The organism is Methanobrevibacter thaueri (assembly GCF_015062905.1).
Lineage (GTDB): Archaea > Methanobacteriota > Methanobacteria > Methanobacteriales > Methanobacteriaceae > Methanocatella > Methanocatella thaueri_A.
Genome location: NZ_SUTK01000012.1, coordinates 1 through 43,061 on the forward strand (window position 1 = coordinate 1; position 43,061 = coordinate 43,061).

The 43,061-nt window shown below is 36.3% G+C and carries 42 protein-coding genes; 12 read left to right on the forward strand and 30 right to left on the reverse strand.

Annotation, left to right across the window (positions count from 1 at the left end; genetic code table 11):
• The 5 genes from E7Z79_RS03795 to tes form a co-directional block, all read right to left on the reverse strand.
• A partial coding sequence (locus tag E7Z79_RS03795; RefSeq protein WP_303738685.1) for a histone-like protein occupies positions 1 to 85 on the reverse strand: 85 nt, incomplete at its 3' end.
• 206 nt (positions 86 to 291) lie between these two features.
• Complete coding sequence (locus tag E7Z79_RS03800) at positions 292 to 1,566, reverse strand: tRNA (N(6)-L-threonylcarbamoyladenosine(37)-C(2))-methylthiotransferase (RefSeq protein ID WP_303738647.1); 1,275 nt, start codon at positions 1,564 to 1,566, stop codon at positions 292 to 294.
• The gene (locus E7Z79_RS03805; RefSeq protein ID WP_303738648.1) at positions 1,567 to 2,196 is read right to left on the reverse strand and encodes an HVO_0476 family zinc finger protein; all 630 of its coding nucleotides are present in this window, start codon (positions 2,194 to 2,196) and stop codon (positions 1,567 to 1,569) included.
• A 14-nt stretch (positions 2,197 to 2,210) separates the two neighbouring features.
• Positions 2,211 to 2,696 carry a homoaconitase small subunit gene (gene hacB, locus E7Z79_RS03810; protein WP_303738649.1) on the reverse strand — a complete coding sequence of 162 codons (486 nt, stop codon included), beginning with the start codon at positions 2,694 to 2,696 and terminating at the stop codon, positions 2,211 to 2,213.
• A gap of 88 nt (positions 2,697 to 2,784) precedes the next feature.
• Positions 2,785 to 4,293 carry a tetraether lipid synthase Tes gene (gene tes, locus E7Z79_RS03815; RefSeq protein ID WP_303738650.1) on the reverse strand — a complete coding sequence of 503 codons (1,509 nt, stop codon included), beginning with the start codon at positions 4,291 to 4,293 and terminating at the stop codon, positions 2,785 to 2,787.
• A gap of 137 nt (positions 4,294 to 4,430) precedes the next feature.
• Between tes and E7Z79_RS03820 the strand changes: the two genes are divergently transcribed.
• Positions 4,431 to 4,994, forward strand: coding sequence for a CDP-2,3-bis-(O-geranylgeranyl)-sn-glycerol synthase (locus E7Z79_RS03820; protein WP_303738686.1), 564 nt, complete (start codon positions 4,431 to 4,433; stop codon positions 4,992 to 4,994).
• On the opposite strand, the gene E7Z79_RS03825 is transcribed toward E7Z79_RS03820, so the two are convergent.
• From E7Z79_RS03825 to E7Z79_RS03865, 9 genes are all read right to left on the reverse strand, one after another.
• Positions 4,991 to 6,013, reverse strand: a complete 1,023-nt coding sequence (locus tag E7Z79_RS03825; RefSeq protein ID WP_303738651.1) for a hydantoinase/oxoprolinase family protein — start codon at positions 6,011 to 6,013, stop codon at positions 4,991 to 4,993. The two genes, E7Z79_RS03820 and E7Z79_RS03825, sit on opposite strands and share 4 nt — an antisense overlap.
• A gap of 3 nt (positions 6,014 to 6,016) precedes the next feature.
• The gene (locus E7Z79_RS03830) at positions 6,017 to 7,105 is read right to left on the reverse strand and encodes an ATP-grasp domain-containing protein (RefSeq protein WP_303738652.1); all 1,089 of its coding nucleotides are present in this window, start codon (positions 7,103 to 7,105) and stop codon (positions 6,017 to 6,019) included.
• Positions 7,089 to 8,411 carry a non-hydrolyzing UDP-N-acetylglucosamine 2-epimerase gene (gene wecB / locus E7Z79_RS03835; protein ID WP_303738653.1) on the reverse strand — a complete coding sequence of 441 codons (1,323 nt, stop codon included), beginning with the start codon at positions 8,409 to 8,411 and terminating at the stop codon, positions 7,089 to 7,091. Before wecB ends, E7Z79_RS03830 begins: the two co-directional genes overlap by 17 nt.
• 22 nt (positions 8,412 to 8,433) lie before the next feature.
• Entirely contained in the window at positions 8,434 to 8,760 is a 327-nt protein-coding gene (locus E7Z79_RS03840; protein WP_303738654.1) for a hypothetical protein, read from the reverse strand.
• Between the two features lie 13 nt (positions 8,761 to 8,773).
• Positions 8,774 to 9,640 carry a tRNA pseudouridine(38-40) synthase TruA gene (truA, locus tag E7Z79_RS03845; RefSeq protein ID WP_303738655.1) on the reverse strand — a complete coding sequence of 289 codons (867 nt, stop codon included), beginning with the start codon at positions 9,638 to 9,640 and terminating at the stop codon, positions 8,774 to 8,776.
• A gap of 551 nt (positions 9,641 to 10,191) precedes the next feature.
• Positions 10,192 to 10,698, reverse strand: coding sequence for a GNAT family N-acetyltransferase (locus E7Z79_RS03850; RefSeq protein WP_303738656.1), 507 nt, complete (start codon positions 10,696 to 10,698; stop codon positions 10,192 to 10,194).
• Between the two features lie 41 nt (positions 10,699 to 10,739).
• Positions 10,740 to 11,597, reverse strand: coding sequence for an ABC transporter permease (locus E7Z79_RS03855; protein ID WP_303738657.1), 858 nt, complete (start codon positions 11,595 to 11,597; stop codon positions 10,740 to 10,742).
• Positions 11,590 to 12,519: an ABC transporter permease gene (locus E7Z79_RS03860; RefSeq protein ID WP_303738687.1), complete on the reverse strand. Its 930-nt coding sequence runs from the start codon at positions 12,517 to 12,519 to the stop codon at positions 11,590 to 11,592. The genes E7Z79_RS03855 and E7Z79_RS03860 overlap by 8 nt, the downstream gene beginning before the upstream one ends.
• Positions 12,520 to 12,632: 113 nt before the next feature.
• Positions 12,633 to 14,255, reverse strand: coding sequence for an ABC transporter substrate-binding protein (locus E7Z79_RS03865; protein WP_303738658.1), 1,623 nt, complete (start codon positions 14,253 to 14,255; stop codon positions 12,633 to 12,635).
• A 317-nt stretch (positions 14,256 to 14,572) separates the two neighbouring features.
• On the opposite strand from E7Z79_RS03865, the gene E7Z79_RS03870 reads away from it, so the two are divergent.
• Entirely contained in the window at positions 14,573 to 15,283 is a 711-nt protein-coding gene (locus E7Z79_RS03870; protein ID WP_303738659.1) for a 4Fe-4S double cluster binding domain-containing protein, read from the forward strand.
• On the opposite strand, the gene E7Z79_RS03875 is transcribed toward E7Z79_RS03870, so the two are convergent.
• Complete coding sequence (locus E7Z79_RS03875; protein WP_303738660.1) at positions 15,278 to 15,841, reverse strand: GNAT family N-acetyltransferase; 564 nt, start codon at positions 15,839 to 15,841, stop codon at positions 15,278 to 15,280. The genes E7Z79_RS03870 and E7Z79_RS03875 overlap by 6 nt on opposite strands.
• Before the next feature lie 147 nt (positions 15,842 to 15,988).
• Between E7Z79_RS03875 and E7Z79_RS03880 the strand changes: the two genes are divergently transcribed.
• Together E7Z79_RS03880 and E7Z79_RS03885 are read left to right on the forward strand one after the other, a co-directional pair.
• On the forward strand, positions 15,989 to 16,948 hold the full coding sequence (locus tag E7Z79_RS03880; protein WP_303738661.1) for an ABC transporter ATP-binding protein: 960 nt from the start codon (positions 15,989 to 15,991) through the stop codon (positions 16,946 to 16,948).
• Positions 16,938 to 17,552, forward strand: coding sequence for an ABC transporter ATP-binding protein (locus E7Z79_RS03885; RefSeq protein ID WP_303738662.1), 615 nt, complete (start codon positions 16,938 to 16,940; stop codon positions 17,550 to 17,552). Before E7Z79_RS03880 ends, E7Z79_RS03885 begins: the two co-directional genes overlap by 11 nt.
• Here E7Z79_RS03885 and E7Z79_RS03890 read toward each other — a convergent pair.
• The 12 genes from E7Z79_RS03890 to E7Z79_RS03945 form a co-directional block, all read right to left on the reverse strand.
• Positions 17,549 to 18,919, reverse strand: coding sequence for an MATE family efflux transporter (locus E7Z79_RS03890; RefSeq protein WP_303738663.1), 1,371 nt, complete (start codon positions 18,917 to 18,919; stop codon positions 17,549 to 17,551). The two genes, E7Z79_RS03885 and E7Z79_RS03890, sit on opposite strands and share 4 nt — an antisense overlap.
• Before the next feature lie 191 nt (positions 18,920 to 19,110).
• The gene (locus tag E7Z79_RS03895) at positions 19,111 to 19,722 is read right to left on the reverse strand and encodes an ABC transporter ATP-binding protein (RefSeq protein WP_303738664.1); all 612 of its coding nucleotides are present in this window, start codon (positions 19,720 to 19,722) and stop codon (positions 19,111 to 19,113) included.
• Positions 19,712 to 20,659 (reverse strand): ABC transporter ATP-binding protein, encoded by a 948-nt coding sequence (locus E7Z79_RS03900; protein ID WP_303738665.1) that lies wholly within the window; start codon positions 20,657 to 20,659, stop codon positions 19,712 to 19,714. The genes E7Z79_RS03895 and E7Z79_RS03900 overlap by 11 nt, the downstream gene beginning before the upstream one ends.
• Before the next feature lie 13 nt (positions 20,660 to 20,672).
• The gene (locus E7Z79_RS03905) at positions 20,673 to 21,524 is read right to left on the reverse strand and encodes an ABC transporter permease (protein ID WP_303738666.1); all 852 of its coding nucleotides are present in this window, start codon (positions 21,522 to 21,524) and stop codon (positions 20,673 to 20,675) included.
• Complete coding sequence (locus E7Z79_RS03910; RefSeq protein WP_303738667.1) at positions 21,517 to 22,512, reverse strand: ABC transporter permease; 996 nt, start codon at positions 22,510 to 22,512, stop codon at positions 21,517 to 21,519. Before E7Z79_RS03910 ends, E7Z79_RS03905 begins: the two co-directional genes overlap by 8 nt.
• A 72-nt stretch (positions 22,513 to 22,584) precedes the next feature.
• Positions 22,585 to 24,189: an ABC transporter substrate-binding protein gene (locus E7Z79_RS03915; RefSeq protein ID WP_303738668.1), complete on the reverse strand. Its 1,605-nt coding sequence runs from the start codon at positions 24,187 to 24,189 to the stop codon at positions 22,585 to 22,587.
• 258 nt (positions 24,190 to 24,447) lie between these two features.
• On the reverse strand, positions 24,448 to 26,943 hold the full coding sequence (locus E7Z79_RS03920) for a cation-translocating P-type ATPase (RefSeq protein WP_303738669.1): 2,496 nt from the start codon (positions 26,941 to 26,943) through the stop codon (positions 24,448 to 24,450).
• A gap of 18 nt (positions 26,944 to 26,961) precedes the next feature.
• Entirely contained in the window at positions 26,962 to 27,336 is a 375-nt protein-coding gene (locus E7Z79_RS03925) for a helix-turn-helix transcriptional regulator (protein WP_303738670.1), read from the reverse strand.
• A gap of 170 nt (positions 27,337 to 27,506) precedes the next feature.
• Complete coding sequence (locus E7Z79_RS03930) at positions 27,507 to 27,959, reverse strand: hypothetical protein (RefSeq protein ID WP_303738671.1); 453 nt, start codon at positions 27,957 to 27,959, stop codon at positions 27,507 to 27,509.
• 37 nt (positions 27,960 to 27,996) lie between these two features.
• Entirely contained in the window at positions 27,997 to 28,719 is a 723-nt protein-coding gene (locus E7Z79_RS03935; protein ID WP_303738672.1) for a nitroreductase family protein, read from the reverse strand.
• 62 nt (positions 28,720 to 28,781) lie between these two features.
• Positions 28,782 to 32,147 (reverse strand): carboxypeptidase-like regulatory domain-containing protein, encoded by a 3,366-nt coding sequence (locus tag E7Z79_RS03940; protein ID WP_303738673.1) that lies wholly within the window; start codon positions 32,145 to 32,147, stop codon positions 28,782 to 28,784.
• A gap of 131 nt (positions 32,148 to 32,278) precedes the next feature.
• Positions 32,279 to 32,827 (reverse strand): DUF2115 domain-containing protein, encoded by a 549-nt coding sequence (locus E7Z79_RS03945; protein WP_303738674.1) that lies wholly within the window; start codon positions 32,825 to 32,827, stop codon positions 32,279 to 32,281.
• A 180-nt stretch (positions 32,828 to 33,007) separates the two neighbouring features.
• On the opposite strand from E7Z79_RS03945, the gene E7Z79_RS03950 reads away from it, so the two are divergent.
• Entirely contained in the window at positions 33,008 to 33,592 is a 585-nt protein-coding gene (locus E7Z79_RS03950) for a TMEM175 family protein (protein WP_303738675.1), read from the forward strand.
• A 9-nt stretch (positions 33,593 to 33,601) separates the two neighbouring features.
• On the opposite strand, the gene E7Z79_RS03955 is transcribed toward E7Z79_RS03950, so the two are convergent.
• Positions 33,602 to 35,857, reverse strand: coding sequence for an ABC transporter permease (locus E7Z79_RS03955; RefSeq protein ID WP_303738676.1), 2,256 nt, complete (start codon positions 35,855 to 35,857; stop codon positions 33,602 to 33,604).
• Between the two features lie 52 nt (positions 35,858 to 35,909).
• Complete coding sequence (locus E7Z79_RS03960; protein ID WP_303738677.1) at positions 35,910 to 36,614, reverse strand: ABC transporter ATP-binding protein; 705 nt, start codon at positions 36,612 to 36,614, stop codon at positions 35,910 to 35,912.
• Between the two features lie 129 nt (positions 36,615 to 36,743).
• Here E7Z79_RS03960 and hisA point away from each other — a divergent pair, with 129 nt between their 5' ends.
• The 5 genes from hisA to pyrI are packed head-to-tail and all read left to right on the forward strand — an operon-like array spanning position 36,744 to position 39,972.
• The gene (gene hisA, locus E7Z79_RS03965; protein WP_303738678.1) at positions 36,744 to 37,481 is read left to right on the forward strand and encodes a 1-(5-phosphoribosyl)-5-[(5-phosphoribosylamino)methylideneamino]imidazole-4-carboxamide isomerase; all 738 of its coding nucleotides are present in this window, start codon (positions 36,744 to 36,746) and stop codon (positions 37,479 to 37,481) included.
• Between the two features lie 4 nt (positions 37,482 to 37,485).
• Positions 37,486 to 37,947 (forward strand): FAD synthase, encoded by a 462-nt coding sequence (locus tag E7Z79_RS03970; RefSeq protein WP_296783837.1) that lies wholly within the window; start codon positions 37,486 to 37,488, stop codon positions 37,945 to 37,947.
• A 12-nt stretch (positions 37,948 to 37,959) separates the two neighbouring features.
• Positions 37,960 to 38,982, forward strand: a complete 1,023-nt coding sequence (argC, locus tag E7Z79_RS03975) for an N-acetyl-gamma-glutamyl-phosphate reductase (RefSeq protein ID WP_303738679.1) — start codon at positions 37,960 to 37,962, stop codon at positions 38,980 to 38,982.
• A 22-nt stretch (positions 38,983 to 39,004) separates the two neighbouring features.
• The gene (locus E7Z79_RS03980; protein ID WP_303738680.1) at positions 39,005 to 39,493 is read left to right on the forward strand and encodes a flavodoxin domain-containing protein; all 489 of its coding nucleotides are present in this window, start codon (positions 39,005 to 39,007) and stop codon (positions 39,491 to 39,493) included.
• Positions 39,494 to 39,501: 8 nt separating this feature from the next.
• Positions 39,502 to 39,972: an aspartate carbamoyltransferase regulatory subunit gene (gene pyrI / locus E7Z79_RS03985; protein WP_303738681.1), complete on the forward strand. Its 471-nt coding sequence runs from the start codon at positions 39,502 to 39,504 to the stop codon at positions 39,970 to 39,972.
• Between the two features lie 4 nt (positions 39,973 to 39,976).
• Here pyrI and E7Z79_RS03990 read toward each other — a convergent pair whose 3' ends face one another.
• Positions 39,977 to 41,182 carry an FAD-dependent oxidoreductase gene (locus E7Z79_RS03990; protein WP_303738682.1) on the reverse strand — a complete coding sequence of 402 codons (1,206 nt, stop codon included), beginning with the start codon at positions 41,180 to 41,182 and terminating at the stop codon, positions 39,977 to 39,979.
• A 109-nt stretch (positions 41,183 to 41,291) separates the two neighbouring features.
• Here E7Z79_RS03990 and E7Z79_RS03995 point away from each other — a divergent pair, with 109 nt between their 5' ends.
• Entirely contained in the window at positions 41,292 to 42,662 is a 1,371-nt protein-coding gene (locus E7Z79_RS03995; protein WP_303738683.1) for a TldD/PmbA family protein, read from the forward strand.
• A partial coding sequence (locus E7Z79_RS04000; protein WP_303738684.1) for a TIGR00296 family protein occupies positions 42,663 to 43,061 on the forward strand: 399 nt, incomplete at its 3' end.

Genomic DNA, 43,061 nt, shown 5'->3' on the forward strand with positions numbered 1-43,061 from the left:
ATGCAATTTTTGCATCATCACTAATTCTTTGTGCGCCAGCATTTTTTAAGATACGACCGACTGGTGCGATTGGTAATTCACTCATAATTACACCTCCAATTAAATGATAGTAAACAATAGTATATAAAGGTATCGGTAAAAACTGAATAATAATCGCCCATATTATACCATAATAAGTTATACAATATGCTTTTGAAAATTAAAAAAAAATATAGATAAAATAAAAAATTAAAGGATACATATTAACAGTAATGTCAAAATAAGAATTGTTATAAAATTAAAAAATTTATCTTACAATAATTCGCTTTTTAGATAAGTCGAGGTCGCTTCAGTTATTTTCACGTCAACAAAAGTTCCCAATTCAACATTATCAATAATCACAGGAATATAAGAATCTGTTTTTGCTATATATCCCCCTTTGGAACCTTTTTCAATAACCAAAACTTTTTGAATAGAATTGACTAATTCTTCGTTTTCTCGTTCGGTTATTTTTTCTTTGATTTGAGACAGGTATTTTGATCTTTCCTTCATGATTTTGCGAGGAATTTCTGTTAGTGATGATGAGATTGCACCTTTTCTGTGCTGGTATTTTGACAGATGTATCAGGCTTGGCCTGATTTCCTCAAGCAATTTTACAGTTTCGCCAAAATCTTCATCACTTTCGGTTGGGTATCCCACAATTATATCAGTGGCCAATGTTACATCCGGAATTTCTTTTTTGAATTTTGATACAATGCTCTTGTATTGATCTATTGTATGGCCCCTTCTCATGTCAGACAATACCTTATCACTTCCACTTTGCACAGGCAAATGAATAAAATCATATACCTTCGGATGTTTCATTGCATCAATTATTTCATCAACATCGTTTAAAATGTTTTTAGGATGCATCATTCCAACACGAACTCGGAAATCTCCATTTAAATTAGCCACTTCTTTAATTAAATCATATAGTTTTTCACCACTGTCCCTTCCAAAAGCGGCAGTATCCTGTGCAGTCAACTGTATCTCGCAGGCCCCATTATCAATGGCTTTTTGTGCTTCAGAGACTATATCAGCAATCGGATAACTGTTTAGCGGTCCTCGTGCAAAACGAGTACAGCAGAAGGTGCATGCTCCCAAACAACCTTCACAAATCTGCAAAATATGAATCAGACTATCATCACCCACTTTAGGAACGCAAACTTTGGACTCCTTTGAAAATCCGGTTTCACGAATAATGTCCCCACAATATGTTGCATTAACAACGCTGGCGGACTTATTCAACTGATGAGGACCGATCCATGAAATATCAGGCCCAATCTTTTCCAGTTTTTCAGGATCAATTTCAACCATGCATCCCCCAACAATGATTTTCTTGTCAGGAAATTCCTTCTGAAGCTTTTGAATCCTAAATGTCATCTTGTCTTCGGTGGGCAGCTTAACATAGCAGGTGTTTACAATAATCACATCCGCCTCGTCAATATCATCAACAAGTTCAATGTCATTGGCTTGCAGATTGCCTGCGATAATCTGTCCATCAGCCTGGTTGAATGTACAACCATAAGATTCAATAAAAACTTTCATCTAGTCACTCTTTTTTGTTTTTTTAAATATGTTCTTGGTCAAGTCATAATCATAACTGTTAAATCTAACAGGTTTTGAATAAACCCTCTTTATGACTCCAGCCTTTGCAAATCCTGAAGTCAATTTTCTCTCTTGAGTCTTGATTACATGCACCTTAACAATATGGTTTTCGATTTTGACGACATCTCCCGGAGCAATTTCAAAATCCCTCTCAAGATCAAGCTTATATGAATCGACTTCACCATGCAAGTCAACTGAAAATCCGATACGTGCCGGAATTTCAACAGAAGATGCCCAAATGGTGGTCACATCTTCAAGATTGGATTTATCCACCCTTTTGTCTCCAACTTCGATGCTTGTAACTTCAACCTGACCCAATTCGGTCAATAAAGTATCTCCAGTTTTAAGCTCATCGCTTGGAGACAAATCTATAGTTGTCTTGTGAGATTTGTCCTGCTCAGAAATAATCAGCCTGTAAGGCCTAGGCTTTTTAAGGGAAATAACATTTTTATAAACGTGACCGCAATCCTCGCATTTAAGCAAGTATTCTTCAGTAAACTTTTTCTTTGTTGTTTTTTGTTTTGAATTCAAAATTTCAATATCATCAGAACCACAAATAGGACAATCCATTTTTTTATGCCTCCTTAATCAGAATTATTTAGATAATGGTTAACCAATCCACCATCTTCAAGAATAGATAACATGAACTCTTTAAACGGTTCAAAAGTCTTTGACTCACCAGTTGTTTCATTGACCAAGGTTCCTTTTGATAAATCGATGTTAATAATATCTCCATCCTTGGCTTCAATATCTGAAACGATTACCGGCAAACCGATGTTGATTGCATTTCTGTAGAAAATCCTTGCAAAAGATTTGGCAACGATTGCACTAACTCCAGCTGTTTTAATGGCAACAGGTGCCTGTTCTCTTGAAGAACCGCAACCGAAGTTTTCATCTGCAACTATTATATCGCCAGACTGGACATTCTTTGTAAAATCCGGCCTTTCCCCTTCAAGAACATGGTCTGCCAAATCCTGCGGATTGAATGTTCTTAAATACCTTCCAGGTATAATTACATCTGTGTCGATGTTTTCCCCAAAAGTCCATGTTTTTCCTTTGATAATATCCATAAATATCACTAATAAATCTCAATTAATAAAAAAATGAAGTATTCAGGAAAACTCCCGAATACAAGAAGTAGGTGATTTTTTTGTAAGTTTAATTTTTATCTGCTTTGAATGGTCTTGAAAACTCTTGTTCCACACCTTCACGATACATTGAATTGAATGTACAGAATGGAATGATTCTTCCATCAGGTGTTGCATAGTGAATAACGCATTTTTTAACTCTGTCTTCATCAAAGTTAAACGGATCCATGAAGTGCATGCATGAAATAAGCATGGAATCTTTGGAAAAGTCTCCTAAAGCATCATAATCTCCTTTAACAAAAACATTCAATAATATCCTTTTGATATCCAAACCTTTAGGGGATCTGCTAGTGTGGATCATTTTAGTAAGGTTTCCAGTTAAACCTGCCATAACCCTCTTACGAGAACCGAATTTACCATTTTTGAGTTTTTCATTGTATTCTTTTAATTTGTTACCCAAATCATCAACATCAATGAAATCTGTGATTGGAATCAATTTGTCTTTTCCATCCCCTTCAGTCTTTTGTCTGAATACATAAGTAGCTATTCCACAATGCTCATGACAGTTCAAAGTCACTTTTGCAGATTCTTCACCATCTAACAAGGAAATGAACTCTGCAATCGGTTCAACAAAAGATGGCGGATAAAATGCAGAAGTTGGAACCTGACCATCGGTTTCTTTTTCAATGATTTCAACAAAGTCAGGAATGGTAATCCTCTGTTCCTCAACATGTTCAGAAGGAGTCCTTCCGGAAAATGAAACTGGCTGGAAGTTTACGCCGTAAATAATGTCGTTATTGTCAAAAGCGAATTTGATGATTTCGCCAACTTGATTATCGTTGACTCCTTTGACTAATGTAGGCACTAAAACCACTCCCAAACCTGCTTTTCTACAGTTTTCAATAGCCTGAAGTTTATCTGGAAGCAGATTCCTTCCTTTATTTTTAATGTAAGGTTCTGGAGTTACACCTTCAAAAGAAAGATAAACAGTGTTTAATCCTGCATCCTTCAATTGTTTTGCCAAATTCTCCCTTTTGGCTATTCTAATACCATTGGTAGCAATCTGAACGTGAGTAAAACCTTCTTCCTTAGCCATTTCAATAAGTTCAACTATGTCCTTTCTGACAGTAGGCTCACCACCAGCATATTGGATAGCCGGACATGGGTGAGGTTTTAGACTCCTTAAGTTCTTAAGCATCTGTCTGATTTCCTCTTTTGTAGGCTCATACAGATATCCTGCAGCTGCTGCATTAGCAAAACAAACAGGGCATCTTAAATTACACCTGTTTGTTACATCAATCAATCCTAAAACGGTAGATGTTTCGTGTTTTGAACATAAGCCACAATTATCAGGACAAGGAGCACTGTCCTCCACACAAGGATTATCTACGCCAGAAATGGTAGGGACATATTTACTTGCGCGATCATATAAATCTTTATCACTCCAATAAGTGTTTACAAACTCTCCATGCTCATCACAAGTTTTTTTGATATAGACTTTGCCGTCTTCCTCAAAAACTTCAGCCTCAAGAGTTTTTCCACACTCTGGACATAAACTTTTTGTACCTTTTAATTTCAAAAAATCACCTTTTATAATACTAAGCAATATTAGTATAAACTTACATAATATTATATATTTAAAACAATTTAATATTTAAATATTATTAGTGATATAGTTTATATAAATCCAACATGATGTGGAGTAAAATTTAAATGATAATCGATTTTCAACAAATACTAGTGATATTGCTAACAACATTATATTTCATTCTTCCAGCATACTTCTCAAACGGAGGTGCACTCCTGTTTGGCGGAGGAACACCAATTGACTTTGGAAAAAGCGACTCAAATGGCGTTCGCTGGATTGGAGATGGAGTTACCTGGAGAGGTTTGGTTGCCGGAACAATAATCGGCGTGATTACAGGAGCCATTCAGGGATACCTCGCTCCAATGATTACCCCATATGTTGGAAATTCTCTAATCGTCCCTATGATAACCAGCATTCCTAACGGAATATTAATTGGATTTTTACTCGGTTTTGGGGCTCTTATAGGTGATGCATTAGGTAGCTTTTTAAAAAGAAGACTTGGAATTGGCAGAGGAAAGCCTGCACCAATTCTTGATCAGTTAGATTTTATAATAGTTGCATTGATTTTTGTTTTGCCAGTCATCAAACTTAATTTAATTTTCGTTGTTTTGGCTTTGCTTTTGACACTGGTTATCCATTTACTGGCCAACAGCATTGCATATCTGCTCGGTTTGAAAGACGTATGGTACTAATTCAAGTATTTCTCCATCATCACGGCAGTTCCAACAGCCGGTGCAACGGTACACTCATCATCAGTTAAGATATCACCCATAGATTTGACTTTTAAACCTAAAAGCTCTGCTGCCTTTTTATCAAGAATATCTTTTCCAAGGCCTGTTGTTACAATCAAATCCAAATCTTGGGTTTCATGAACCTGTTTTAGACCATCCGCAATTTGCTCAATCTGTTTTTGGTGAATGAACTTGCACATCTCAACGACATCATCCATTGACAGCATTTCCAAATCGGCACAGACCACACGCGCAATCCTTTTTGCACAGTCAAATTTGGATTTGCCTTCACCGTCAAAGGTATCGCAGATATAGTCATCTTCAGTGATCAAATCCAAAACGGTATAGACATCTGCAGTTTGTGCAAAGAGCTCACTGGCTACGCGATACTCCTTTCCATTCAGTTCAACCTTATCAAGAAAGCTTGCAAGATTGGTCCTCAAAGTACCTGTGTAAACCAATTCGCCAGTTGCTGACCTGTCAAAATCAGATTTGCCAATAGCGCATTCCCTACCATCTTTGATAGGAATGATATCAGTTGTTGTGCTTCCAGTGTCAATGAATATGCAGTTGTCGGAAATCAGTGTTGCAATTTGAGCGGTCGCAATCCAATTGGCCGCCGCCGCCTTAAGTGGAGCCATTTCAATTTCATCCTTAGACAACATCCCATCAATGCCAACATAGGCGATAGGGCATGAGAATGTCTCTTCACATTTTTTAACAACATCCAAAACTCCATCCTTTTTGGTATCATACGCATCCACCAGTTCCGCAGTCATAGAAATGCCGACCGCATCAATTTCAGATACAGGACAGATATTTTCAATCAATTCCACCAAAACACGTGACAAGTCGTCATTGTTGCTCCACATCGGCAGATATGCAAAATCAACCTCAATGTTTTTAATCTCACCGTCTTCAAAGTCGATTACGGCCAAATCAGTGTTTGCACCGCCAATGTCGAATCCTGCAATTCTCATAAATCACAATCTCCTAATATCTAATGAATCGGCAGATTTTATAAATTCAACTTTGCCATTTAAGGAAGTGTCCAAATCATCAATGCTGGCTTTTCCGTCAATAAGCTCAACAATGCTCTTACCGATGTTAAAATTACAAATTTTTCTCAAACCGACATAAGGTGTTGTGAATCTTGAGTTGATTTCCAAAAGATAAACTGAGTAAACATCCTTTTCATCAGCATTTATCAACAAATCAACGCCAACAAAACCCTTAATGCCGTCGATAGCTTCAACAGCTTTGGTTGCTATTTCAAATGCCTCATCCTGATATTTGCTTTCATAAGGTATCTTTCCACCGAAATATGTGCCTTCAGCATTTCCAATAGAGACAAATTGCTCATTTAGACTAATAGGAACTGCTTTTTGACCATCTGAAATCAAGCTAACGCTTATATCAGTTCCCACAATATATTCCTGAACGATTATCCTTGAACCAGGTGGAAAAATCTCTTCGAGATCATATGACAAATCGCCGATATCATTGATTATTACAATGTTTTCACAGTCCACACCAATCAACGGCTTGATAATCAATTTGAGTGGAGTCAACGGATCTTCAGATTGCCATTTTTCATGAAGATTTTCAATAGCCCTTTTCCAATATCCTTTTGGATCTATCTTAAACTTAAAGGACCTAGGTTGCGGAATATCCATTGGAAGGGCATTGTAGGTTTCAAATTTATTGGAAGTCTTAAAACAAGCCTCAGCAGAGGAAGTGTATGTTTTGACATTATTTTCCTCTAAAATCCTAGTGATATTGTATAGGGCATTATCCATCTCAGCAGCAATGAAAATAGCATTTTTAAAGTCTGCAGCATTGCCTTCAAGCCAGTCAACAATATTCTCATCAATCAAAATCGGATTGACATTATTGAAATCCTTCACCTTATCCTCATATGATTTGTTAATGACCAAATCAACATTAAAGTCTGATAAATCATCCAATAATGCAAAAATCAATTCTTCCGCTTCGGAAATTATGCTCTTTTCCTTTTCGCCGGAAGCCGTAAAATACTCAAATACCAATATTGAATCAGTTTCGTTTATCATAAGTAATCATCATACCATTTAATTTTAAATCATCTGCTGGAAAACGCATCTTCTCTCCATCGAATATCATATGGATTAATGAGTCATTTTTATCTTCAAACTCCGCTACAGTAATGTCCTCATCTATTGTGGCCATTTTCCTTGTAAATGAACCCATAATGTCTTCAGGAGCCCTGATGTCAAGAAGTCCCCTTTCATAATAATCTTCAATAGCATCAACAGTCAATTTGGCTGAATCGCCAATACCATATGGGTTTGGAGCGTTTTTCATTTTGTCAGCAAATTCCTTGTCATTCAAAATCCTGTTTGCATTTTCCAAAATTACATCCTTATCAGAACCTACAAGAATATTTCCTCCGGCAGTTACTGTTTCGGGACGTTCAGTATTATACCTTAAAGTTAATGCGGGCACATCAAGTGTTATTGCCTCTTCCTGAAGGCCTCCTGAATCGGTTAAAATCAGTGTTGACTTTGAAGTCAAAAGTAAAAAATCAAGATATCCCAATGGCTTGATTATATGAACATGATCCAAATCGTTCAACTCGTCGAACAATCCGAAGTTTTCCAGAGTGTTTTTTGTTCTTGGATGAATCGGGAAAATGATGTTCATGTCGCTCAATTCCTTTAAGGCGCCGATTATATTTGTCACTCTTTCCCTAACATCAACATTTTCGGCCCTGTGCATTGTCAATGTCAGGATGTTATCCATATTCTCAATATCCAAATCAGCCAGGGACTGCTCTTCAAATCCTCTTTTTTTAGCTATTTCCAAATGTCTGAAGCAGGCATCAACGACAGTATTTCCTGTGATTATCAGGTTTTCATGTGAAAATCCTTCTGCAAGCAGATTGATGGCGGACTCTTCAGTCGGAATGAAATACATTGCTGAGACGATATCAGCGACACGACGATTAATCTCTTCAGGCATTGTCATGTCAAATGACCTGAGTCCCGCCTCAACGTGACCTACGGCAATGTGCAGCTTACCTGCCACAAGTGCCCCTGCAAGTACGGCATTGGTATCTCCCTGAACAAGCACAATATCCGGTTTTTCCTCAATAAGCACTTCTTCAATGCCTTTCATCATCAATCCGGTCTGCTTTCCATGAGTTCCTGAACCAACTTGAATATTATAATCGGGAGTTGGAATTTCCAAGTCTCTGAAGAAATTGTCAGACATCTCTTTATCATAATGCTGGCCGGTATGCAAGACTATTTGGTCGATGCCCCTCTTTGATATTTCGTCAATGATTGGAGCCATCTTAATAATTTCCGGCCTTGTTCCTAAAATTGTCGCTATTTTCATGATATCCCTTTTATTAAACAAATTAATAAGCAGTACTGAAATTGCCAATTGCTATTGAGCAGAAAACAAATCCAAAGGATGCGGAAACTGCAACTACAGCCAAATTTAAAACAAACACTCTTATTACAGAAATTATATTGAATTCAACACTTTTATCACGCATATTAGCATAATATCCGCCCACTGCTGATATCAATGTAAGTATTAATGAGGTGAAAAAAACCCATTGAACTAATATAAGCCAAAAATTCAAATCATCATGGTCAATGCCCAGATAGATTCCCAAGGCAAAACCCACAATAATTCCAATAATCATTATTTTCTCATTAACTTTTTGTACTTTATCCATAAGCATCCTCATATTAATATTTGTGTAAATCATTTAAACTTTTTATCATTGATTCTCGAATTGCATATTTTTTCTGTAAATTGCTAAGAGAATCAACCAAATCACGTCTAAATCTCTCACAGGCATAATCATCATATGTGAATTTGATTCCGTCATACTGAATATCCATCAGAATCAAATAGTCGGGTTCTGTGACCTTGATATATGCTCTTGGCTCATCGGCTTCAGGATTAAGCAATCTTTCAACCTCATCCAGGGTCATCTTGCCAACTGCAACATCAATGAAAACCCTCATCATCTTCCTAACCATGTTCCATAAAAATGATTCACCGTAAATATCAACGAATATTGGAGATAATGTATCATGGAGATTAGGAAATTCCCTTTTGTGATAATCATCCAATTCAACTTTTGAGATTTTAATGTCATCGATCGTACGGGTGGTTGTTTTCTGAAACCTTTTTGTAAAATTAGTGAAGTTATGGGTGCCCTTAAAGACTTCAGCACACTCATTGAGCTTGTCGATATCCAAATCCTGGAAAAGCATATACCGATATTGTCTCATTTGGGCATACCTCGGCTTAAAAGCATAGCGAACAGGCGCACTTGCCAATATTTGAATATCATCCGGAAGAGAATTATTGATTTCGTTTACCCGAACTTCCTTTTCAGACTGAAAGCTGATCACATTGCCCAAGCTATGAACGCCAGCATCGGTTCTTCCTGCAATTCTGAACCTGGACTTCTTCAAATCGTCAATGTAGTCCAGTTTACGCAAATGGTAAATCAATTCCTCTTCGACCGTTCTGAGGTTAGGCTGCCTTTGAAAGCCATGAAAATTAGTTCCAATATATCCGATTTTAAGTGCAGTTCGCTTCATCAATATAATATTTGGTTTAATATAAAATAAGTTTTTAGAAAAAATGAGGAGGAAAGCAAATAGCTTGATGAAAGCTATTTGCCTAAAATTATATGGCATACTATTGCGAAGTAATCATAATAAGGAATAAAATTAAAATTATTTGAAGTAGTTATATTGTATAATTTTAATTATCCAATTACTCAATAGTAATATATTTAATAATTATAGTAATACTTATTTAAAATTTGTTAAAAATTATTACTAATTAAATTCAATAAACCAAGGAAATAATAGCACTAAAACCAATATATCCAATAATTAGCAATTTTTAGAAATTTAATCCAAAAATAAAATAAATACATATCCTAAAATTATTCGAGTAATAATTATCGGATTATTGAATTTTCCATAAAATCATTAAAAATCGACTGTTAGACTCTTTATTAAAAAAATGAAAGCATAAAATCAGTTTTTATAAAAAAATTTCCAGTAAATCAGATAAAATAAAAAAAGATAAGAATTCTGTAGAAAAAACAAGTATTACTTTTCTTAAAAAATAATACTACCATTCAACACAAATATTTCACCATATGAGTTGTCTCATCATAATCATCTTCCTCAATTGTGATTTCATAACCTACAGATGTCCAGAAGGGAATTCCGGAATCCAAGTATCTGTGAGTGTGAAGATAAATCCTATCATATCCGACATTCTTGGCAAATTCCTCCATAATATCCACTAACTTTCGGGCAATTCCATGTCTTCTGTAATTTTTATCCACCATTAATCTCCAAATGCTTGCAGTGTCCTCTTTTGTATAAATGCCTCTAAATAATTCATTATCAAAATCATAAGCTCTGATGGCTGCAGTTGCAATAATTTTATCCCCATCCAATGCAATGTAAAAATTATTGGTGGACGGCAAAAGATAATACTCTTCCATCCCATCAATATCATAATGGAATTTTGGAGTGGGACCTATTCCATAGACTTCCATAATCTGACCATATAAAAAGTCTTTAACATTAGCAATTTCCACAGAATTATTTTTAACTGCCCTAATTTCAATATCCATAATATTCCCCTAAAAAATAAAAATAAGAATAAGAATTTATCTTATTCCTGTGCAGTTTCAGGATTTAGCAATTTTTCAACATTCTCCCCAATGAAGTCAAACAACAATACAACAATCAATAATGACATACCCGGGTAGAATGCCAACCACCAATAACCTGAAGATAGATAATTCATTGATTCGGCTAATATTACACCGATTGCAGGCTCGTGTGGAGGTAAACCAAATCCTAAAAAGGTAATTGCCGCTTCGTGCATGATTGCATGCGGAAACATTAAAATAACTCCAACAATGATTTGAGATATAATCAAAGGTAAGATATGTTTTGTAGCAACCCATATCTTTGATTTACCTAGGTTTTCAGCTAAATGAATGTATTCCTTGGTTTTAATTTCCTTAACTTCAGATCTTAAAACCCTTGCAAGAGGAGTCCAATGAGTCAGACCAACACCCATAATTACCCCGAATACTCCTCCACCAAACATGATGGAAACGAGGATAATTAAAAGAATATGAGGTATTGAACCGAACAGATCAATAATTCCTGCAACACATTCGTCTGCAATCTTATTGAAACTTGAAAACAATCCTAAAATTATAGAAATAATTGTACTTACAGCAGATGCAATGAAACCCACCATAATACTTAATCCAAGCCCGGCAATTGTACGCTGAAACATGTCCCTCCCCATCCAATCTGTTCCGAAAAGATGTTCTAAAGAAGGCATTTGATTAGCATTGACAAAACTTGTTGGAATGTCTCTTATAAAATAACCTGAAATGAATATTGATACAATAACTATAACTGAAAGTATGATAATGACAAGAGTCTTTGTCCTGAGATTAGCAGGGTATAAAAACCATTGCTTCTTATCGTCAGTTTCCTTTTTTCTAATCATTAAATTCACTCTCCTTAATTCTTGGATCAATTAGGTAATAAGAGATATCGGCAAGTAGATTTCCAACAAATACAAATACTGCACTGAATACTACAATTCCTAAAAACAGAGGAACATCATTTTGAAGACCTGCGACTACAGCCGTTTGACCTATTCCAGGATATGAAAATACCTGTTCCACTAAAACAGCTCCTCCAAATAATTCACTGAATGATAAAAACTGCAATGTTATGGCCGGCAACAGTATATTTCTTATTCCATGATTCTTTACTAAATCCCAACCTTTTTCACCTCTTGATTTAGCGAATAATACATAATCAGAGGATAAAACTTGAATCAGTTCATTACGGGTGTACATGGCAATCGGTGCCAAACCGACCAAACTCAATGTTAAAGTAGGAAGAACAAGTCTTGATGCCCATTCCATAAATGTTGCATCAGTACTTTTAACTCCAATAGGAACACCGAATCCAATCGGGAACCATCCTAAATAAACCGCAAAAACCATTAAAATAAGTATACCTACCCAGAAGGAAGGTGCAGATTGAATTGCATAACAGTAAACCTTAACTGCTTTGTCAATCCATGACCCTTTGTTTTTACCAGCTACAACTCCTAAAGCAAAACCCAATATTCCACTTAACAGCCATGAAATCGCCATTAACACAATTGAAGCTAAAAATTTATCAATAATAACATCTATCACCGGCGCACGATAAATTAAAGATGTTCCAAGATTTCCTTGAGCCAAATCAAGCAGCCAATGATAAATTTTTGTAGTTAATGGAACATTAGTGCCAAAATATTGTTGTAAAATTTGTCTTTGTGCTTCTGATACTGCAGCTCCTTTCAAATAAGCATTAACCGGGTCAATAGGGGATAAATCTAATAATACAAAACTGAATATTGCAACAGCAATCATCAAAATTATGAAACGTATTAACTTGTAACTAAAAAATTTAATTAATTTTTGTTTATTCAATGAAACTAACCCCCCTTAAATTTTAAAAAAAAAATAAAAAAAGGAAAAAATGTTTAAGCTGTGGAATTGGTTCTAGTCCAATCACAGATATTAATTAAAACATCGTTTCCTAAACCATCAGGTTGTTCACCAATGTCGATTCCATCTTTAATGAAATAGTTGTAGTCGTAGTTTACGAGCCATGCGAATGGAGCGTCACCAGCAGGACCCCAACCTCCACCATTTACAAGAGCGGATTCAGCCCATAATGTGTCAGCAGTATTGAAGTCAGTTGCATGCATTGCGTCTTCCATCAATTTGTCGGATTCAGTGTTGTTATATAAACCAGGGTTCATATAGAATTCATCGGCATCTTTACTGTGGTATTGTTGATAGATTGATTTATATGGATCTGGAGAAGTTTGTTGCATTAATGCAGCTGAACTGTACATGTTTGCATAGATGGTATCCCAATCAGCACCTTTAAGATTTACTTCAATTCCAATTTCTTTTGCTTGTTCAGCAAATACTGTGGATAGAGATTGTCTGTCAAGATAATCCGGTGGATAGTATAAATCGAATGATGCTTTTACACCATCTTTTTCAACGATTCCATCTCCATTAGTATCTTCCCATCCGCCTTCTTTCAAGATACGTTTTGCCTCATCGATGTTTCCATCCTGAACTTTTGCAGCTTGATTTGCATAATCTCTTGTATCGACGCTTGTGTATTCAGGAGTTGCGTGTCCTGCGAATACTTCATCACACATTTTTTGACGGTCAACACCAACGTTTAAGGCTTGTCTAATCGCTTTATCAGCAGTTACATTGTTACCAATTTTCCAACCGCTTTCATTAGTTACGTTACCAGTATCTTCAAGATAAGGGAAGGATACACCTTGTGCCCTACCTGCAGATTTTTCAACAAATTGATATCCGTCAACTGTTTGATTTAATGCAGAAGTTGCCACTGGCACTACATCTACTTGACCTGATTTAGCGAGTTCCAACCAGGTTGATTCTTCAGGGAATAACAAGGTAATTTGAGTAAAGTATGGTTTGTCACCGTAGTAGTTATCATTAACTTTGAAAATAGCTTGTTGACCTTTATCCCAATGGTCTAATACGTAAGGTCCAGTACCAATAGGGTTTTCACCATAAGTGTTGTTGTCATACTCTTCAGGAACAATACCAACATATCTTAAATCATAGATAAATGTTGATCTAGGTTCAACCAAAGTAAATTCAACACAAGTATCATTTTTAGCAGTTACTTTCTCAAGATTTGTTAAATCCAAATCAGTTTCAGTTTCTTTTGCAGTGTTGAATGTAGTTTCTACATCTTTTGCATCGAAAGTTGAATTGTCTGAGAATTTAACATCATTTCTTAAATTTACAGTCCATGTTTTTCCATCTCCACTGATAGAATAATCAGTAGCTAAATCTGGAACGATTTCTCCCTTCTTATCTGTCTTAAATAAACAACTTTGTACTAAAGGATTATAGTTTTGGTGCCCACATCCCCAACCGGTAAGCGGATCAAAACCGGATTCCGGTTCTTTAATGTTACTGTGTGCTGCAACTGTCAAATGTGTCGGATCATTATCAGTTGATCCACCCATCAATGCAAATGCAGCGACAGCAATAACAATGATTGCTACAACAGCACCAATAATCATCATTGTCTTTTTTTCCATAATTTCACCATATAACAATTCTATATTAAAACAATAGTAATACTTTTTAATCAATAAATGCTCAATAAGTAATACTTATATAAATTATTTTAATATTAAGTAATATTTAGGACATATTTATATAAAAAGATATTTATTACTTTTAAGTTTTATTTGAAAAATTATAAGAAAAATAAAAAACGCAATATAAAATGAACGAGTAGAGCAAAATAACATTACTAAATTGCCTAAATAAAAAAATTAAGAATGCTGAAAATAAATAAATGAATGTAAAAAATCATCATAAAAGTAATACTTAAATACATTTAAATATTATTATGACAAGATATTTGTCCATGGATTTGTCCACAAAACTTAAAGGGTATTTAAAGAAAAAAGGTGCAAGCGAAGTGGGCTTTGCAGACATCACCAACTTTACGCCAAAGCCAGGATTAACTTCAGGCGTTATTTTTTATATCGCTTATCCTAAAGAAATTATCAGAAATATGCAGAATGCACCAACACAGGAATATCTTGAGGAATTGATTAGTTTAAATACACGATTGGACGCACTTGGGATGACATGCGAAGAATTCCTAATAGATGATGGATATGATGCATATGCCCAAACAAAAAAGAGATTGGGAACCGATTTTGGTGAGTTCAATTCCTTTGAATTGCCCCACAAAACAATAGCCACCCGTGCGGGGCTTGGATGGATTGGCAAGTCCGCATTGTTTACAACATTGAAGTTTGGATCAGCATTAAGAATGTCATCGGTTTTAACAAATGCCCCCTTAGATTATGGAACCCCTATCCTCAAATCAAAATGCGGAAAATGCGAATCATGCAAGGATGCATGTCTTGGAGGAGCAATAAGCGGCAAGGAATGGAATTATAAACTCAAAAGAAATGATTTCTATGATGACCGAAAATGTGAAAAATATGCGCTGAAAGTTTCAGAAGAAAACCTGGGAAAAGCAGATACAGTATGTGGAAAATGTATTTTCGCATGCCCACATACACAACGATACATTAAACGATTATAGTTTTACTGCATATCTAAAATCAATGGATTGAGGATTAATGTCCAAACATTGAATTTGTTTGTCCATATGAACTGTCAAGAGTTCATCATTACTATCCAAAACAACAACAAACCCCATCTTTGTCCAAAAATGAAGGGCACCCTCCAAATTTTTATGAGTATGCAAATAAATGTCACGATACCCCACTTCATTTGCAAAATTTTCGGCAATGCTGAACATCTTTGAAGCCAAACCGCAACGCCTGCATCGCCTATCTACGAATAATCTCCATATACTTGAAGTGGTGTCATTAGAATACAAATGCCTAAACTCAGGGAAATCTTTATCATAAGCCCTTAAACCAATTGTAGCAATTATTTCTCCAGTTTCTTCAGCATAAGCTACAAAAAAGTTATTCATTTCAGGATCAATATAATACTCTTTCATATTCACGATATCTTGATGCCATTCAGGAACATAATCATAACCGAACTCAAGCTTAATCATTTTAAATAAAAATTCCTGAACCTCTTCAATTTGTTTTGAATCATCACTTAATTCCTTAATTACAACATTCATATTAACCACTTTTCAAAAAAAGTATTACATTTTACCCTAATTTTATGCAATATGTAATACTTTTTATTAAATTTTGAATAACTTTAATATTGATAAAGTACAAATTAGTATATAAAATTTATCATTTTAATTTAATAAGGTGATTAAATGGAAAAATTATTAGATGTTGAAAATGTCTCAATCTCCTTTATACAATATACAAAAGGATTGAATCAAAGAAATCTGAAAGTAATTACTGATTTAACCCTTGATATATCTGAAGGAGAAATATTGGCCGTATTGGGTTCAAGTGGTTCCGGAAAAAGTTTACTAGCACATGCGATATTTGGAATCCTGCCTGAAAATGCAGATTTGAATGGAACAATAAAATTTAAAGGAAAAGAATTATCCCAAGAAGATAAAGAAGAAATCAGAGGAAAAGACATAGTTCTAGTCCCTCAATCCGTGAATTTCTTAGATCCCCTAATGAAGATTTCAGACCAAGCAATCGGTAATGTAAAAAGTGAAGATGAAAAGAAAAGCAAAAAAATAAAACAAAGGGAAATATTTAAACATTATAATCTCGGCCCTGAAGTGGATGACATGTATCCATTCCAGTTATCCGGAGGAATGGCTAGAAGAGTACTCGTATCAACAGCATTACTATCAGATCCGAAACTCGTTGTAGCAGACGAACCGACACCCGGACTTGATGAAAAAACAGTAGAAGAAACATTAAATCACTTCAGACACATGAAAGACGATGGAATTGGAGTGCTCTTAATCACACATGACATTCATGCTGCACTAGAAGTGGCAGACAGAATTGGAATATTTTATTCAGGTTATGTAATTGAAATTGCCTTAAAAGAAGACTTTTCAGGCGATGGGGAAAACCTACTCCATCCATATACAAAATCATTATACAAGGCGTTGCCTGCAAACGGATTTGAAATAATAAAAGGCCATCAACCGTTGCATGGTGAAATACAAGAAGGATGCCCGTACTATGACAGATGTGAAATGAGATTTGACAGATGTAAGGAAGAAAGGCCTGAATTGATTGATTTAGGAAAGAAAAAAGTTAGATGCTTTAAATATGAAAAAGGTGTAGAAAATGAAACTTAAAGCAACAAATATTTCATTTAAATATCCCTCCGCTAAGGATTATCTATTAAAGGACATTAATCTTGAATTGGATAACAAGAAAATCATTGGATTGATCGGAGACAGCGGTAGTGGAAAATCAACATTATGCAAAATTTTATCCGGATATGTGACCAAATTCGAAGGCAGTGTAACACTCGATGGTCAACCCCTCCCTAATAAAGGATTCAAACCAGTGCAGTTAATTTATCAACATCCCGAAAAAGTAATGAATCCAAAATGGAAAATGAAACAAGTATTAGAAGAATCTTGGAATGTTACGGATGAAGCATTATCAGAATTTGGAATTCAAAAGTCCTGGCTTACCAGATTTCCACAGGAATTGTCCGGAGGAGAACTTCAAAGGTTTTCAGTATTGAGGTCCCTAAATCCAAATACAAAATTCCTTATTGCGGATGAAATGACAACAATGCTCGATGCAATTACACAAGCCCAGATTATCGATTCTGTATTGAAAATCGTTAAAAAAAGAAACATGGGCTTTTTGCTTGTAAGTCACGATATGCCATTAGTGGAAACCATATGTGACGAAAAGATATACCTTAAAGATATTAATGGCGCTTAACCATTAATATTCATTAATTTTTTTATCTGCCAATCTGCCCAGACCATAGTAATATTATTGGATACGACTTCACCTAGAACAATGCCCATCCAGGCTCCCCAAACACCATAACCTAGAATGACACCCAATAAAACCGCAAAAAATATTGTAAAGCCGGTTTCCCTCATAATTGTTTGAAACATTGCAGTCAAACCTTTTCCAATTCCCTGGAAAACATAGGTTGATGCAACACCAACTGCCATTGTAGGATAATAAATAACAATCCAAGAAAGAAATGCAGTCAGTTCAGGGGCAATTCTGACACTGCTTCCTGATGAAGCGAACACCGAAGCGATATCTCCTGCAAAAACATTGGTTAAAATCATTACAATTACTGCAATGATTATTGATACCTTCATGGCATACCTATGGGCAATTTGAATGTTCTTATATTTTTTTGCACCATAATTGGCAGCGATGACACTGATTAAAGCTGTCCCAATAGCTAAAAGTGGAGTTGTTCCGATTGTGACTATTCTCCAGCCTGTCGAGTAAACCGCAACTGAATCTGTTGAGCCCACATAAGCCAAAAGCGCTGAAAAGACTGCGGCAAAGAATGCATTGTTTAAAAGCTGAATGCTTGCCGGAATCCCGACTTTGACAATGTCAATTGAAATGCCCCTTTTAAAATCAAAATTGTCAAAATTTGGCCTTAAGAATGTATCCCTTTTAACATAAAACCAATACAGTAAAATTAAAATCACGAATATTGATGAGATTATAGTTGCAATAGCCGCACCTTTTACGCCCAAATTCAAATTATAAATGAAAATGGGGTCCAAAATCATGTTTAAAATTGCTGATGCAATCATGGCATACATTGGACGGGTGGTATCGCCTTCCCCCCTGAAAATTCCATATAATGCATTTGAAAAGATTATGAAAACTGATCCCAAAAGGATTATCACTCCATAATCAGATGCATAAGCGATAGTTTGACCTGCACCCATTGCATTCAATATTGGATTTAACAGAAGCAATAAGATTAGCGTTAGAATCAATGAAACCACAATATCCAAAATTATAGAATGAACTGAAGCGTTGTCTGCTTTTGACTTATTGTCCTCACCCAGATATTTTGATATTGCAAAGGCAGCACCTGAGCCCAAACCATTACCAAAGCCTACCAAAATCATGAAAACAGGTGTGAAAAATCCTACGCCAGCAAGCGCATCGGCGCCAAGGCCTGAAACCCAAGCAGCATCAATCAGATTATAAAAACTAGTAATAAGCAATGAAATAATCAATGGAATTGACATTTTGATTAATGCCTTTTTAGGATTATAAAGCATTAAATCAACACTATTTGATGAATCATTACTTAACATAAGTTAATATTAAAATTTATTCAATATATATTTTTAATTTTTTAACAAATTTTCAACCCTTCAAATTATTAAAACAGTCAAAAACTAAAAATAAAAAAAAAGTTGCTGCAAAATTGCAACAACCTAAAAAAAGGGAGTAAGAAGATGAAATTAAAAAAATGAAATAAATAATAGCTCAAATAAGAGCTATTCTAAAGATTATTTATCTCATCAAAAAACAAAATGTCATCACATATCACTTCAAGCAATTCATGGTCATGGCTGACAGCCAATATTCCTATGTTATTCGCTTTGGCATGATTGATGAGCTTTTCCCATATCTGCACTTGTGTAACCGCATCAAGCATTGTGGAAATCTCATCTGCAATGATGAATTTTGTTTCGGGATTGATTGCCCTCAATATGCTGAAACGCTGCAGTTCTCCACCGGAAAGTTCGTTAGGCCAACGAGTCAACCATTGATCCTTAAGGCCAAAAGTGTCCTTCAACTCCTTAGGAGGAGTCCATGACTCATTCAATATCTTTTTCATTTTCCATTTAGGATTCATGGTTTTTTCCGGATGCTGGAAAATCAACTGCACAGGATAAAAACCCTTATCTGGAATTTCATTGCCATCCAAAGTCACTTTTCCAGAATAATGAGTGATATAACCTGCCAATATTTTACATAATGTTGATTTGCCGCTACCACTATCCCCCATCAGACCGATAATCTGATTACTATTGATTGATAGCGAAAAATCCTTCAGTATCTGTCTTTTCTTATTATATGAAAAAGAAATGTTACTTGCCTTAAGCTCCATCGTTAACCTCCTCAAAATTGAAACATCTAATCATTATTCCATCATGGTCAACAAGTTCCGGCTTATTATCCTTACATTTATCCAAACGGACCGGACAGTTTTCCCAATAAGGACATCCAGGAAGATCCTCCAACGGTTGAACACCCTCCGTCAAGTTAAATCCGTTTTTAGGTAAAGAATTGATTAAAGCTTTGGTGTAAGGATGCAAAACATTATCCACATTTTTGAAGTTCTCTACAGTGTTTATTTCAATAACATAACCTGAATAGAATATTGCAATCCTATCAGCAGTTTTTAATGCAACATCAATTTCGTGAGTAATCAGCAAAACACCTTTACCCTGCTCTTTCAGATTTCTTATATCCTCAATAGTCTCTTTCACGCTTTTTGCATCAAGCCCGGGTGTTGGCTCATCGGCAATTAACAAATTCGGGTCTCCAACTAAAGCGGTAGACAACAATACTTTTCTGGCCATTCCTCCTGACAATTCAAAAGGATATAAGTCATCAACACTTTCATCCAAACCGTATTTGCTGAAGATTTCCCTTTGCCTTATTTTTTTCTCTGCATGTTCCTTTTCATCCTTGCATTCACCGATTGCCTGTTCTGACACCTTCATAAGAGGGTCCAGGAAATTCACGGATTGAGGAATAAGGCAAATTTCCTTACCTCTTAATTTTTCCTTCAATTCCTGATCCAGAACATTTCCTTTATATTTGATTTCTCCTGTAACATGAGAGTTATACGGCAAAATACCTAGAATTGAATGAGCCAGGAGACTTTTACCTGAACCACTGGAACCTAAAACCGCAACGATTTCACCTTCTCCGACATCAATTGTCAAATCAGATATCACCTTTGTATCGTGCCTATTCAATCCCTGAACGTATTGCGTAAAAGATATTGATAAATTATTTACTTCCAATAATTTTTCCATAATATCACCCATTCTAGTTATTTGCCTGTGAAGGGTCTAACAATCGTTTCAGATTATCCCCTATAATATCAAACAACAGTACAACTATCAGTAATGCCAGACCTGGGAAGAATGCTAACCACCAAGCCCCCATTGCAAGGTAAGTCATTGATTCAGACAATATGATACCAATTGCCGGCTCGTGTGGTGATAAACCAAATCCTAAGAAAGTTACACTTGATTCATGCATGATTGCATGCGGGAAAACAAGCAAAGTTCCAACAAATATTTGAGATAACACTAAAGGCAAAATATGTTCTTTTGCTATCCATAATTTGCTTTTACCAAATCTTGCAGACAATGCAACGTATTCGGATGTGTTGATCTGCAATACTTCAGCCCTCAATACTCTTGTCAGGTTAACCCAATGCGAGAATGCGACTGCCATTATAACACCGAAAGCCCCCTTACCCAATGCGATGGATATCATCATTATCAATAGGATATGAGGTATTGATGCAAACAAATCAATCAACCAGGACACAAAAGAATCACAGAACTTGTTAACACTTGCAACGAATGCCAAGATTGTTGCAATGATACTGGAAATTATGGATGCGCCTATACCAATCATGATACTTAAACTTAGACCCTTAATTGTCCTAATGAACATGTCTCTGCCCATCCAATCAGTGCCGAAAAGATGTTCAAAAGATGGAGGCTGCATTTTAATACTAAAATCAGTTGGCAAATTAGCGTTAATCATCATTCCACTAATGAAAATTGCCAATAAAAGCAATCCTGTAAGTGCAATTGTCAAAAGTGTTTTTTGCCTCAAATTCAGTGAACTGAATAAACCTCTATTATACCATGGTAAATCACTCATCGTCCTCACCTTTTAACCTTGGGTCCACGTATTCATAAATCATGTCTGCAATAAGATTTCCCACAAATACAAAAATGGTACTGACTATAACAATACCCAACAATAACGGAACATCAGACCTCAATCCCGCAGCTACTGTTGCCTGACCGATGCCCGGATATGCAAATACCTGTTCAACAAGAATTGTTCCACCAAACAGTTCATTAAATGACATGAACTGAATTGTAATTGCCGGAAGTAGAATATTCCTTATTCCGTGATTTTTGATTATTCCCCAGAAGCTTTCACCTCGGGCTTGTGCAAACAGGAAATAATCGCTTCTTTTAACATTAATGAGCTTATCCCTAGTATACATGGTCAGAGATGCAATTCCAACAATACTTAATGTAAAAGCAGGTAAAATTAATCTGTATAACCACTGCCAAAATGTTACAGTATCAGATAATTGTCCGATAGGAACTGAAAGCCCGATAGGGAACCAGCCTAAATAAACTGAAAAAACCATTAAAAGAACTAATCCTATCCAAAAGGTAGGAGTGGATTGTAATATGTAACAATAAGTTTTAATTGCCTTGTCTACCCAGGTACCTTCTTTTGCACCTGCAAGAACTCCTAAGCCAAAACCGACAACAGCAGATATGACCCAGGAAACTGCCATAAGAGTAAATGATGCAGTAAACTTCTGTACAATCACTTCAGTTACAGGCACCCTATAAATCAATGAAAAGCCCATGCTTCCGGATGCTAAAGTTGAAAGCCAACCGAATACTCTTTCTCCTAAAGACAGGTTTGTTCCCCAATATTCCCCCATGATAGCTAATTGTTCTTGACTGACAATTCTTTGTCCAAGATAAGCTTTAACAGGGTCAATTGGTGATAACTGTACCATTATAAAACTGATTGCTGCAATAACAATTAATAAAATTAGTAATCTAATAGCCTTATATCCTAAAAATTTAGCTAATTTTTTATTGTTAATTTTAACCATCTCATATAAATTTGTTTTAAAAAAAAAGAATTAAAAAAATGATTTATAAGAATAAACCACTTTAATAATTAATTATGCTTCAGTTTCGTTGACACGTTTCCAATCGTAGATGTTACCCCAGATATCTCCACCATGCGGATAGATGAGGTGAGTGCTGTTGGAAATGTCCAAGTCATCACTTACGAAGTAAGTGTAGTCTACTGTTCCAATCCAAAGGTATGGATAATTGGAAGTAGCTTGTTGAGCAGCTTGAGACCATGTACTGTAGGATGCATTTAAATCTTGAGCCATAGCGGAATCTATTAATCCATCAACAGCAGAGTCATTGAGACCTTCAGAGTTGTCATAACCTACACAAGCAACTCTGGAATCATATTGATGCTCAATTTCATATGGATCAGCTGAACCGAATCCCCATACAACTCCTTGTGAGTATTTGTTAGGGTCGATGTCATCCCAACTTCCACCTACTGGAGTAATGTCAATACCGATTTCCTTAGCTTGTTCTGAAACTGCTACTGCAATTGCTTGTCTTTCAGTTGCTTTTGAGTTATAGTATACTGAAAATGCTGCAGGTGTTCCATTTTTCTCTACAATTCCATCACCGTTAGTGTCTTTCCATCCAGCATTTGCAAGAACTTCTTTTGCTTGGTCAACATTACTGTCATTGAAAGTGGATTCGAATGCCCAAGGCAATTGACTTGCTACACCATTGTAGGACGCATTACCGTATCCGTTGAATGCACCATCCAATAATGCTTGTCTGTTGATACCGATGTTCAATGCTTCTCTGATAGCAGGATCACCAGTTACATTGTTACCAATAGTGACATTGTCTTCACTTACTTTTCCGGTGTCCATTTGAGTAGGTAATGAAATTCCACGTACATCAATAGAATCAAAGTATTCTAAGTGGTATCCATCTACGGTTTCATTTGCGTATGCAAGTTGTACTTCAGCAATGTCAACATCACCGTTTTTAACTGCTGCAAATGCCGCATCAGGGTCAAGGAATAAATTGGTTATCTTTTCAAAGTATGGTTCTTCACCATAGTAATCAGGGTTTTTCTCCAAGATAAATTGTTGTCCTTTATCCCATTGAGCTAATTTATAAGGTCCTGATCCGATTGGATTTTGACCATATGTCTCATTATTGTAACCTGCTTCAGGTACGATGCCCACATCAGTCAATTTGTTGATGAAAGTTGAATCCTGTTTATCAAGAGTGAATACTACTTTATTTCCATCAGCCTTAGCTTCTTTCATGGAACTTAAATCTGCCCCTTCACCCATTTCTTTTGCAGTGTTGTATGAGAATGCTACATCTTTTGCGGTTAATTTTGAACCGTCAGTGAATTTAACATCATCACGAATGGTGACTGTGTATGTTTTAAAGTCATCTGATATTTTATAATCTGTAGCCAGATCATTTACAAAATTATTGTCCTTATCTCTTTTAAGTATTGTACTTTGTATAAGTGGTTCTGTTCCGGAATCGTGGTATCCCCATCCATGCATAGGGTCAAAACCAAATTCAGGCTCTTCTCCGTGAGCAGCAACACAAGCTACCAATTCATTCGGAGCATGCTCTGTGCTTCCGCCTCCCAAAGCAAATGCACCTATACCAATTATTGCAATAACGGCCACAATTGCGCCTATAATATATTTTGTTTCCATTTTCTTTTCCTCATTAAAAAATTAAATCCAAAGTAATATCCATAGTATTACTTTTTACTGAATTATTAATTAATTAGTAATACTTATTAATAAAAAGATATTACAATTAATACTTATCAAAATATAACTATATAAAAATTTCTATAAAACCAAAAATGAGCCCTAAATGAGTATTACTTATCTTAAAATTAATGCAAAAAAGTATTACGTTTGAAATATCGCTCAAAGAAAAATAGAATGTATTAAAAAAAATAAGGATTAGAATAGTGGATCTTTCACCATTCCAATTCTAAATGAGTTCAGGATAACAAACAATGTCAGGCCCAAATCCCCAAATCCAACAGACATCATCAATGTGATAATACCTAAAACCGCCAAGACTACACATAACAATTTGACCGCAATAGCCAAAGAGATGTTCTGTTTGATAATGCCCATTGTCTTATGGCTTAAGCTGAATAAATACGGAAGCTTTGAGATATCATCCTGCATAAGAGCAACATCCGCTGTTTCAATAGCCACATCAGAACCTGCCGCACCCATTGCAATACCGATATTCGCACGTGCCAAAGCCGGCGCATCGTTTATACCGTCACCGACCATTGCAACATCTCCAAATTTGTTTCTGATTGTATCCAGAATATTTAACTTGTCTTCAGGAAGCAGATTTGAGAAAACATGCTGAATACCTATTTCATCAGCAACCTTACGGGCAGCCATCTTGTTATCTCCGGTAAGCATTACGGTTTCAATGCCCTTATCTTTCAAGTCAGCGATGACTTCACTGGCATTTGACCTGATTTTATCGGATACTGTAATTAAACCAATTACATTTTTAGCATTACCCACGAAAACGATTGTTTTACCTTCAGATGAATATCTGTTTATCTCATCTCTGGAGATATCAAAGGAACTTCCTTCAATTAGGGATTCATTAGCAGCATAGAATTGCTCTCCTCCAAGGTTTGCAACAATTCCTTTACCCGGAACATTTTTAAACTCATCAATAGCGTCAAAAATTATATTGTTCTCATTTGCATAATCCACAATAGCCTGAGCGATCGGGTGGGAGGATTGAGACTCCAAAGAAGAGGCAATCCTAACAATATCTTCGTCAGAATAACTTTCATCCAAAACCTTAACGCCGCTTAATGCCAGTTTACCCTCTGTTAGAGTACCTGTCTTGTCAAAGATTACCGCTTTTACATTACGCATTTCCTCAACATAGGTACTTCCCTTAATGATAACACCATTTCTGGTTGCTGAAGTAATGGCGGACACCATTCCAACAGGTGTTGAGATCAAGAATGCGCAAGGACATGAAATTACCAATAGGGAAAGCGCTTTATAAACCCAATCAACCAATGGCTGGCCAAACAATAACGGTGGAATGAATGCAATGCAAATTGCCCCTATCATCATTATAGGAGTGTAATACTTAGCTATCCTTTCAACCAGGGTTTCAGTTTCAGACCTGTTGAGCTGTGACCTTTTAACCAAAGTTACGATTTTTGAAATAACTGAATCCTTAGCCTCAGAAGTTACCTTAATTTCCAGATATCCATCTTCATTAACGGTTCCAGAGAACACACTGTCTCCAACTTCCTTTAAAACCGGCACACTTTCACCAGTGATGGAAGCCTGGTTAATTGAAGAAGAACCTAGAATTACTTCACCGTCCAAAGGCACCTTGTCTCCAGGTTTTACAATTACAATGTCACCAATGTTTACTTCATCGACATTTCTAATTTCTTCCTTGTCCCCTACTTTGACTCTTGCAGTGTCTGGGGCAATTTCAACCAATGATTTGATTGAACGTTTTGCTCTATGTTCAGCATAGTCTTCTAAAAATTCTGCAATATAATAAAGGAAAGTGACTGCAGCACCTTCTTCAGGATGCCCTATAATAAATGATGCAACACATGCAATACACATTAACATTGCAGGGCCAATGGTATGTCTATTGACTAATGACTTATAAGCCATAATAGCTATTTCATAACCTGCAATTGCTGCGCCAATCATATAGGTAATGGTTACAACTGTAGGGTCGAATGACAACAATTCAAAAACATGCCCTAAAACAAATAGTATTCCGCTTGCAACGATGATTTGTATTGGCCTATTCGCAATTAACGGTTTTCCTTCAGCCAATAATTCCTCATCCCCATGTGAATGTTCATGTCCGTGGTCATGTCCATGGTCGTCATCATCTGCACAATCAGGACAGCCGCACAAACTGAATTCGACATCATCATGGTCGTGGTCGTGATCATGACAACCACAATCATCATCACTACAAACATCCTCATGGTCATGCTCATGCTCGTGATCATGACAACCACAATCATCATCACTACAAACATCCTCATGGTCATGATGATGCTCATGCTCGTGAGAATGCTCATGATGGTCATGGTCATGATGATGCTCATGCTCGTGAGAATGCTCATGATGGTCATGGTCATGATGATGCTCATGCTCGTGAGAATGCTCATGTTCATCATCTGCACAATCAGGACAACCACAAAGGCTTATATCAACATCTTCATCATAATCAATTTTTTCACTATGATCATGGATACTTAAATCAGTTTTTTCTTGATAATCTCTTAATAACTGTCTATCATAATGATCAGGATTTTCACAGTGAATTTCATCACAGTTCGGATCCAAACAGATGTAGTTAAAATGTTCCGGATTGTGACAGTTTTCATCAGCGCAATCCGCATCATAACATCTATTTTCAACCATTTTATCACCAATTAAAAATTATTCTAATATATGTTCCAAACCCACTTTGTAAATCATTTCTATGTGAAGGTCTGTGAGTGAATATCTTGCCATCTTACCTTCCTTTTGGTATTTGACAATATTATTTGCACGCAATATTCTCAATTGATTTGAAACTGTTGTTTGGTTTAAATCAAGTGCTTCGCAAATATCACAAACACATAAATCCTCAATACTAAGCAGGGAAATAATTTTTAATCTTGTTGGATTTCCAAATATTTTAAAGAATTCTGATAGCTCAGCGAATTCAGTTTCGTCAGGTATGCGTTCACGTACACGGTCAACAACATCTTCATGAGAGTTAAAGACCTCACACATATCATCGTTTTCGTTTTCAAGATTATTTTTTTTCATTTCCATCACATATATTATATATTTACATATTATGATATGTTTATGTATTTAAATGTTGTCATATCATGATATCGTGATATATTAATTTAAAAAAATAACTCATAAAATAGATTATTAAAATTTAAAAAAAGAGTGATAAAAAACAATTCTAGATATAACAAATATCTATTTTAAGCACCGCCTCCAGGAATATCCTCAATATCTTCTTTCAAGTAATTTATATTTTCAACAAGCAAAACATCCTTAGGATATTTAATATTACCTAGAGAATGAGTCTCCAAAACGTTGCATTCAAAAATTTCATAAATAAAAACATCTGTTGCATAAACTGAAGGAATCCTGCTTGCATCCTCCTGACTCATAATGACGAACATACCATCTCCTGAGAAAACTGACTTATTTCCCAAGGATTTCATCCAGGCCAATGTGTCATTATCATAACCCTCATAGTAGGACTTGTTTTCAATATCCTCTATCAAGTCAGGCAATGGAAACGGCCCCTCAGAGGACACATTCAATGTTGTTTTATTCAAATCATCGGATGAGTTATCAATTGCATACAATGAAAAAATTCCCAAGATTGCCACAAGCACAATAATAATTGCAATCAGTGACTTGTTCATTTAAGCACCTCCAAATTGATACGTTCAATGCTTGATATTATATTGTGAAACTTCCTTCAAAAACTTTATTCTTTAACTCTTCATGGGGCTTATCCAATCTAAACTCAAAAGTGTCCGGATTTGCGACATACATATGTGCCAGGGCGATGCCCATGTCAATCTGATTCCACGCTTCCATTTTCTTATTCAAACGGAGCCTTTTCCTATTCCTATATAGATTATAGCTGCCGCCATCATCATGTGTAAAGTACCATGTCTGCGTGTTTGCGGCTGAAGGAGCATATCTTGCAGGCATTAATCTGCTGTCGCGCTCGTCTGAAATCTCACATATTATTTTCCTTTCAAACTGAGAGAGTTCACGATAGATTTCGCCGTGAGGCTTGCCGAATATCATCATGATTACAAAATCCTGTTCAGGATTTGGATTTTCATAATTTTTAGGGCTTCCAGCGCCAATCCAGCATGATCCGATTCCCCTGCTTTGAAGGTACAAATCAGCCTGCTGAAATATGAAACCTATATTTTGCAGATAATTTTCCTTACTTTCTGAAAATATCAGCAAGCAATGAGGAGACTTGAATCTCTGCAACATCCTGAATTTTTCAGGCCCCACAATATCATAGCTCCATTCAATGTTGGGATTCAATACTTTAGCATTGTCTATAAACCGTCTTAATTCATTTAAGGTTTCTGCATCCAATGGAGATTTATCATAATTTCTGATTGACTGCCTTTTGTATATCGCTTCTTTAAGATCCATATTATCAATTGATTAAAATGATTCAAAAAAAAATAAAAAAAGTTAAGTAACTGCCGGAGCAATTACTTTTTAACTACCAATTTTGAGCTAGCGGTTTCATTTTTGTAATGAACACGAACTTTATATGTTTTGCCAAGTGTAACTTTAGCGGTTTTCTTGTTAAATATGAGTTTCATTATTGTCTTTTTAACTTTAACCGCAAAGGTGATTTTAGCAATACCCCTTTTGTCTGTTTTTACAATAAATGATTTGCCGTTGATTTTGAAGGAAACCTTCTTGCCTGCAATTGCCTTTCCATTACTCCATTTGAGTGTTGCCTTTAAGACCAATTTCTTTGCGGTCTTTTTAACAGAGAAGGACTTTTGAGTTTTTAAAGTATTTTTAACCTTAATAGTGTTTTTGAGAGTAGTTCCTTTATATGTTGAAGTAATAGTATATGTTTTTGGCTTTAAGTTAATAGGCAAGGTTGCATAACCATTTTTATCAACTTTGACTGCATATGTAACACCATTCACTGTCATTTTTACGGTCTCGCCTGCAGCAGGATTCCCATTGGCGTCGAAGACTTGGATTTTGTAATTGTTTCCAAGATAATCCATTACCAGATCCTTTCCGAACAATGTAGGCAGACAAGTGATTTCAATGGTGTCCTGTACAGTTCCTATTACTGCAGTCACTGTACCTGTATTACCGCTTGAGGAGAATTTGATGGCATCTCCAAAAGTGACAACCTTCTTGTCGACATTGCCGTTTGTTGAAACGATTGTTAAGTTAACAGGTTCCAAAAGGGTGTAATCACATTTGCCAACGACAGATTTGGTACTGTTGTCGTATACAAATAGAGTGAATACTATATTGGATGTACCCATGTATGAAACTGAATCAGGGTCTGCTATAGCATTCAAAAAGAGCCAATTGTTGAATTCGTAACCCATAACTTTTGGAGAATCCATATAATTGGTTGCATTATGACCAAACCAGTTATTGTCAAGGCATAATCTTTCCCCATTAGCCACAATATCATAAACACTATCGGAATCCAGGAAAATGTTATAGGTTATGTTTGTACCTGATGCGGAATCAACCGAAAGGACTGAATTTTCTGCAGTGTTGTTCATGAACAGGCACCCGGATATTGAATCTTCGATGCTTTCACCACATAAATAAACAATTCCGTCAAGCACAGCACCATTGGTTATGAAGTTGGAATTGAACTTATTCTGGAGTGATGTTCCATTGATAAGAATTGCTGCACCCAATCCTGCAACATTGCCTAAGAAGTTGGAGTTGAATGTGTTGTTTTTAACAGCACCTATATAATCCTGGTCAGAAACAAAATCTAGTGTATAAATAAGTAGTGCACCTCCTGCCTTGGCTTTGTTAAGTGCAAACTCACCAGTGAAAATAGAGTTTTCCAGAGCTCCAGCAATACACATTGCACCGCCCAGACGGGTCGGCAAGACAAAGCCACCATATTCTATTTCTTCACCATCATCAACATCATAATCCAATACGTTGTTATTTATGAAATTAGCATTTATTTGAGTATTATTAATGTAGACTGCCATAATAGCACCGCCTATCGCAGCAGTGTTGTTGGCAAAGATACCGGAAATAGTGGAGCCATTCAAATATGGGGCATCAATTGCACCACCAATCTTTGCGATGTTATGGATGAAGTAACCGGAAATATTGGAATTTATTACAAAGTCAATGCCTCCTATCGCACCTCCTAACTCATTAGCCATGTTTTCGACAAAATAACCTTCAATACTGGAATCCTTCAAAATTCCGTCAATGCATATTGCACCACCCCATGCAAGCTTATCAGCGCCGATTAAATCTTCATTATTAATTGCGAGATTTTCCATGAAACTGCCGTTTATAATAACATTTTTAACAACATTAGCAAAAATTGCGCCACCTTGCACAGCGTAACTACTGCTAAATTCTCCAATAATATTGGAATATTCTACACTTGAAAGCCATAACGAACCTCCAATTCCTGCATGGTTATGTGTAAAGTTTCCTACAATATCATCTTTAATGGCAAGCCCTAAAACACAAAGGGCACCACCTGCAACAGCACCATTGTTATCTGCAAACTTACCTACGATAGCAGAATTTTCTACAATTCCAACAACAGATATGGCACCGCCAAAACCAAGAGGCATATCGTGTTCTTCAAGGTACTGTCCAATTTCTTCTACCAATGTAACATTGTCAACATATTCCCCAATAAATGAAATAATACGTTCTAAAACATACTCCTTAACTTGCTCATCATGACTAAGGGAGAAATCTGCAGTATTGCCTATGAACTCAGAACCTATTTCAGTTCCGTTAACAATTCCTGTAGAGATTGCACCACCTATCAAAGCGACATTAGTTGAAAACTCACCGTCAATTTTAGATTTCATTATAATTGGAGCATTTATTGCGCCACCCATCAAAGCATAGTTCTCCTTGAAAGTGCTTGTAACATTAGAATTAAGCATTTCAGCGGCAAATATGGCGCCACCTAAATTAGTAGCCCCATTTGATAAAAAAGAGCCTGATATGGAGGAATTTTGTAACACTTCCTCAACAAATATTGCGCCACCGCAACCTAATAATTCCTCAACTGACCAACTCTGGTCTAAACTGCCTGCAGTATTATTGAAGAAATCTCCATCTATTGTAGTATTTATAATAGAGGGAGCAAAAATTGCACCTCCCATTAATGCATGGTTATTGGCAAAATAAGCAGAAATTATGGAATTTTCGATAATCCCCTTGATCAGTATAGCTCCGCCAAGAGGGGCAGTATTATTTATAAAGTCGCCGCCAATTAAACTATTTTTCAAACCGTTCTGAAAAATAAGTGCGCCTCCACAATCATCAGACATTCCATTTTTGAATGTTATTCCAGTAATCTTAATTTCTTCAGCATAAATATCAAAGAAGTTTTTTTCACCCTTTGCATCAAATATTACTTCACCAAAGCCATATTTATCAAATGTTAAATTATTATTGATAGCCAATCCTATATTACTCCCAATACCAGTATATTCTCCAGCAGCAATATGAATTATGTCTCCATCTTTCCTACCTTCTGCATTTAAAGCGTTATATAAATTTGAATATGGATTTTCATAAGTACCATATTCATTACCACTATAACTGGAATTAACATAACATTCTGACACATCAGTTAAGATTTCTTCATTATTTGACGCTGCCAGTGCATCATCGCTTTCATCATTCACAGATAACTTTAAAGTATCATCCTGTATTTCGTCTGTCGCTATATCATTTGTTATTGCATTTGTTTGTGTATTATTTTCTATGGCAGCAACATCGCCCGCATCTTCAGCTGCACTAACGCCAGATATTGCAACCAAAGCTATGAAAAATATTGCCAGCACCATCCATTTCTTGTCCAACATAAAAGTATCATCTCGCTTACTTTTAGTTGATAATAGTTTTATTTTAAAGTATATTTATTTGTTGCCATAATGCTAAATAATGCTGAATATTTTTTATAAAAATAGCGAATAATTAATGTTGGTTCGAAATATTAAAATTCCAGTTGTTCAGCAATGCACATCTTGCAAACCGCATTCGGAGACTCAAGATTGGCATCCTTGACCGGACAGTAGAATTTGCCGTCTTTCTCTTCAACATATAGAGAACCTGGAAATGGAGTGCCCACCGGGTGGATGGGTTCCTCAAGAATAAAAGTAGTGTAAATTGAAATTATTCCATAGATTAATGGAAATTTGGTCTTTGAAGTGACTGATTCGTTAATATGATATGACTTTAAAGTTGATATGGCATCAATAAACTCCTCTTTGTCAATGTCATGTCCATACCTGTTATTGTCGCTGTGAACATCCTTGATACGGCCTAAAAAGTATTTGACATAGACACCATGACTTTTTTGTTTATAGTTATCCTGCACATATTTGCTTTCCTCAATCATTTCCGCATTGACCGCCATCAAATCAAATACTGAAATGGTTCCCGCATATTCCTTCAATATATCTAAAACGGATTCTGTTGAGATGCTTTCCTCATTTGAAACAACGTTTGAAAAATCATCATACATATTCACTGAATCATTCATAAAACCATCTAAAAGATATTATATCTATTAAAAAATAAAAGGGTTTCGGCAAGACATTGATCATTCAATTCTCAAACCATCTAAACCGCATCGAATACGCCTTCTCAAAAATTCAAAAAAGATAAATAGGAATTTCAAGAAAGAATTTAATTGATTTTAATTTTGAATTATATGCGGAAAATGATAGCTATGAATGAAAATTACATGTCAACAAACAGATTGGAAGCGTTTTATGATGCAATTATCGCAATTATTGTAACAGTTTTGGTTTTGGAATTGCCACAACCTGCCACTGCATCAATTCAATCTATTTTAGCACTTAAAACTGCATATTTTGCCTATTTGATAAGTTTTTTAGTTTGCACCAACCTATGGCAATATCATCATATAATTTACAATCATGTTGAAAGGATCAACGCAAAAATCATTTGGCAAAATATCCTTTTGCTATTGATTATTTCATTACTTCCTTATTTAACCACATTTGTTGCAAATAATCCTTTTTCTTTACTTGCCGAAGTATTATACGGATTAGATTTCATTATAGTCAATATCATATTATTTTGGATGGCAAAATCCTTGCTGGAAATTAATCCCGACCAAGAATATCTATCAGAAGCTTTAGCTGTAAAAAATGCATTAGTTGTTCCATTCATACTTTTCATTATCGGTTTGGTAATTGCATTTTTAGGATATCCCTTTACAATCAGCATCTGCTGTTTGATATCAATCATAAGGTCGATTATTTATTCAATTAAAAACTGATTATAATGCCTATTCAACATCTTTAAGTGCCTCAACCATATTCAAATCATTTATCTTTTCAGAAAACAGCAAATTGACACCGATTGAGATTGCAAAAGTTATGGCTGCAGACAACAATATGTTTCCCCAGGTCAAGGTAGGAACATAGTAAAGTGAATCCCCTGCAGCATTCATCATGAGCGTCATGAAGTAGAATCCCAAAGGAATTCCCAAAATAAAACCTATGGCTGTGAAAATCACGTTTTGAGTCAGCAATAGCTTTCTTAATACATTTGTCTTGAAACCCAAAACCTTCAATGTGGCAATTTCCCTTTCCATTTCAGTGAAGGACAATATCTCCAGATTGTATAAAACTAAAATAGCCAATGCCACCGCCACAAATGTCACCACATAAACCATCATCATTACAGCTGAAGTCATCTGGTCCCAGCTTTCCTTCATTCTATCAACGCTTGAAGTGGATTTTATTGAATCGAAGTTTTCACCGAATTTCTCATCAGTGATAATGTTTGTAGGAGTGAAATTCAATCCCTGATCCTCCAAGGTATCAGGAGACATTATCAGACCCTGTGAGATTGGTTCTGCATGTATCTGGCCAATTTTTGATGTTACCCACTTATCTTCACCAACAATGTGCCATCTGATTTTATCTCCAATTTTCAGATTGAACTTTTCAGCCAGTTTAGTTGAAATTGAAACATCCCCTTCATCGATGTCAATTGGATTGCGATTGCTATCCGTGTATGATATCAAATCTGTGTTGTTTGATACCAAAAGCCCTACCGTGTCTTCTCCACCATTGGCCTTCATTTCAATTGATTGCTGCATTATAAAGCTGCCATCTGTTTCGTTTAAAATATAATACAGCTCCATTGGATTGGCATCATTTGAAAGCAGCAATTTTGACTCATAATGATTGATGTCATCATATTCCCATGATTTCAGCTCATTCATACTGTCATTCATTCCGAATGCCGCAATCAGCAGTGCCACGCAACCCATAACTCCAACTATTGTCATCAATGCCCTGAAGTTGTTTCTTCTTGCATCACGCCAATTCCATCTGAAATTGAAACTCAAACGCTTCCAAAACCTTGATTTCTCGATAAAGGTGTTTGAAGAGTTATGGGGAGCTTTTGGCCTTAATGTATTGGCAGGATTCTCCTTTGAAATTCTTCTGCATGAAAAATAGGTCACCAATACTGACAATGCAACCATCAGCCCTGCAATGTAGATGAAACTAATGTCGAACCCCGGATGCCAGCTAGGCATACTGTAGCTTGTCATCATAGTCGGATAAAACATACGCGGAATTATAACTGGTCCAGTAACCAATCCAAGGAATGCACCAGCAAGAACCGGCAAGAAAGCATATGAAAGATAATGTAGAATGATTGTCTTATCCTTAAATCCCACCGCTTTGAGAATCCCGATTTGATTGCGCTGATGAGTGACAATTCTAGTCATTGTAGTTAAAAGAGTCAGGAAAGTAACCAAAATAAAAACAATCGGAAAAACATCACCAATCATCTTGTGTTGTACCATCTCATCAGAGAATTTGGATACACTTAAATGGTCCTCTTTTTTAGTGACTGACAGATAATCTATTGAATCGAGTTTATCCTTAAAATCATCATAAGACGAATCATATTTGACAAGCAGAGTATTGTATTCTAAATCTTTCGGATATGCTTTGGCAGAAAGGTATGCAAATCCCATTTGATAAAAATCGGGAGTTAATGAACTTGGAGACACTTCGTAGATGTATTCAGGAGAATAGCCAAGTCCCCTAATTTCTTTTGTTATTGTTTGATTGTCAAACTCAAGGGTTATCTTATCCCCCACTTTTAAATCTCGAGCATCAGCAAAACGGGCATCCAACCAAATGCCTGATGCATCATCAGGATTAAATTCCTCACCTTCAGTGGCGTAAAATTTGGAAATCGTTCCATTTTCTATAAAGTGCAGCTTGACATCAGGCTTGTTATCAAGCTTAGCTTGTGATTCAATGGCTTCCTGCCTGTCGGATTGGGTTGTGAATTCATTGACCTTATCCAGTGAAGCGTCATCAAAATCAGTGCCGTAAATCCATGCATCAGCCATGTTCGTATCGGCGTAAAACCCGTCGGAAGTCTGCACTAATCCATAATATTCCGCATAAATTCCAGTATATGCAAAAATGCCTAAAAATGCCATTAGGAATATCGCAATAAATTGTGCTTTGTTGATTTTTATATCCCTTAGCATTTTTTTAGATAAAGACATGATATACTATATGAAAAAAATAAGATTTAAATTTAAAGGGCAACTAAAACATTCACCATTCCAAATCCGTAATCTTTTTCGGATTTTCATTGATGACAATACTTTCAATTTGGCCGTTTTTAATCCTAATCACCTTATCTGCGGCTTCGGCCAAAATTGCATTGTGGGTTACGATGACAACAGTGGTTCCCTTGCTGTTGCTCATGTCCTGGAGCAGATTCAGAATTAGAACACCCGTCTTAGAGTCCAATGCCCCTGTTGGCTCATCACATAAAAGCATTGTGGGCTGTTTGGCCACTGCCCTTGCGATGGATACCCTCTGCTGTTCACCGCCAGACAATTGTGCCGGAAACTGATCCGCATGGCTTTTGAGATCAACAGATTCCAAGACGTCCAATCCATTGATATTGAAATCAACAATGTCACTCATGAGCTCAACATTTTCAAGGGCAGTCAGGTTTGGAATCAGGTTATAAAACTGAAATATAAATCCCACGTTATTTGCCCTGTAATCTGTTAGTTCATTATCATCAAATTCCTCCACATGATTGCCATTGACGATAATCTGACCTGAAGTAACAGTGTCCAGACCTCCCAAAAGATTTAGAAGGGTTGATTTGCCCGCACCTGAAGGACCGAGAATTACAACAAATTCCCCCTCATCTATTGTGAAGTTCACATTGTCCATGGCTTTAAGAATGTGGTCTCCTGTTTTGTAAATCTTATCAACATTTTTGAATTCGATAATTGTGCTCATTGGTTAATATATTATATTCTAATCAATAATAAATTTTCAACTTGAAAGCGAAAAATGAAAAAAACAATAATTATAAAACACTTCAGAACTAAAATTATATTATAATAAAATATTACAGGAAAAATCCAAATGTCATTTAATAAAGATGAAATGTTAATTATGCCTGCAGTAGACATCAAGAACGGTAAATGTGTCCAGCTTGTCCAAGGCGAACCTGGAAGTGAAATGGTTGAAATAGATAATCCTGAACTTGTTGCAAAGCATTGGGAAGATTTGGGAGCTAAAAATATCCATGTAATTGATTTGGACGGAACAATCAATGGAGTGGCCAGCTTTGACATTATCAAAAGAATCCTAAATGAAGTTAGTGTCCCTATCCAGCTTGGAGGAGGAATAAGAAGCACAGAATATGCCCGTCAATTGTTAGACCTTGACATTGAAAGGATAATCATTGGAACAATGGGGATTCAGCAACCGGAAACAATCACTGAACTTTCAAACGAATACGGTTCCGACAGGATAATGATTTCACTTGACAGCAAAGACAACAAGGTGGTCATTAAGGGATGGCAGGAAAAAATTGACAAAAGCCCAAGTGAAATTGCAAATGACTTTAAGGACCATGGTGCAGGAAGCATTCTGTTTACAAATGTTGATGTCGAAGGGCTTTTAGGCGGATTTTACACAGAACCTGTAGAAAAACTTAAAAAAACTGTAGACTTGCCTATTGTCTATTCCGGTGGAATAACAACAATAGATGACATTAGAAAACTAAATGAAAGTGGTGTGGAAGGAATTGTAATCGGTTCTGCACTTTATACTGATAAAATTGATTTGACTGAAGCTTTAAAATATCAAAAGAGGTAATTGAATGAAAGTAATGGCGACCGGAACATTTGACATACTCCACCCTGGGCATGGAGTTTACTTGGAAGAGTCCAGAAAGCTCGGTGGAGAAGATGCTGAACTTTATGTTGTTGTTGCAAGAGATGCAACAGTTGAAAGGAGAAAAAGAGTGCCCATCGTTGGAGAGGACCAACGTTTGGAATTGATTAAAATGTTAAAACCCGTAACTGACGCTTATTTAGGTGATGCAAATGGGGATGTTTTCAAAATCGTGAGAGAAATTGACCCTGACATCATTACCGTTGGGGCTGACCAGAACCACGATGTCGGAAAGCTACAGCAAGCCCTTGACAAAAGAGGATTCAAGGCAAAAGCTGTGCGCATTGAAAAATATCGTGATTGTGAACTTGACAGCAGCTGTAAAATAATTAGAAAAATTGAAAATACTGATTTCGAAGGAAAAATTTTAGATCATTGTGAAGATTAAGGAGAGTATAATATGTTTAAAGTAGCAATAATAGGAGCAAGTGGATATACTGGGGGAGAGCTTTTAAGAATGCTTACAAACCATCCTGAAGTTGAAATTACAGAAATCACTTCAAGACAGTATGAAGGAACTCCAGCACACAAAATCCACCCACACGTTAGAGATTCAGGACTTGTATTCGAAAACAAAAGTCCATCCGAATTGGATGCAGACGTCGTATTTACCGCAACACCTCATGGTGCATCAATGAAAATCGTGCCGGAAATCCTTGAAACCGGTGCTAAAGTAGTTGATTTAAGCGGGGATTACAGATATCGTGACACTGAGGTTTATGAAAAATGGTATGGCATGGAACATACAGACAAGGAAAATAAAGGTGTATTTGGACTTCCTGAACTATACAGGGATGAAATTAAAAAAGCAAATCTTGTTGCAAATCCGGGATGTTTCCCAACCGGCGCAATCCTATCCTCATATCCATTGGTTAAAAATGATTTGGTCGACAGAATTATAATCGATTCAAAAACCGGAGTTAGTGGAGCAGGAGTTAACCCGTCAGCAACTACACATTACCCTAACATTGCAGATAACGTAAATCCATATAAGATTTCTTCACACAGACACATGTCTGAAATCCAACAGGAATTGCATGGATTTGACGATGTAAAAGTATCATTTACACCACATCTTGTGCCTGTTAACCGTGGAATTCAAACTACCAGCCACAGCTTTTTGACTGATGAAAACCTAGACATCACACCTGAGGAAATCAGAAAATTATATGAAAAGGAATATGGTGGAGAATTCTTCATCAAACTCATGGATGAAGGGGAAATTCCTCACTTGAGTTCAGTTCGCGGATCCAACTTCGTACATATCGGAGGATTTGAAATTGATGATACCGGAAGACTTGTAATGTTATCCGCTATCGACAACCTTGTCAAAGGAGCATCAGGCCAAGCTATACAAAATATGAACATCATTCTAGGAATTGACGAAACATTAGGCTTAAGACACTTGGGTCTTCATCCTTAAAATTATACAAGAAGGTAACAACATGAAAAGAATAATTATATATTATTCAAACGGAGGAACAACGGATTTGGTTGCTAAAACACTAGCTAAAAACTTAAATGCAGATTTAGTAAGAATTCATGACTTAAAAAATCGTGATGGATTCAAAAACAGATTATTTGCGTCAATCAATGCGTTTAGAGAAACAAAAACAGACATTATTCCCGCCAAAGTAGATTTAAGAGGATACGACACAGTATATTTTGGAACTCCTACATGGAATGGAAATCCTACTCCAGCAATTTTAACAATTATCGACAGATGCGACCTTAGGGCAAAGGATGTTGTCATATTTGCCACAATGGATGTCAACCGTGGCGAATCCAATGTCAAAAGACTTGAGGAAAAAGTAAAATTGCGTGGAGCCAGAGTGATTGAAAGCTTTACAATTGCAACTAAAGACAAAAACCCTGAAAAATTAGTTAGTGATACTGAAGCAATAATTGAAATAAAAGATTTGAAAATGTATTAGGTGTTGATATGGTAAAATCTGAATTAAAAATTAAAGCTATTGAAAACGGCACTGTTATAGACCACATTACAGCAAACAAAGCACTGCACATTCTAAAGATTTTAGGTCTCCCAGATGATGAAACCACTAATGTGACAGTGGCGATGAACGTATCATCTGGCCAAATTGGAAGAAAGGACATTGTGAAAATTGAAAACAGGGAAGTTGACCATAACGAACTCAATCAGATTGCTTTAATCGCTCCAAAAGCTACAATCAACATTATCAGAGATTTCAAACCTATCAAAAAAGACAAAATTGTTCTTCCAAAGAAGATTACTTCAATAATCAAATGCACAAATCCAAAGTGCATTACAAATTTTGAAAATGAGCCTATAACACCTATTTTCAATGTCGTTAAGGAGTACCCTCCAGTGGTCAGATGCCATTACTGTGAAAAATTAATAAAAACAGAAGATATCGATAAGCAATTCGAATAATCTTCTATTTATTTTTTAAATAATCAGCCAATCTTTTGGATAATGCAAGTATTGTTAATATTGGAGGCTTACCTGGAGATATCGGCAATACGCTTGCATCACAAACAAAGAGATTGGAAACTTTGGTTTCCAGATTACTGTCAACCACATCACCTATTTTTGCAGTCCCTCCAGGGTGTGCTCCCCTGTAGACTGTTGAGCCAATCGTATTTGGGTCAACACCCGCTTTTTCAAGAATGAATCCTGCTGTTGCGACACCTTCAGCCAGATATCTTATATCCTGTATGGTATTTGTCTTATAAACCTCGCCATCGTCATCAATATATCCTTTACATTCATCAGGTGTCTTGACCATGATGCTCAGTATGTCATTATCAGTAACTGAATCATCAGGAATGTTTGCACGAATGAATGATGAAAAGTGAGGAGACAGAACAAAGTTTTCGCCTATGACCAAACCGGCCATCTGCACTTCAGTATTGAAGTTGATATCCTTTAGATACCCTCCAACTGATACGAACGGATCAAAGAATATTTCACGTCCCGCATCGATTCCGGAACGTCTTAAAATCAAAGCTGAGGATATCGCACCTGCAGACAATATCACATAATCGCCGAGCAGCTCTTCTTCATTACCGTCTTTTATAAACTTGACTCCTTTGATTTCATTATCCTCAATGATCAATTCTGTCACTTCAGCTTCGGTGACTAATTCCGCACCAGCTTCAACTGCCTCATCAACAAAGTCCTTTCCGGACCATTTTGCATCTGCAGGACAACCAAATGCACATTTTCCGCATTGAATGCAGTCCTCTTCACGTATTGCCTTTGGCATCTTCAAGGTTTGAAGTCCAAGTTCACGGCCCGCATCAAGAAATGCCTGTGTTCCGGCACCAATGTGTGAATCATCAAGCTGGTGAACACCCACCAAATCCTCAACGTATTCATATGCATCGGTCAAGTCGATATCAAACTCATGCAGTTCCTCGTCCAGTGCCCGTACCATGTTAGACATTGACACGATTGTCGCTCCGCCGATACAGGTGGTGGTCAACAGGTCTACTGAGCTGTTGTACTTATCATAATAATTAAAAGCATCCTTTGATTTAATATACGGTCCCTTTTCCAGAATTGTTACAGGAAGATTATTCAATGCAAGTTCCCTTGCAAGAATTGCTCCGCCTGCACCAGTACCTACAATTATAAACATTCAATCACCAAAAATTATTAACGATTGTTATATTATACATCCTAGTTAATAAAGTTTTTTTAATAGATAATATAAAATTAGTATTGTATAAATCTTTTTGAGTGATAAAATGGAAGAATATATAAATCTATTTGAAAATGTTATTGCAAAAACTAGCCCAAAAGTGGATTACATAGATATCAGATTTGGAATGGGCGATAATACTTCCATATTAATGAAAGATGGAAATGTAGATGAAATCAACACAGGAATGAGCTTAGGAGCAAGAATAAGAGTGTTGAATAATGGAGCATGGGGTTTTGCATATACAACAGACTTATCAAAAATCAATGAAATAACTGAAACCGCTTTAAAATTATCAAATTCACTTAAGGGAGATGTCGAATTAAGTGAAAGTGATGTTGTCAAGGACAAGGTGGAAGTGGATGTCAAAATACCTTTTAAGGACATATCCATTGAAGAAAAAAATGACATCATGAAGCAGGCCAATGACGCAGCCACTATCGACAAGGTGAACAGTACCACAGTAAGCTACGGTGACAGCGAAGTCAATGAACTGTTCATGAACAGCGAAGGCAGCGAAATTCAAGTGAAGACATCAAGGGTCAGAATGGCATTGAATGCCTCTGCAACCGATGGTGAAATAATTCAATTTGGACATGGAAGCCTTGGAGGAGTCAAAGGATTTGAAGTGATTGCTGATGCCGACATTGAAGAATTCGGAAGAAAAATCGGTGAAAAGGCAGTCAGATTACTTGATGCAAAACCTGCACCATCAGGCCAATTTCCAGTGATAGCAGACCCTGAACTGACAGGAGTTCTAATTCATGAGGCATTGGGACATGCAGTTGAAGGCGATTTAATATTGCAAAATGATTCTATCCTAAAGGACAGAATCGGCACACAAATCGCATCAGACATTGTAAACATCTTTGATGACGCAAGCCTGAAGGACGGCTTTGGATATTATCCTTATGATGTTGAGGGAATAAAAACAAAACCTAATCAGCTGGTCAAGGACGGAAAACTAATTTCACTTTTAAATTCAAGATCAACTTCATCAAAGCTTGGAATGAAATCCTCTGGAAATGCAAGATCAATCATTGCAGACCAGCCGATTGTCAGAATGAGCAATACATTCCTGCAACCAGGAGATATGGAAGTCAGCGAATTGTTTGAAGGCATTGATAATGGAATCTATCTTAAAGGTTCAAGAGGAGGCCAAGTAGATACAGGGAAAGGCATTTTCCAATTCAATGCAGCTGAAGGATACATGATTGAAAACGGCGAAATCACAACACCTCTAAGGGACGTGTCATTATCCGGAAACATTCTGGAAACATTGAAAAACATTGATGCAATCGGCAATGACTTTAAGTTGAGCGTTGGATTTTGTGGAAAAGACGGTCAAACTGCACCTGTAGGTGATGGCGGACCACATACAAGAATTTTAAATGCACTTGTAGGAGGAATGGGATAAATGATAACTGATAGAGCAGGAGACTATTTAGTCGATGTTGCAATGGCATCAGTCAAATATCACCTGGATACGGGAAAGACATTAGTGAAACCTGACGATTATCCGATTGAATTAGATGAGAAGTTGGGAGTTTTTGTAACAATAAACAAGAATAACAAATTAAGGGGATGCATTGGATATGCAGAACCGGTCAAACCGGCAATTGATGCAACAATAGATGTTGCAATAGCTGCAGCATTCGAAGACCCAAGATTTAATCAAATCAGCGAAAAAGAATTCGAAGAACTGGAATTTGAAGTTACTGTTTTGACAAAGCCTGAAATGATTGTCGTTGCACACCCTGACCAGTACTTTGATGAAATAGAAATCGGCCGTGACGGACTAATAATACAGAAGGGA

What these genes read in the sequence shown, in the direction of transcription:
- E7Z79_RS03800 (WP_303738647.1), bottom strand. Translation starts at nt 1,566, where the DNA reads ATGAAAGTTTTTATTGAATCTTATGGTTGTACATTCAACCAGGCTGAT.
- E7Z79_RS03805 (WP_303738648.1), bottom strand. Translation starts at nt 2,196, where the DNA reads ATGGATTGTCCTATTTGTGGTTCTGATGATATTGAAATTTTGAATTCA.
- hacB (WP_303738649.1), bottom strand. Translation starts at nt 2,696, where the DNA reads ATGGATATTATCAAAGGAAAAACATGGACTTTTGGGGAAAACATCGAC.
- E7Z79_RS03825 (WP_303738651.1), bottom strand. Translation starts at nt 6,013, where the DNA reads ATGAGAATTGCAGGATTCGACATTGGCGGTGCAAACACTGATTTGGCC.
- E7Z79_RS03830 (WP_303738652.1), bottom strand. Translation starts at nt 7,105, where the DNA reads ATGATAAACGAAACTGATTCAATATTGGTATTTGAGTATTTTACGGCT.
- wecB (WP_303738653.1), bottom strand. Translation starts at nt 8,411, where the DNA reads ATGAAAATAGCGACAATTTTAGGAACAAGGCCGGAAATTATTAAGATG.
- E7Z79_RS03840 (WP_303738654.1), bottom strand. Translation starts at nt 8,760, where the DNA reads ATGGATAAAGTACAAAAAGTTAATGAGAAAATAATGATTATTGGAATT.
- truA (WP_303738655.1), bottom strand. Translation starts at nt 9,640, where the DNA reads ATGAAGCGAACTGCACTTAAAATCGGATATATTGGAACTAATTTTCAT.
- E7Z79_RS03850 (WP_303738656.1), bottom strand. Translation starts at nt 10,698, where the DNA reads ATGGATATTGAAATTAGGGCAGTTAAAAATAATTCTGTGGAAATTGCT.
- E7Z79_RS03855 (WP_303738657.1), bottom strand. Translation starts at nt 11,597, where the DNA reads ATGATTAGAAAAAAGGAAACTGACGATAAGAAGCAATGGTTTTTATAC.
- E7Z79_RS03860 (WP_303738687.1), bottom strand. Translation starts at nt 12,519, where the DNA reads ATGATTGCTGTTGCAATATTCAGTTTTGTATTATTAGATTTATCCCCT.
- E7Z79_RS03865 (WP_303738658.1), bottom strand. Translation starts at nt 14,255, where the DNA reads ATGGAAAAAAAGACAATGATGATTATTGGTGCTGTTGTAGCAATCATT.
- E7Z79_RS03870 (WP_303738659.1), top strand. Translation starts at nt 14,573, where the DNA reads ATGACAAGATATTTGTCCATGGATTTGTCCACAAAACTTAAAGGGTAT.
- E7Z79_RS03875 (WP_303738660.1), bottom strand. Translation starts at nt 15,841, where the DNA reads ATGAATGTTGTAATTAAGGAATTAAGTGATGATTCAAAACAAATTGAA.
- E7Z79_RS03880 (WP_303738661.1), top strand. Translation starts at nt 15,989, where the DNA reads ATGGAAAAATTATTAGATGTTGAAAATGTCTCAATCTCCTTTATACAA.
- E7Z79_RS03885 (WP_303738662.1), top strand. Translation starts at nt 16,938, where the DNA reads ATGAAACTTAAAGCAACAAATATTTCATTTAAATATCCCTCCGCTAAG.
- E7Z79_RS03890 (WP_303738663.1), bottom strand. Translation starts at nt 18,919, where the DNA reads ATGTTAAGTAATGATTCATCAAATAGTGTTGATTTAATGCTTTATAAT.
- E7Z79_RS03895 (WP_303738664.1), bottom strand. Translation starts at nt 19,722, where the DNA reads ATGGAGCTTAAGGCAAGTAACATTTCTTTTTCATATAATAAGAAAAGA.
- E7Z79_RS03900 (WP_303738665.1), bottom strand. Translation starts at nt 20,659, where the DNA reads ATGGAAAAATTATTGGAAGTAAATAATTTATCAATATCTTTTACGCAA.
- E7Z79_RS03905 (WP_303738666.1), bottom strand. Translation starts at nt 21,524, where the DNA reads ATGAGTGATTTACCATGGTATAATAGAGGTTTATTCAGTTCACTGAAT.
- E7Z79_RS03910 (WP_303738667.1), bottom strand. Translation starts at nt 22,512, where the DNA reads ATGGTTAAAATTAACAATAAAAAATTAGCTAAATTTTTAGGATATAAG.
- E7Z79_RS03915 (WP_303738668.1), bottom strand. Translation starts at nt 24,189, where the DNA reads ATGGAAACAAAATATATTATAGGCGCAATTGTGGCCGTTATTGCAATA.
- E7Z79_RS03920 (WP_303738669.1), bottom strand. Translation starts at nt 26,943, where the DNA reads ATGGTTGAAAATAGATGTTATGATGCGGATTGCGCTGATGAAAACTGT.
- E7Z79_RS03925 (WP_303738670.1), bottom strand. Translation starts at nt 27,336, where the DNA reads ATGAAAAAAAATAATCTTGAAAACGAAAACGATGATATGTGTGAGGTC.
- E7Z79_RS03930 (WP_303738671.1), bottom strand. Translation starts at nt 27,959, where the DNA reads ATGAACAAGTCACTGATTGCAATTATTATTGTGCTTGTGGCAATCTTG.
- E7Z79_RS03935 (WP_303738672.1), bottom strand. Translation starts at nt 28,719, where the DNA reads ATGGATCTTAAAGAAGCGATATACAAAAGGCAGTCAATCAGAAATTAT.
- E7Z79_RS03940 (WP_303738673.1), bottom strand. Translation starts at nt 32,147, where the DNA reads ATGTTGGACAAGAAATGGATGGTGCTGGCAATATTTTTCATAGCTTTG.
- E7Z79_RS03945 (WP_303738674.1), bottom strand. Translation starts at nt 32,827, where the DNA reads ATGAATGATTCAGTGAATATGTATGATGATTTTTCAAACGTTGTTTCA.
- E7Z79_RS03950 (WP_303738675.1), top strand. Translation starts at nt 33,008, where the DNA reads ATGATAGCTATGAATGAAAATTACATGTCAACAAACAGATTGGAAGCG.
- E7Z79_RS03955 (WP_303738676.1), bottom strand. Translation starts at nt 35,857, where the DNA reads ATGTCTTTATCTAAAAAAATGCTAAGGGATATAAAAATCAACAAAGCA.
- E7Z79_RS03960 (WP_303738677.1), bottom strand. Translation starts at nt 36,614, where the DNA reads ATGAGCACAATTATCGAATTCAAAAATGTTGATAAGATTTACAAAACA.
- hisA (WP_303738678.1), top strand. Translation starts at nt 36,744, where the DNA reads ATGTCATTTAATAAAGATGAAATGTTAATTATGCCTGCAGTAGACATC.
- E7Z79_RS03970 (WP_296783837.1), top strand. Translation starts at nt 37,486, where the DNA reads ATGAAAGTAATGGCGACCGGAACATTTGACATACTCCACCCTGGGCAT.
- argC (WP_303738679.1), top strand. Translation starts at nt 37,960, where the DNA reads ATGTTTAAAGTAGCAATAATAGGAGCAAGTGGATATACTGGGGGAGAG.
- E7Z79_RS03980 (WP_303738680.1), top strand. Translation starts at nt 39,005, where the DNA reads ATGAAAAGAATAATTATATATTATTCAAACGGAGGAACAACGGATTTG.
- pyrI (WP_303738681.1), top strand. Translation starts at nt 39,502, where the DNA reads ATGGTAAAATCTGAATTAAAAATTAAAGCTATTGAAAACGGCACTGTT.
- E7Z79_RS03990 (WP_303738682.1), bottom strand. Translation starts at nt 41,182, where the DNA reads ATGTTTATAATTGTAGGTACTGGTGCAGGCGGAGCAATTCTTGCAAGG.
- E7Z79_RS03995 (WP_303738683.1), top strand. Translation starts at nt 41,292, where the DNA reads ATGGAAGAATATATAAATCTATTTGAAAATGTTATTGCAAAAACTAGC.